At 67.0% G+C, this 56139-nt stretch carries 55 protein-coding genes (2 of these 55 running past the window's edge); 19 read left to right on the top strand and 36 right to left on the bottom strand.

All coding sequences use genetic code 11. The annotated features are described in order from the left end of the window. Window positions 1-1166: the 3' portion of a methyl-accepting chemotaxis protein gene (locus WS51_RS06600; protein ID WP_059451103.1), read on the top strand. The gene continues 394 nt to the left of window position 1, outside the view; 1166 of the gene's 1560 nt are visible here — the last part of the coding sequence; its start codon lies beyond the left edge, outside the window; it ends in the stop codon at window positions 1164-1166. A gap of 50 nt (window positions 1167-1216) precedes the next feature. Here the strand turns inward: WS51_RS06600 and WS51_RS06595 are convergent, their stop codons facing one another. Both WS51_RS06595 and WS51_RS06590 read right to left on the bottom strand, forming a co-directional pair. After that, window positions 1217-2884 (bottom strand): ATP-binding domain-containing protein, encoded by a 1668-nt coding sequence (locus WS51_RS06595; protein ID WP_059805802.1) that lies wholly within the window; start codon window positions 2882-2884, stop codon window positions 1217-1219. Between the two features lie 120 nt (window positions 2885-3004). Next, window positions 3005-3859, bottom strand: a complete 855-nt coding sequence (locus WS51_RS06590; RefSeq protein WP_059451105.1) for a helix-turn-helix domain-containing protein — start codon at window positions 3857-3859, stop codon at window positions 3005-3007. A 533-nt stretch (window positions 3860-4392) separates the two neighbouring features. Between WS51_RS06590 and WS51_RS06585 the strand changes: the two genes are divergently transcribed. Next, the gene (locus WS51_RS06585) at window positions 4393-4602 is read left to right on the top strand and encodes a hypothetical protein (RefSeq protein WP_006759801.1); all 210 of its coding nucleotides are present in this window, start codon (window positions 4393-4395) and stop codon (window positions 4600-4602) included. Between the two features lie 170 nt (window positions 4603-4772). On the opposite strand, the gene WS51_RS32810 is transcribed toward WS51_RS06585, so the two are convergent. Beyond that, a complete protein-coding gene (locus tag WS51_RS32810; protein WP_069228826.1) occupies window positions 4773-5090 on the bottom strand; it encodes a hypothetical protein in 318 nt (105 codons plus the stop codon). Between the two features lie 202 nt (window positions 5091-5292). On the opposite strand from WS51_RS32810, the gene WS51_RS06575 reads away from it, so the two are divergent. The 4 genes from WS51_RS06575 to WS51_RS06560 all read left to right on the top strand — a co-directional run bounded on the left by WS51_RS06575 (window position 5293) and on the right by WS51_RS06560 (window position 8498). Continuing rightward, window positions 5293-5925, top strand: coding sequence for a diguanylate cyclase (locus tag WS51_RS06575; protein ID WP_069228825.1), 633 nt, complete (start codon window positions 5293-5295; stop codon window positions 5923-5925). Window positions 5926-6086: 161 nt separating this feature from the next. Continuing rightward, window positions 6087-6404, top strand: coding sequence for a co-chaperone GroES (locus tag WS51_RS06570; RefSeq protein WP_059451108.1), 318 nt, complete (start codon window positions 6087-6089; stop codon window positions 6402-6404). A gap of 80 nt (window positions 6405-6484) precedes the next feature. Further along, on the top strand, window positions 6485-8107 hold the full coding sequence (gene groL / locus WS51_RS06565; protein ID WP_059507626.1) for a chaperonin GroEL: 1623 nt from the start codon (window positions 6485-6487) through the stop codon (window positions 8105-8107). A gap of 112 nt (window positions 8108-8219) precedes the next feature. Continuing rightward, window positions 8220-8498 (top strand): hypothetical protein, encoded by a 279-nt coding sequence (locus tag WS51_RS06560; protein WP_069228824.1) that lies wholly within the window; start codon window positions 8220-8222, stop codon window positions 8496-8498. Between the two features lie 27 nt (window positions 8499-8525). On the opposite strand, the gene WS51_RS06555 is transcribed toward WS51_RS06560, so the two are convergent. Further along, a complete protein-coding gene (locus WS51_RS06555; protein ID WP_059451111.1) occupies window positions 8526-9044 on the bottom strand; it encodes a ferritin-like domain-containing protein in 519 nt (172 codons plus the stop codon). A gap of 63 nt (window positions 9045-9107) precedes the next feature. After that, window positions 9108-10013: a manganese catalase family protein gene (locus WS51_RS06550; protein ID WP_059507624.1), complete on the bottom strand. Its 906-nt coding sequence runs from the start codon at window positions 10011-10013 to the stop codon at window positions 9108-9110. 219 nt (window positions 10014-10232) lie between these two features. Between WS51_RS06550 and WS51_RS06545 the strand changes: the two genes are divergently transcribed. Both WS51_RS06545 and WS51_RS06540 read left to right on the top strand, forming a co-directional pair. After that, window positions 10233-10739, top strand: coding sequence for a low affinity iron permease family protein (locus WS51_RS06545; RefSeq protein WP_059507623.1), 507 nt, complete (start codon window positions 10233-10235; stop codon window positions 10737-10739). A 92-nt stretch (window positions 10740-10831) separates the two neighbouring features. Beyond that, window positions 10832-12115, top strand: a complete 1284-nt coding sequence (locus tag WS51_RS06540; protein ID WP_059774160.1) for an Nramp family divalent metal transporter — start codon at window positions 10832-10834, stop codon at window positions 12113-12115. Window positions 12116-12268: 153 nt separating this feature from the next. On the opposite strand, the gene WS51_RS06535 is transcribed toward WS51_RS06540, so the two are convergent. Continuing rightward, window positions 12269-12547: a hypothetical protein gene (locus WS51_RS06535; protein WP_069228823.1), complete on the bottom strand. Its 279-nt coding sequence runs from the start codon at window positions 12545-12547 to the stop codon at window positions 12269-12271. A 399-nt stretch (window positions 12548-12946) separates the two neighbouring features. Then, entirely contained in the window at window positions 12947-13594 is a 648-nt protein-coding gene (locus tag WS51_RS06530; protein WP_059507620.1) for a hypothetical protein, read from the bottom strand. A 249-nt stretch (window positions 13595-13843) separates the two neighbouring features. On the opposite strand from WS51_RS06530, the gene WS51_RS06525 reads away from it, so the two are divergent. From WS51_RS06525 to WS51_RS06510, 4 genes are all read left to right on the top strand, one after another. Continuing rightward, window positions 13844-15178, top strand: coding sequence for an NAD(P)/FAD-dependent oxidoreductase (locus WS51_RS06525; RefSeq protein WP_059792778.1), 1335 nt, complete (start codon window positions 13844-13846; stop codon window positions 15176-15178). Window positions 15179-15237: 59 nt separating this feature from the next. Beyond that, complete coding sequence (locus WS51_RS06520; protein ID WP_059451118.1) at window positions 15238-16332, top strand: potassium channel family protein; 1095 nt, start codon at window positions 15238-15240, stop codon at window positions 16330-16332. 141 nt (window positions 16333-16473) lie between these two features. Further along, the gene (locus WS51_RS06515; RefSeq protein ID WP_059545621.1) at window positions 16474-17952 is read left to right on the top strand and encodes a sensor domain-containing diguanylate cyclase; all 1479 of its coding nucleotides are present in this window, start codon (window positions 16474-16476) and stop codon (window positions 17950-17952) included. Between the two features lie 124 nt (window positions 17953-18076). Next, window positions 18077-18409 carry a cupin domain-containing protein gene (locus WS51_RS06510; protein ID WP_059507617.1) on the top strand — a complete coding sequence of 111 codons (333 nt, stop codon included), beginning with the start codon at window positions 18077-18079 and terminating at the stop codon, window positions 18407-18409. A 21-nt stretch (window positions 18410-18430) separates the two neighbouring features. Here WS51_RS06510 and WS51_RS06505 read toward each other — a convergent pair whose 3' ends face one another. The 3 genes from WS51_RS06505 to WS51_RS06495 form a co-directional block, all read right to left on the bottom strand. Next, the gene (locus tag WS51_RS06505) at window positions 18431-19189 is read right to left on the bottom strand and encodes an SDR family oxidoreductase (protein WP_069228822.1); all 759 of its coding nucleotides are present in this window, start codon (window positions 19187-19189) and stop codon (window positions 18431-18433) included. 88 nt (window positions 19190-19277) lie between these two features. After that, window positions 19278-20222, bottom strand: coding sequence for an alpha/beta hydrolase (locus WS51_RS06500; RefSeq protein ID WP_059774152.1), 945 nt, complete (start codon window positions 20220-20222; stop codon window positions 19278-19280). Between the two features lie 61 nt (window positions 20223-20283). After that, window positions 20284-21387 carry an OpgC domain-containing protein gene (locus WS51_RS06495; protein ID WP_059451297.1) on the bottom strand — a complete coding sequence of 368 codons (1104 nt, stop codon included), beginning with the start codon at window positions 21385-21387 and terminating at the stop codon, window positions 20284-20286. A gap of 381 nt (window positions 21388-21768) precedes the next feature. On the opposite strand from WS51_RS06495, the gene WS51_RS06490 reads away from it, so the two are divergent. Further along, a complete protein-coding gene (locus WS51_RS06490) occupies window positions 21769-22923 on the top strand; it encodes a porin (RefSeq protein WP_059451126.1) in 1155 nt (384 codons plus the stop codon). A gap of 48 nt (window positions 22924-22971) precedes the next feature. On the opposite strand, the gene WS51_RS06485 is transcribed toward WS51_RS06490, so the two are convergent. Further along, a complete protein-coding gene (locus WS51_RS06485) occupies window positions 22972-23883 on the bottom strand; it encodes a LysR family transcriptional regulator (protein WP_059798599.1) in 912 nt (303 codons plus the stop codon). Window positions 23884-24024: 141 nt separating this feature from the next. On the opposite strand from WS51_RS06485, the gene WS51_RS06480 reads away from it, so the two are divergent. Both WS51_RS06480 and WS51_RS06475 read left to right on the top strand, forming a co-directional pair. Further along, entirely contained in the window at window positions 24025-25041 is a 1017-nt protein-coding gene (locus WS51_RS06480) for an aldo/keto reductase (RefSeq protein ID WP_069228821.1), read from the top strand. 135 nt (window positions 25042-25176) lie between these two features. After that, window positions 25177-25929: a sulfite exporter TauE/SafE family protein gene (locus tag WS51_RS06475; protein WP_069228820.1), complete on the top strand. Its 753-nt coding sequence runs from the start codon at window positions 25177-25179 to the stop codon at window positions 25927-25929. A 102-nt stretch (window positions 25930-26031) separates the two neighbouring features. Here the strand turns inward: WS51_RS06475 and WS51_RS06470 are convergent, their stop codons facing one another. From WS51_RS06470 to WS51_RS06460, 3 genes are all read right to left on the bottom strand, one after another. After that, window positions 26032-28194 (bottom strand): hypothetical protein, encoded by a 2163-nt coding sequence (locus WS51_RS06470; protein WP_069228819.1) that lies wholly within the window; start codon window positions 28192-28194, stop codon window positions 26032-26034. 479 nt (window positions 28195-28673) lie between these two features. Further along, a complete protein-coding gene (locus tag WS51_RS06465; protein ID WP_069228818.1) occupies window positions 28674-29060 on the bottom strand; it encodes an ester cyclase in 387 nt (128 codons plus the stop codon). Window positions 29061-29112: 52 nt separating this feature from the next. Beyond that, a complete protein-coding gene (locus WS51_RS06460) occupies window positions 29113-30009 on the bottom strand; it encodes a LysR substrate-binding domain-containing protein (RefSeq protein ID WP_059774137.1) in 897 nt (298 codons plus the stop codon). A gap of 533 nt (window positions 30010-30542) precedes the next feature. Here WS51_RS06460 and WS51_RS06455 point away from each other — a divergent pair. The 3 genes from WS51_RS06455 (at window position 30543) to WS51_RS06445 (ending at window position 33469) form a co-directional block, all read left to right on the top strand. Further along, window positions 30543-31391, top strand: coding sequence for a peptidoglycan DD-metalloendopeptidase family protein (locus WS51_RS06455; RefSeq protein WP_059805830.1), 849 nt, complete (start codon window positions 30543-30545; stop codon window positions 31389-31391). 182 nt (window positions 31392-31573) lie between these two features. Beyond that, window positions 31574-32473 carry a class A beta-lactamase gene (gene bla, locus WS51_RS06450; protein ID WP_069228817.1) on the top strand — a complete coding sequence of 300 codons (900 nt, stop codon included), beginning with the start codon at window positions 31574-31576 and terminating at the stop codon, window positions 32471-32473. A gap of 123 nt (window positions 32474-32596) precedes the next feature. Next, entirely contained in the window at window positions 32597-33469 is an 873-nt protein-coding gene (locus WS51_RS06445) for a LysR substrate-binding domain-containing protein (RefSeq protein WP_069228816.1), read from the top strand. 25 nt (window positions 33470-33494) lie between these two features. Here the strand turns inward: WS51_RS06445 and WS51_RS06440 are convergent, their stop codons facing one another. The 16 genes from WS51_RS06440 to WS51_RS06365 all read right to left on the bottom strand — a co-directional run bounded on the left by WS51_RS06440 (window position 33495) and on the right by WS51_RS06365 (window position 49686). Next, window positions 33495-33830, bottom strand: a complete 336-nt coding sequence (locus WS51_RS06440) for a hypothetical protein (RefSeq protein WP_059507604.1) — start codon at window positions 33828-33830, stop codon at window positions 33495-33497. Window positions 33831-34192: 362 nt separating this feature from the next. Next, window positions 34193-34447, bottom strand: a complete 255-nt coding sequence (locus WS51_RS06435) for a GlsB/YeaQ/YmgE family stress response membrane protein (RefSeq protein WP_059507603.1) — start codon at window positions 34445-34447, stop codon at window positions 34193-34195. A gap of 144 nt (window positions 34448-34591) precedes the next feature. Then, window positions 34592-35353, bottom strand: a complete 762-nt coding sequence (locus WS51_RS06430; RefSeq protein WP_059774125.1) for an ABC transporter ATP-binding protein — start codon at window positions 35351-35353, stop codon at window positions 34592-34594. Continuing rightward, window positions 35350-36264 carry an ABC transporter ATP-binding protein gene (locus WS51_RS06425; RefSeq protein ID WP_069228815.1) on the bottom strand — a complete coding sequence of 305 codons (915 nt, stop codon included), beginning with the start codon at window positions 36262-36264 and terminating at the stop codon, window positions 35350-35352. Before WS51_RS06425 ends, WS51_RS06430 begins: the two co-directional genes overlap by 4 nt. Before the next feature lies 1 nt (window position 36265). Further along, window positions 36266-37180: a nickel transporter permease gene (nikC, locus tag WS51_RS06420; protein WP_059464663.1), complete on the bottom strand. Its 915-nt coding sequence runs from the start codon at window positions 37178-37180 to the stop codon at window positions 36266-36268. 66 nt (window positions 37181-37246) lie between these two features. Then, entirely contained in the window at window positions 37247-38317 is a 1071-nt protein-coding gene (locus WS51_RS06415) for an ABC transporter permease (protein WP_069228814.1), read from the bottom strand. 10 nt (window positions 38318-38327) lie between these two features. After that, a complete protein-coding gene (locus WS51_RS06410) occupies window positions 38328-39929 on the bottom strand; it encodes an ABC transporter substrate-binding protein (RefSeq protein WP_069228813.1) in 1602 nt (533 codons plus the stop codon). A 68-nt stretch (window positions 39930-39997) separates the two neighbouring features. After that, window positions 39998-40561: a D-alanyl-D-alanine dipeptidase gene (gene ddpX / locus WS51_RS06405; RefSeq protein ID WP_059545595.1), complete on the bottom strand. Its 564-nt coding sequence runs from the start codon at window positions 40559-40561 to the stop codon at window positions 39998-40000. Between the two features lie 16 nt (window positions 40562-40577). Continuing rightward, entirely contained in the window at window positions 40578-41462 is an 885-nt protein-coding gene (sapR, locus tag WS51_RS06400; protein WP_059507598.1) for a sap1 transcriptional regulator SapR, read from the bottom strand. Window positions 41463-41727: 265 nt separating this feature from the next. Then, window positions 41728-42981, bottom strand: a complete 1254-nt coding sequence (locus tag WS51_RS06395) for a hypothetical protein (RefSeq protein ID WP_069228812.1) — start codon at window positions 42979-42981, stop codon at window positions 41728-41730. A 26-nt stretch (window positions 42982-43007) separates the two neighbouring features. Beyond that, window positions 43008-43550, bottom strand: coding sequence for a class I SAM-dependent methyltransferase (locus tag WS51_RS06390; RefSeq protein ID WP_069228811.1), 543 nt, complete (start codon window positions 43548-43550; stop codon window positions 43008-43010). An 82-nt stretch (window positions 43551-43632) separates the two neighbouring features. Continuing rightward, complete coding sequence (locus tag WS51_RS06385; protein ID WP_069228810.1) at window positions 43633-45222, bottom strand: ABC transporter substrate-binding protein; 1590 nt, start codon at window positions 45220-45222, stop codon at window positions 43633-43635. A gap of 138 nt (window positions 45223-45360) precedes the next feature. Then, window positions 45361-45693: a hypothetical protein gene (locus WS51_RS06380; RefSeq protein WP_059507749.1), complete on the bottom strand. Its 333-nt coding sequence runs from the start codon at window positions 45691-45693 to the stop codon at window positions 45361-45363. Window positions 45694-45938: 245 nt separating this feature from the next. Further along, on the bottom strand, window positions 45939-46268 hold the full coding sequence (locus tag WS51_RS06375) for a hypothetical protein (protein WP_059545588.1): 330 nt from the start codon (window positions 46266-46268) through the stop codon (window positions 45939-45941). A gap of 160 nt (window positions 46269-46428) precedes the next feature. After that, the gene (locus WS51_RS06370) at window positions 46429-47349 is read right to left on the bottom strand and encodes a bestrophin family protein (RefSeq protein WP_069228809.1); all 921 of its coding nucleotides are present in this window, start codon (window positions 47347-47349) and stop codon (window positions 46429-46431) included. A gap of 12 nt (window positions 47350-47361) precedes the next feature. Continuing rightward, a complete protein-coding gene (locus WS51_RS06365) occupies window positions 47362-49686 on the bottom strand; it encodes an FdhF/YdeP family oxidoreductase (RefSeq protein WP_069228808.1) in 2325 nt (774 codons plus the stop codon). 152 nt (window positions 49687-49838) lie between these two features. Between WS51_RS06365 and WS51_RS06360 the strand changes: the two genes are divergently transcribed. Beyond that, window positions 49839-51260 carry an aminotransferase-like domain-containing protein gene (locus WS51_RS06360; protein ID WP_059507592.1) on the top strand — a complete coding sequence of 474 codons (1422 nt, stop codon included), beginning with the start codon at window positions 49839-49841 and terminating at the stop codon, window positions 51258-51260. Window positions 51261-51327: 67 nt separating this feature from the next. Here the strand turns inward: WS51_RS06360 and WS51_RS06355 are convergent, their stop codons facing one another. The 6 genes from WS51_RS06355 to WS51_RS06325 all read right to left on the bottom strand — a co-directional run. After that, window positions 51328-52569: a mechanosensitive ion channel family protein gene (locus tag WS51_RS06355; RefSeq protein WP_060329617.1), complete on the bottom strand. Its 1242-nt coding sequence runs from the start codon at window positions 52567-52569 to the stop codon at window positions 51328-51330. A 418-nt stretch (window positions 52570-52987) separates the two neighbouring features. Further along, window positions 52988-54445: a DHA2 family efflux MFS transporter permease subunit gene (locus WS51_RS06345; RefSeq protein WP_069228806.1), complete on the bottom strand. Its 1458-nt coding sequence runs from the start codon at window positions 54443-54445 to the stop codon at window positions 52988-52990. After that, window positions 54442-55005 carry an isochorismatase family protein gene (locus WS51_RS06340; RefSeq protein WP_059507589.1) on the bottom strand — a complete coding sequence of 188 codons (564 nt, stop codon included), beginning with the start codon at window positions 55003-55005 and terminating at the stop codon, window positions 54442-54444. Before WS51_RS06340 ends, WS51_RS06345 begins: the two co-directional genes overlap by 4 nt. Window positions 55006-55074: 69 nt before the next feature. Further along, entirely contained in the window at window positions 55075-55530 is a 456-nt protein-coding gene (locus tag WS51_RS06335) for a MarR family winged helix-turn-helix transcriptional regulator (protein ID WP_059451156.1), read from the bottom strand. A 196-nt stretch (window positions 55531-55726) separates the two neighbouring features. Further along, window positions 55727-55963: a DUF7661 family protein gene (locus tag WS51_RS06330; protein ID WP_059805053.1), complete on the bottom strand. Its 237-nt coding sequence runs from the start codon at window positions 55961-55963 to the stop codon at window positions 55727-55729. A 48-nt stretch (window positions 55964-56011) separates the two neighbouring features. Beyond that, window positions 56012-56139, bottom strand: the 3' end of a protein-coding gene (locus WS51_RS06325; protein WP_059545579.1) for a serine hydrolase. The gene runs 940 nt beyond the window's last position; the window shows 128 of its 1068 coding nt (coding positions 941-1068); the start codon falls outside the window, past its right edge — the gene reads right to left on this strand; the stop codon is at window positions 56012-56014.

Here is a 56139-nt window from a genome sequence, read left to right as displayed (position 1 = left end):
AGGCGTTGAAGCCGCTGATCGACGCGATCCGTGCCGGACATCGCGACGATGCCGACCGGCTGCTGATGACGGTCGCGCCGCCGCTGTCGGTCGCGCTCACGCAGGCGACCGATGCACTCGACGCGTACCAGGCCGCGCGCGGCAAGGAGGTCTACGACACCGCGCAGACGTATTACGGCTGGATGCGCGCGGGCGCGATCGCCGGCATTGCGTTCGGTCTCGCCGCGTGCCTCGGCTGCGCGATCGGCCTGCATTTCGCGATCACGCAGCCGGTGAACCGTCTGCTGTCGCATTTCCGCCGCCTGTCGGACGGCGACCTGACGTCGGAAGTGCGCTGGTCGTCGCGCGACGAGATGGCCGAGCTGGTCAAGGGCGTGACGGGCATGCAGCGCAGCCTCGCCGATACGGTGCGCCAGGTCACGCAGGGCTCCGAAGCGATCTCCACGGCCACGCACCAGATCGCGGCCGGCAACACCGACCTGTCGCAGCGCACCGAGGAGCAGGCGTCCGCATTGCAGCAGACGGCCGCGAGCATGGAACAGCTGACGGCGACCGTGAAGCAGAACGCCGATCACGCGGTGGAGGCGCAGGCGTGCGCGGACGACGCGAGCCAGATCGCGACGCGCGGCGCGGCGGTCGTCGGCGAAGTGATCGGCACGATGAACGAGATCGACCAGAGCTCGCAGAAGGTGGCCGACATCATCGGCACGATCGAGGGCATCGCGTTCCAGACGAACATCCTGGCGCTGAATGCGGCGGTCGAAGCCGCGCGCGCGGGCGAGCAGGGTCGCGGTTTCGCCGTGGTCGCGGGTGAAGTGCGCACGCTCGCGCAGCGCTCGGCGTCGGCCGCGAAGGAGATCCGCACGCTGATCGGCGAATCGGTCGAGCGCGTCGCGACGGGTTCGCGGCTGGTCGGCGTGGCCGGCGCGACGATGCAGGACATCCAGCAGGCGATCGGCCGCGTGACGGGCATCATGACCGAGATCGCGGCCGCGTCGAACGAGCAGCGCGACGGGATCGAGCAGGTGAACCGCGCGGTGTCGCAGATGGACCAGGTGTCGCAGCAGAACGCGGCGCTGGTCGAGCAGGCGGCGGCCGCCGCCGCTTCGCTCGAGGAGCAGGCCGACGGGCTGCGCCGGGCGGTGGGCGCGTTTCGCGTCGCGTGACGTGCGGCGGGCGGGGCGCTCGGGTGCGCGCCCGCCGGCCGAGCGTCGCGTCAGCCGTTCGTGAGCTGCGCGGCCGAGCGCGCCGACGCGACGAGCAGCAGCTTCATCGTCGCGCGCGTCGCGCCGACGAACAGCTTGCGGGCCGCGCGCGCATCGAGCGTGTCGAAATCGATCTCGGTGAGGATCACGCACGGTGCGGACTGCCCCTTGAAGCGATAGATCGAATCGAGCAGCACGTCGCCTTCGCGATATTCAGGGTTGCCGAACAGATCGTATTTGCCCGTGAAGCGCTTGACCCGATGCGGGCCGAGCTGGTCGAGCCGCGCGAGCGCCGAGCTTTCGCGTCCGCGATACGAAAGCACCGCGATGTCCTGCTTGCGGAAGCCGAGCGACAGCGCGTGTGTGATCGCGCGCTTGGTCGCATCGATGCACGCGTCGGCGAGCGCGTCGCCCGATGCGCCGTCTTCCCCGTATGACGACACCGACGGATCGGAACCGTCGAACGGGCTGCCGGAACGCAGCTCGGCCGCGAGCGGCTCGACGCGGCCGACGACGTCGCGCACGAAATCGAGCAGGTCGCGCGGGCTGCGGTAATTCGTCAGCGCCTTCAGCGTGACCCAGCCGGGCAGCGCGACGGGCTCGCGCAGATAAAGGTTCTGCAGTGGATCTTCCAGCCACCACCATGCACCGTCCGGCGCCAGCAGGCGCTCCAGCGCGGCCGCCCACGGCGCGTGGAAATCCTGTCCTTCGTCGACGATCAGCACATCGAAGCGCCAGCGTTCCGGAACCGGCGTTTCCGCGAAACGCGCCTCGAGCCGCTCGAACGCGCCGGGCACGTCGAAGTCGGGCGTATAGCCGCCGTCGCGGGCCACCCAGTCGCACAGCTGATGGTAGTTCGCGATCTTCGCGCCGGGCGGCGCGATGCGCGCGATGTAGTCGGCGAGCGGCCGGTTGAAGCACACGTAAAGCACGCGCTTGCCGGCCGCGACCGCGTCGCGCATCGCCTGCACGGCAAGCTGGGTCTTGCCCGAACCCGCGGTGCCCGTCACGCGCAAGCGGAACGGCGTGAACTCGAGCTGGCGCGCCCACGCGGCGAGCCCGCCCGACAGCCGCGTGACGAGCGTGCCGGCCTGCCCGACGAGCGCGCTCGTGTCGGGCGTGAGCGCGAGTTCGTCCGCGAGGAAATGATGCAGCTTCGCTGCGTTCGGCAACGGCTCGTCATGCTCGGGCAGGATCTGCAGGATCACCTGCGCGAGTTGCGCCTTGCGCGATGCGTCGACGATGCGGTCGGCCGCGACGCCGGCGATCGCCGTCTCGCGGATCGAGTAGTCGGGGCAGTACAGCAGCGCCTCGACGCCGTAGACGCCCGCGCCGAGCGCGGCGGTCAGGCGCCGGTGCAGCGTCTCCTGCGTGCGCGCGAGCTGGATCGGGACGTTGCGCTCCTTCTGCAGGTACACCTTCACGAGCCCCTTCGGCGTTTCGCGCAGGAAGCCGGCCTTCTGCTCGATCAGCAGCACGCGACCGGCCGGGCTCACGACGACGAACGCCGCTTCGCCGAACACCGAGAAGCCCTGGTCCGCACGCGTCCAGTGCACGCCGTGATAGACGGTGTAGCCGTCCGGCAACGCGTGTTCGAGGGCCGCGAGCGTCTCGCGCTCGCGTTCGGCCGCACCGGTGGCGGCGAGGCTTTTCCAGTCGTCGGGAATGAGGCGGGCCATGAAGTCGGGCGGCGCAGGCCGTCGTGAACGAGGTTCGGCCATTGTACCGAGGAACCTGTTCACGGCCGCCGTGCGGCCGGCGCGCCGGCCATGCGAAGGCGCGGCGCGTGCGTGCGGAAATTACCCGCGTGCGAGCCGCTTCGCGAGATCGGCGCTGAGGATCGCCATGCGTGCGGGTTTTTCGTAGCAGACGACGTCGAACGCGCGGATCACTTCGCTGATGTCCGCTTCGCTCGCGCGGCCCGTGAGCAGGTCGCCCGTCAGCACGAAGATCGGCGCGCCCGGATTGTCGGACGTGCGCACCGCCTTGATCGCGGTGGCGGCCGTGCTGTCGTCGAACAGCCATTCGGTGACCACCGCGTCGAACGCCTGGCCCTGCAGCGCGTCGACGAACGGCGTGAGGCCGTCGAATGCGGCGGTCGCGAAACCCTGCCGCTCGAGATAGCGGCACAGCTCGGTCGCACTGACGCGATCCGGATCGATTACCGCGACGACGAGCTTGTCGCTTTCCGCGCGGCGCGGATAGATCTCGATCTTGTGCACGTCGTACGCGTTCTGGTACAGCACGCCCGTATGGCGCAGCACGCGCCAGCGGCCGTTCTGCTCGTACGCGACGAATTCGGGGCGCGCACCGGCTTCGAGCGGCGCGCCGATCCAGGCGGTGCATGGAATCTCGGCGACACCGGCGTACAGGACGGCCTCCTGCGAATAGGCGCCGACCATGCCGGGGTCGAGCGTCTGCGCGCCGAACAATTGAGCGGCCGGCTCGCCGTACGCTTCGGCGACCTTCTTGATTTGCGCGAGCGTCCAGGGGCTGCTGCCGCGCAGTTTGCGGTGACCCTGCGAAAAGCTCAGGTCGAGGATGCGGCACAGCTCGGTGGTTTGCTGGCGCTTGCCGATGCCGTTGCGAGTCATCAACTCGCGCACGCGCTCGGCAACCGCGAGGGAATCCGTGGTGATTGCTTCAGTGGTCATGCTACGGGAACGGATCGTGACGTTCAGAACGACGCCTTGCGGCAGTCTCGGCGGACAGTCTCGACGACGTCCAGGGGGCGAGCCGACCGGCCACGCGCGGAAAAGATAACTTTACCGCAAAACGACGGCCATTCCATGTCGCGAAAGGTGCGTTTCTGTGAAAGGTGTGTCACGACGTTACGCCCGCTGCGGCGGCGTGTGCGGCGCGCCGCCGGCCCGTTCGCAACCTTCAGGCGCGGATCGTGCCGGGCGGGGGCGCGATTGCTCGTCGGGCGGCACGTAATTGCGCCGCGATGCCGACGAAATGCACCACGGCAGGGCGCATTCGGCGTTGGGGGCGCGGCATCGTGTCGCCGTGGCGGCGACAAATTTTTACAGGACGTCGTGCGCCGGGCCCGCAAAGCCGCATCCTGTAGTGGATCGTCTGGACGGTTTACTCTAATAAAACCGATGCTGCCCCGTTTCGGCAGCGGGTGTGAATGCGCCGGACGCCCATGCTACGATTTCCCCCGTCTCAAAATAGTGTTGAAGCAATGCAGAAGAAATTTGTGATGCGCGGGTACGAGATGAACTGCGAGCCGCGCGTGACGGAAGACGGCAAATATGCCGCGCAGGTCGAGGTCACGAAGCTGGGTTTCAGCCGCGAGGCGGCATTCCGCAAGCTGGGCGAATTCGATACCGAAGCCGAAGCCGTCGCCTATGCGAAAAAATTCTCCGAGGAGTGGCTGAGCCGCTACGCATAGCGCGTAGTCTGCCCGTGCAATGCAGGCAGCGGCCGGCACGTGCACGCACGCCGACGCGTGCCGGGATGCCGCGCCGACGGCGTCGTTCCGGTCCGCAACGTTTTCCTCCATACGTGCCGCATGCGGGCTCACCGCACGCGGCACGCGATGTTGTTTGAGTTGCCGCGGCGTCAGGTTTGCGGCTGCGCGCCCTGCATTGCGTCCGCCGCCACTGCCACCAACGACGGTGGCGCGGCCTGCGCTTCGTCGGAGTCACGGCTGCGCTGGCGCGGATCCGCACGCGTGCGCCCGCGGCTGCCTGAACCGAACGCATCGAGCAGCGTGCGCCCTCGCGGCGTCAGATGCACGCGGCGATGTCCGTCCGCGCGATGTTCCAGCATGATCAATTGCCGCTCGAGCAGCGCGTCGATTTCGGCACGGGTCGTGTCAAGCTGATCCGGCGCATGACGGATCAGCATCAAGGTCGCGAATTCGTGTGGACTCAGCATGGTCGTCTCTCATGGTCAATGCATCGGGCACACGGCAACACCACGCGCGACGAACCGGTGCGCGATCGTGCCGCGGCCGGCGTGGGCGATAACGCATCGAAACACGCAGCGCGCGAATCGCGGCTGCGTTGAGCGACACCTAAAATAGGTCAGGCGATGCAAATTTCAAGGGGCCATTCGACACGCGACGAATGGAGGTTTCATGGATCTTTTCGACTTCGTGAACGAGCAGATGGAAGCCGTTCGGCTGCCGCTCTATGCGGTGACGGTGACGGCCGCCGCACGCGCCAATACGCCGTTGATCGCGATCCTGCACTGGCACGGCTTTCTGCGTGAAACACCGCTGGCGCTGCCCGGCGTCGCGTTGGCGCGGCGGCCGGTTCCCGGCAGCGCAATCCAGTTCGCGCTGCCGTGGCATGCGCTCGAGTCCATCGACGAAACGCTGCTGGATGCCGCATGGCGGCTCGGCGCGTGGGAGCTGGAGCGCGTCGAGCGGCGCGGCTGCAACACGATCGGCGCGTCGGCCGGCGAAGCGCTTGCGTGCCGCCAGGCATTCGGCGACTACGACGGCGGCCCGTCTGCAGGCTGTCATCTGGTCGACGGCGCACCGGATCGTGATGAGCTGATGCGCCTGGCCGCCCGCAACGGGTACGCAAGATGGCTGTTTCGCCCGGTCAAGGGCGGGCTCTTGCGCATGCTCGACGAGCGCGACGACACGCTCGACGCCGATGGCGGCCGGCAGCCGCCGTGTCCCGTTTTGCCGCGGCCGGCCCGGCACCGTACGGCGCGCACGCTTTACCGTCTAGGCGCCATTCGCGGCATCCTGATGCGCTGAAACATTTTGTTACAAACGCGTTTTCTTCTGCCCCTTGAAGCGCGCATCGGCGCCACTATTTCGCTTTTCGCCAAACGATGGCACGGCCGCGCAGCCGCCTCGCAAGTGCCTGCGCCGCCGGATTCCCTTATTCAGGTGATCTTATCGCTCAGGAGATGAAAATGCAGATTCGTCCCCTCTACGACCGGGTTATCGTCAAGCGAATCGAACAGCAGCGGACGACAGCCTCCGGCATCGTGATCCCGGACTCCGCCGCGGAAAAGCCCGAACAGGGCGAAGTCATCGCGGTCGGCAGCGGCCGGCTGCTCCAGGACGGCTCTCAGCGCCCGCTGCAGCTCAAGGTCGGCGACCAGGTTCTCTTCGGCAAGTATGCAGGCCAGACCGTCAAGGTGGACGGCGAGGAACTGCTCGTGATGCGCGAAGAGGACGTCATGGGCGTACTCGAACCCGAATCGCAGCCCGCCAGGAAGGCGGCCTGACATCCGATTCGACCGCGCGGCACCGGCGTGGGCCGGTGGGCGCGGAATTCCGTTCAACGACTTCATCCGGAGCAATCGAAATGGCTGCAAAAGACGTGAAATTCAGCGACGGCGCGCGTAGCCGGATCGTCAAGGGCGTGAACGTCCTGGCCGATGCCGTGAAGGTGACGCTCGGGCCGAAGGGCCGCAACGTGGTGATCGAGCGCAGCTTCGGCGCGCCCGTCATCACCAAGGACGGCGTGTCCGTCGCGAAGGAAATCGAGCTGAAGGAGCGCTTCGAGAACATGGGCGCGCAGATCGTCAAGCAGGTCGCGTCGAAAACCGCCGACGTGGCCGGCGACGGTACGACGACGGCCACCGTGCTCGCGCAGGCGATCGTGCAGGAAGGCATGAAGCATGTCGCGGCCGGCATGAATCCGATGGACCTGAAGCGCGGCATCGACAAGGCCGTCGGCGCGGTGCTCGACGAACTGCGCAAGCTGTCGCGACCGATCTCGACCCACAAGGAAATCGCGCAGGTCGGTGCCATTTCCGCGAACTCGGACGACGCGATCGGCAAGATCATCGCCGACGCGATGGAGAAGGTCGGCAAGGAAGGCGTGATCACGGTCGAGGACGGCAAGTCGCTCGACAACGAACTCGACGTGGTCGAAGGCATGCAGTTCGATCGCGGCTACGTGAGCCCGTACTTCATCAACGATCCTGACAAGCAGGCCGCGTATCTCGACGACGCGCTGATCCTGCTGCACGACAAGAAGATCTCGAGCATTCGCGACCTGCTGCCGATTCTCGAGGCGGCGTCGAAGGCCGGCAAGCCGCTCCTGATCATCGCGGAAGATGTGGAGGGCGAAGCGCTCGCGACGCTCGTCGTGAACGCGATGCGCGGGATCCTGAAGGTCGCCGCCGTCAAGGCTCCGGGCTTCGGCGACCGGCGCAAGGCGATGCTCGAGGACATCGCGATCCTGACGGGCGCGACGGTCATTTCCGAAGAAACCGGCAAGCAGCTCGACAAGGCCACGCTTGACGATCTCGGCCGCGCGAAACGCGTCGAGGTTCGCAAGGACGACACGATCATCATCGACGGCGCGGGCGACGCGGCACGCATCGACGCACGCGTGAAGTCGATTCGCGTGCAGATCGATGAAGCGACGAGCGACTACGATCGCGAGAAGCTGCAGGAACGCGTCGCGAAACTCGCGGGCGGTGTCGCGGTGATCAAGGTCGGCGCGGTTACCGAAGTCGAAATGAAGGAAAAGAAAGACCGTGTCGACGATGCGCTGCATGCGACGCGCGCGGCGGTCGAGGAAGGGATCGTGCCCGGCGGCGGGGTCGCGTTGCTGCGCGCACGCGCGGCGTTGTCTGGCCTCAAGGGGGCGAACGCCGACCAGGACGCCGGCATCCGGATCGTGCTGCGCGCGCTCGAGGCGCCGCTGCGCGTGATCGTGTCGAACGCCGGGGAAGAGCCGTCGGTCGTGATCGCGAAGGTGCTCGAAGGCAAAGGCAACTTCGGCTACAACGCGGCGACCGGCGAGTACGGCGATCTCGTCGAGGCCGGCGTGGTCGACCCGACCAAGGTCACGCGTACCGCGCTGCAGAACGCCGCATCGATCGCGGGCCTCGTGCTGACGACGGATGCGACCATCGCCGAAGCGCCGAAGGAAGAAAGCGCCGCGCCGGCGGCGTCGCCGGAACTCGGCTACTGATCCGCACCGCAGGCGACGCCTGCGACGATCGATCCGCCGCTGGCCGGAGCGGCACTGTGCGGCGCGCGCGACAGTGGGGACGCGCGCGCCGTTTTTTTCGTGGCGATAGATCATGAAACTCGAACTGCTGATCGATTCCAGGCCGCTGGAGATCGAGATCGACGACGTGGTGGCCGGGCTGCTCGCGGCGCGGCTCGGGCTCGGGCCGGACGGCGACCATCGCGACGCGATCGCCCGTTACCTCGGCGAAGCAGCGGCGCCGTGGACGCTCGACGACGACCATATGCGCAGGCGCGTGATGCGCCGGCTGATTCTCGATGTCGCCGATCCGGCGCTCGTGATCCAGTATCTGATGGACGATCAACCCGATTCCTGCGATGCAGGCGCGTGACGCGTGCCCGCGTCGCAGGAGGCGCGGCTATCGCTTCGCCGGCGCGTCGGCCTGGTCGCGCGCGAGATAGGTGCGCACCACGCCCGCCATGTTGTGCTCCAGCCATGCGGCCATCGCCTGTTCCTCGGGCAGGATCCGCTCGCAGATTTCCATCGTCTCGCGGTCGCCGACGAATCGCGCGGCCTCGATCAGGTTGCGATACGCGGCGATCTCGAAGTGCTCGAACGTGTAGCCGGCCATCGCGCCCTTGACGATCTCGTCGGTCGCGAACGCGCCGGCCAGGCCCTGCACCCATGCCATCGTCTTCGCGCCGACGTCCTTCATCGTCGACACCGAGCCGCCGCGCCGCTCGATGCACGTGCGCAGCAACCGGGCCTGTTCGCGCGTTTCCTCTATGTGTTGCTCGATGCGCCGCTTCAGATCCGGGTAGTGATCGATCCGGCCGGCCATCGACGTGAGCATCGTCTCGGCCTGTTCCTCCATCGCGTGCGCGTCGCGCAGCCAGTCCATCAGGTGTTCATCGCCTGCAGTCGTATCAACGGTCATTGCGTTCTCCATTCGGGGGCGAAAAGGCGCCGGGCACCGCGAACGGGCACCCGGCGGTAACGTTCATGCGCGATCCGGCTTGCCGGCGGCGCCGTCCTGCGGGACCGGCGAGCCGCTGCCGAGCTCGGCGCCGGTCACCGGATCGCTGTCCGGATCCGATGCGAGCCGCTGCGCCATCGCGTCGATCGCGTCCGCCTGGCGTTGCTCCAGCATGCCTTCCGGAATGCCCGTCCCGCCGTCGACGGCCGGCTCGGCCGGACGGATCTCGAGGTCGCCGCCGTGGTTCCACGGGCCCACCAGCGGTTGCGCGTCCGGCTGCATCCGGAAATACACGCGGTCATAAGGCTCGACCGGCGCAAGCTTGCCCGGCGGGAAGTTGTCGGTGATCGCGTACAGCGCCTTCTCGAACGACTTCTGGTGCGACACCTCGCGCGTCATCAGGAAACCGAGCGCGTCGCGGATGCCCGGATCGTCGGTCACGTTGATAAGCCGCTCGTAGATGATCTTCGCGCGCGCTTCGGCCGCGATGTTCGAGCGCAGGTCGGCCGTCGGTTCGCCGATCGTATCGATGTACGCGGCCGACCACGGCACGCCGCCCGAATTCATGAGCGGCGAACCGGCGCCGTACAGCAGCTGCGTCACGTGGCTGTCGTTGCCCGCGCCGTGCAGCTTGCGATAGAGCTCGGCCTGTTCGTCGACCGCTTCGGCGAGTTCGCCCTTCGCGCCGCGGTTCAGCATGGCGACCAGCGAGCCGATCACTTCCAGGTGGCTCAGCTCCTCGGTCGCGATGTCGAACAGCATGTCCTTGCGGCCCGGATCTTCCTCGGTAATCGCCTGCGTGAAGTAGCGCATCGCGGCGGCGAGTTCGCCCTGCGGTCCGCCGAACTGTTCGAGCAGCAGGTTGGCGAGCCCGGGGTTCGGTGCGTCGACCCGCACCGTGTATTGAAGCCTCGTGTTGTGAATGAACATGGAATCTCCATAGAAGAGGTCGCGCGACGTTCGCGCTGTCGAACCAGCACGAAGCGATCCCGCACGCCGCAGCCGGCGTCGCGCACGCTTCGATTGCCCGGGCACGCGCGATGCTCGGCGCTCCGGGCGGCACGTTCGGGGGTTGCGCCGTCCGGCGACGCAAGCCGCGTGCGTCGGCCAGCCAAGGGCGCCGCGACGACTTTCGATTTCGGAGACGACATGCAGATGGACAATGATTCACGTGGCGGGGAGCCGGGGCGGCAAGGTGCCGGTTCGGCCGAAGCGAACCCGGACGGGCATCCGGTGACGCGGGCATTCGAACGGTTCGCGTCGGGCGTGACCGCATGGGCCGGCTCGCCCGTCGCGTTCGGCTCGGCGGTGGCGATCACGGTCTTGTGGCTCGCGTGCGGGCCGATCTTTCACTACTCGGATGCGTGGCAGCTCGTGATCAATACCGGCACGACGATCGTCACCTTCCTGATGGTGTTCCTGCTGCAGCGTAATCAGAACCGCGACAGCGTCGCGCTGCATCTGAAACTCGACGAACTCGTCGCGGCGACGCGCTCCGCGAGCGATCAGCTGATCGGCATCGAGGATGCGTCGGAGGAAGAACTGCGCCGTCTTGCAAAGGCGTATCTCGAACTCGCGAAGCGCGCGGCCATCGACGGCCGCGCGGCGGCATGCGACGAACCCGACGCGGCGGACGAGCCGAGCGGCGTCTCGTGACCGGCGGCACACGCTGCCGGCCTTACAAACGGTTGTCATTTGGATTGCATCGGCCGTGCCGCGCGCGACGCCGATCTTTCGACGGAGGGCGGATGGCGACGCTCGACAGGAACGCGCTGACGGAGCGCACCGCGACCGGCATGCGGGACGTGTTCGCCGGTAGAAGACGCGCGCCGCGCGCGGCGCTGCTGTTCGCGGGACCGGCGATCATCGCGTCGGTCGCGTACATGGATCCCGGCAATTTCGCGACCAACATCCGCGCCGGCGCGCAGTTCGGTTACACGCTGCTGTGGGTCGTGTTGTTGGCGAACGTCATTGCGATGCTGTTCCAGGCGCTGTCGGCGAAACTCGGCATCGCGACCGGCCGCAACCTGGCGGAACTCTGCCGCATGCATTTTCCGCCGCCGGTGGTCGTCGGCATGTGGGCCGCGAGCGAGCTGGCCGCGATGGCGACCGAACTCGCGGAATTTCTCGGCGGCGCGATCGCGCTCGCGCTGCTGTTCAAGCTGCCGACGCTCGCCGGGATGGGCGTGATGGCCGTCGTGACCTACGGCATTCTGCTGGCCGACCGCAACGGCTTCCGGCCGATGGAGATCGCGATCGGCGTGCTCGTCGGCGTGATCGGCCTGTGCTACCTCGCAGAGATGTTCATCGCGCCCGTCGCGTGGGCCGAGGTCGGGCTGCACGCGGTCGTGCCAGGGTGGCCGCGCGGCGAGGCGCTGACGATCTCCGTCGGCATCGTCGGCGCGACGATCATGCCGCATGCGCTGTATCTGCATTCCGGGCTCACGCAGCGACGCGTGGCGGGGCTCGATACGGAACAGCGCCGGATGATGGTGCGTTTTTCCAATTGGGAAGTCGTTGTTGCATTGTCCGTTGCCGGCGCCGTCAACATGGCGATGGTCGTGATGGCGAGCGCGGCGTTTCACGCCGGCTATCGCGACGTCGCCGAAATCGCCACTGCGTACCGGACGCTGACGCCGTTGCTCGGCGCGGCCGCGGCCACCTGCTTCCTCGTGTCGTTGATGAGCGCCGGCATATCGAGCTCCGTCGTCGGCACGATGGCCGGGCAGATGATCATGGAGGGCTTCGTCGGCTTCCGGATTCCGGTGTGGCTGCGCCGGCTCGTCACGATGGTGCCGGCGTTCTTCGTCATCGGGCTCGGCGTCGATTCCACGCAGGCGCTCGTGATCAGCCAGGTCGTCTTGTCGTTCGTGTTACCGGTGCCGATGCTTGCGCTGGTTTACTTCACCGGACGCCGGGACATCATGGGCACGTTCGCGAACGGACGCGCGACGCGCTGGGCCGCCATCGGCTCGATGGCCGTCATTTGTATGCTGAATATCATCTTGCTTGCGCGGCAATTGTCGCAGTGATGGCGTAATTTCGCGCTAACCGAATAACGGTTTGGGAAATTCGAATAACGGGGTGGAAAATATTGCGTGCTGAAAATCGGGAGATAAGTCTTTTTTACCGCGGTATGTGAAAAACAATGAAGCAGGCCCGCATTGGTCGGCGGGCCCGTTCATTCACCGCGCTTTCAGCATTTCATCGGCGAGGCGATACGCGCCGAGCGCGCGTTTGGATTCGTAGTCGGCGATCGCCGATACGTTACGGCCGGCGTCTCGCGACAGCAGCCCCTGCAGCGCCGCCGCAGCGAAGAAATCGCGCAGCGCGGGCATCGGCTGCTCCGATTCCGGCGGGGCCGCGACCACGGGGTCCGGCTTCCAGAAGACCGGCGATGGCGGGGCGGCCTTGTGTACCGAGGCGTTTTTTTTGGCGCTCACATCCTGGGACAACGACATCATTTCTTCCCCTTCGATCAGGTGTCAGTTGGCGAAGCTGGATAGGTCCTCGTATACACGGAGAGCAGCTTGGTTTTTTATGTCTTGAGAAGTACTAACGACAGATCGACGCGAATATTCGCCGGTAATGCTCAATCCGTCAAAGAAAAAAATTAATTCCGGCATTTCTGGCGGTGAGCATGATTTGTTCCCGGGCAGGATGAGAGCGCAGTGCTCACGTATAAATCGATATCGATGGTATGTCGGTGCGCGTGACGTTGCAGTGACGCGCGCAAATGTGCGATGGCGCACTGAACGCAGGCCGGTTTTCGAGGTGAGTAAGCATCGGCGATTGAATGGCGCGCCGGCGTATTACGCTCGCATTACCGCGACCATTCGTTCATCGCCGCGCATTCGCCGGCGTTATGCCGGCATGTACGTGAACGGTTCGCCGTCTTCGCGCTCGACGGACAGCAGCCGCTTCAATTGATCGAGCGCGAACAACTGCTTGCCGTCCGCCGCCGCTTCGTCGATCGCGGCATCCACGAGTTTTCTCGCTCGCGCGAGAATCACCGAACGCTGACGCGCGATCTCGAGCACCATGCGCTGCTCGATGTTCTGGCGCGTCGATTGCCTGTCGCTGAGATGACGCCAGCGGTCACGAAGCTCCGCCCACGTAACGCGCTGAAATTCCGGAATCGCGCGGGGGAGCGTGCCGGCTTCAGCGGGCGCCGGCTGCGCACGCAATGCACAGCGCAGTGCTTCGCGGGCGCGCCATTCGTCGGAAAACGGCGCATATACGTCGCGCGTGCGGCCGATCGGATTCGCGCGTTCGACCTCCTTGTCCAGCAGATAGCCGAGCCGCCGCAGCGCGGAGCCATGCGCGAGCATGTCCGGATCGAGCACGCGGATCCGGCGCGACGCATCCGCGACGTGCGCCTTCAGCTCCCAGAGCGTCAGGCGAAGATGCTGGACTTCCAGTATCAGGCGCTGGACGTCCGCGTAAGTGCACTTCGTCCACCATTCGGTGAGGTCGTTCAGCTTCGGGGGATCGAATGGGGGGAGGATCATTTTGACTGCGGCGACACTGTATGGATATACAGTTTAGCGCGCGGTAACATAGCGCCGTCAAGGCGAAAAAATGGGGACGGCCGATCGGCAAAAACGACCGGCGACGCGGCCGCGGCCGGGCCGTTCGTCGATCGTCCGTACGTTCGCGCGCCCCGCAGCCCGACCGCATGATTCCGCGCATGCCATCGCGAACGCCGATGGCGGCGCCCGACGTATCGACGCCCGACGTATCGACGCCAACAGAGAACAATGACGACTACCTATCCGCTGCATGACGCATTGACGCACGCCAACACGGCGTTCCCGGCCGAAGCCGACATCGTGATCGCCGGCGCCGGCATCATGGGTTGTGCGGCCGCCTATTACCTTGGCTTGCGCGGCCTGAAGGCGGTCGTGCTCGACAAGTCGCGCATCGCCGGCCAGCAATCGACGCGCGCCTGGGGCTTCGTGCGGCAGCAGGGCCGCGAGTCCGCCGAAGTGCCGCTGATGATGGCCGGCATGCGAATCTGGGAAGGGCTCGAGCAGGCGCTCGGCTTCAATCTCGAATGGCGGCAGGGCGGTTGCCTGTATATGGCGGACAACGAAGAAGACTGGGCGTCGTTCCAGGCATGGCTCGCCGTTGCACGCGAACACGGGCTCGACACGCGCACGCTGACCCGTGCGGAAATCGACGCGCGCGTGACGGGCCTGTCGGCGCAGGCGCGCACGCTCGGCGGGCTGTTTACGGCGACCGACGGGCAGGCCGAGCCGCGCCGCGTGGCCGCCGCGTTCGCGGCACGTGCGGCCGAAGCCGGCGCGCGTTTCTTCGAAGGCTGCGGCGTGACGGCGATCGAGACGGCCGGCGGCGCGGTCGTCGGCGTCGTGACCGAGCGCGGCACGATCCGCACGCGGCGCGTGATCTGCGCGGCCGGCGCGACCAGCTTCCGGCTGCTCGACGGCATCGGCATCCGGCTGCCGCAGCAGGCCGTGCGCGGCACCTGCATGCGCACCAACGTGCTGCCCGACGTGTCCGCGTCGACGATCTGGGGCCACGGCCTCGGCATTCGGCAACGCAGGAACGGCGCGATCAATCTCGCCGACGACATGCAGGTCGACGTCGACCTGACGCTCGGCCACCTGCGCGGCTTGAGCCTGTTCTGGCCGGAGTTCTGGTCGCAGCGCGAGAAGTTCCGGCTGCATCTGAATGCGGCGGCGTGGCGCGATGTCTGCGCGCGCATCGCCGGTGGAGGCGGCGCGATCGAGCCGCGCGATCCGCAGCCGCAGCCGAATCGCGCGCATGCGCCGCGCGCGCTCGCGAAGCTGAAGGCGATCTTCCCCGCGCTGAAGGACGCGCAGATCGTCGAAGCCTGGGCCGGCCTGATCGACGTGCTGCCCGACGGGATTCCGGTGATCGACGCGCCCGGAACGCCGTCCGGGCTCGCGATCGCGACGGGCTTTTGCGGGCACGGCTTCGCGATGGGTCCGATCGTCGGGCGGTTGCTGTCCGAGTGGGTCGATACGGGCGAGCCGTCGCTCGACCTGTCGGCGTTCCGTGCACGGCGTTTCGTCGACGGGACGATGGTGCGGCCGCGCAGCATGCTGTAGCGGCGTACCCGCGTGTTCCCGTCGTAGAATCGAGCCCGCAATCTTCAGGAGATTCCCCGTTGGCAACGCCCTCCGACAAGCGCCGCTCGTTGCGCTCACGCCTGCGTCGCGCCCGCGATCCGTGGCGGGCGCCGCGTGCGCGCACGCTGTTCACGCGTCCGGCCACGTCGCCGCGTCGCACGTTGCTGTTCCGTCTCGGCGCGGTCGTGGTGCTGTGCATGCTCGCGTTCCTCGTGCTGTATCTCGATCGCGACGGACTGCGCGATTCGACCAAGAGCACGCCGATGAACGTCGCCGACCTCGTGTACTTCACGATGGTCACCGTCGCGACGGTCGGGTACGGCGACATCGTGCCGGTCACCGCGCGTGCGCGTCTGATCGACGCGTTCTTCATCGTGCCGATCCGCATCGGCATCTGGTTCATCTTCCTGGGCACGGCATATCAGTTCGTGATCCAGCGCGTCATCGAGGAATTCCGCATGAAACGCCTGCAGAAGCAACTGTCCGATCACATCGTCGTATGCGGCTACGGCCTGTCGGGGTCGATCGCCGTGCGCGAGCTGCTCGAAAGCGGCGTCGATCCGGCGACGATCATCGTGATCGATGCGCAGCAGCAGGCGCTCGAGGCCGCGACGTCGCTCGGCGTGACCGGGTTGCTCGGCGATCCCGCGCACGAGGATCTGCTGCAACAGGCGCAGGTGCGCGCGGCGAAGGCCGTGATCATCTCGGTGACCGACGACCCGACCGCGATCCTGCTGACGCTGTCGGTGCGCAGCATCGCGCCGGAGACGAAGATCGTCGTGCGGATCCAGGAGAACCTGTATCAGCGGCAATTGCGGCAGGCCGGTGCGGACGTGATCGTGTCGTCGACGAAGATCGGCGCGCTGCTGCTCGCGGACGCGGTGCATAGCCGCTACATCGTGCCGTTCGTGAACGACATGCTGTCGACGCGCGGGCGCGCGACGCTGCTGGAGCGCGAGGCGTTGCCGCACGAGATCGGCTGCATGACGAACGTCGTGCCGGGCGCGATCGTCGTCGGCCTTGATCGCTGCGGGAAGATTCATTCGTTCTACGAGGATCCGCCGTGCCGGATCGAGGCGGGCGACACGCTGGTCGTGATCCAGTCGGCGAGGATTCCGGATCCGGATGCGTGACAGGCGGCCGGCGACGACCGGCCTCGCAACCGGTCGTCGCGCCGCGACCGTGGCATCCCCGCTTGATATGCCAATGCGCGTTATTTAGTATGAAGTAATCGCGTCGTGCGCCGCGCACGAGCGTGATCATCGAGGAGACACATGCGATTCAGGTCGGCGGCTCCCCATACCATCGTCGCGATCGGTATCGTGATTGCTTGCGCGCTCATGGGTCTGTGCGTGCTGCAGTTGTTCCAGAGCCGCAACGACGCGCTCGAGCGGGCGAGCGAAACGTCCCGCAATCTGGGACTGATCGCCGAGCGCGACATCGAACGCAATTTCGAGCTCTACGACCTGTCGCTGCAGGCGGTCATCGATGGCCTGCGGCGTCACGACATGATGACCGCGCCGGCAAGCTTGCGGCGCGCCGTGCTGTTCGACAATGCGATGACGGCGCAATTTCTCGGCTCGGTGCTGGTACTCGATGCCGACGGCAACATCATTCTCGATTCGGCCAACGACGTGCCACGCCGCGGCAATTTCGCCGATCGCAAGTACTTCTCCGTGCACCGCGACAATCCGAATGTCGGCCTTTATGTCAGCGACCCGTTCTCGTCACGCTTGCGCGCAGGCTCCCCGAGCATCGGGCTCTCACGGCGGATCTCGAATCCGGACGGTTCGTTTGCCGGTGTCGTGCTCATCGCGGTCAACCTCGAGTATTTCCACCAGTTGTTCGCCGGCCTGTCGCTCGGGCAGCACGGTTCGATCTCGCTGATCGGCACCGACGGCGTGATGGTGATGCGCCATCCGTACGACGTTCGCACCATCGGTCGGGACATCAGCCACGCCGCGACGTTCAAGCGGTTCCAGGCCGCGCGCGAGGGCGTGTTCTCCGAAACCGCGTCGCTCGACGGCGTGCGCCGCCTGTATTACTTCAGGCATCTGCCGAAGCTGCCGCTGATCATCATGGTCGCGGAAGCGGAACAGGACATCTATGCGGCATGGCGGCACCGCGCCGTGACGATCGGCGCGCTGGTGGTGACGTTCGGCGCCGCGTTCATCGCGGTGTCGTTCATGCTCGGCACGCAGCTGCGGCACCGGATGCGCGCCGAGTCGGAACTCGTGCTGCTTGCCCGCACCGACGGTCTCACCGGCCTGAACAATCGCCGCAGCTTCGCGGAAGTGCTGGATCGCGAATGGCGTCGCGCGCGGCGCTCACGTTCGGTTTTCTCGTTGCTGTTCGTCGATGTCGATCGCTTCAAGGCCTATAACGACACCTACGGCCATCAGGCGGGCGACGACGCGCTGGCGGCGGTTGCGCGCTGCATCGGCGAAAACATCCGCCGGCCGGCCGATACCGCGGCCCGCTACGGCGGCGAGGAATTCGTCGTGTTGCTTCCCGATACATCGGAGACGGGCGCCGCGCAGATTGCCGAGCGGATTCGCGCGGCGATCGACGAGCTGCCGCTCGAGCACGCGGGCAGCGAATACGGGCACGTGACGGCCAGCATCGGCCTCGCGAGCTGGACGCCCGAGCACGATGCCGAGGCCGACGCCGTGATCAAGGCAGCCGACGAGGCGTTGTATTACGCGAAGGCGACCGGGCGAAACAAGGTTGCCGCCTTTCGGCAGCCGGCATGACGCGGCTCGCGCGATGCGGCCGCAAGCATTCGTGACGGACACCGAATAGTTCGCCGCGCGCCCGGCCTTCGCGCTACAGTGGGCGTCATCCGTCTTGCGCCGAAGGCCGATCCGAGGTCGAACCATGCAACTTCAAACCGGCAACCTGTTCAATGTCGAACGAACGCGCGGCGACGACGAGCGGGTCGATGTGCTCGTCGCCGGCGCGCGCCTGAACGTCGAGCGGATCGTGTCGATGGGGCATACGAGCCCCGACGGGTTCTGGTACGACGATTCGCGCGCCGAATGGGTCGTGCTGCTGTCGGGCGCCGCGGTGCTCGAATTCGAAGCGGACGCGACGCTGCACGACATGCGCGCCGGCGACTACGTGCTGATCGAACCGCATTGCCGGCATCGCGTCGCGTGGACGCATCCCGACGAGCCGAGCGTCTGGCTCGCGATCTATCACGAACGCTGAATCGCGCGGCGCGCCGCGCCTTTATCCGCGCCCCACGAACGGCATCGTGGTCGCCATGATGGTCATGTTCAGGATGTTCGTATCCAGCGGAAGGTTCGCCATCTGAACGACCGCATTCGCGACATGCGCGACGTCCATCCGCGCCTCGGGCGCCATGCGTCCATCGGCCTGCGGCACGCCTTCCGACATGCGCTCCGTCAACGACGTCGCCGCATTGCCGATGTCGATCTGGCCGCACGCGATGTTGTACGCGCGGCCGTCGAGCGCGAGCGACTTGGTGATGCCGGCCACCGCGTGCTTGGTGGCCGTGTACGCGATCGTGTTCGGGCGCGGCGTGTAGGCGGAGATCGAGCCGTTGTTGATGATCCGGCCGCCCTGCGGCGTTTGCGCCTTCATCATGCGCCACGCGGCGCGCGCGCACAGAAAGACGCCCGTCAGGTTCGTCGCGACGACGTCGTTCCATACGTCGATCTCGTATTCGTCAAGCGGAACGGCCGGTGCATTGCGGCCGGCATTGTTGAAGAGGACGTCGAGCCGCCCGAACGCCCGCGCGATCCGCGCGAATGCGTGTTCGACCGATGCTTCGTCGGAGACGTCGGCCGGGAACACGTGCGCGTCGCCGCGGGCGGCGACGATCGCCGCCTTCGTGTCACCCAGCGATGCTTCGTTGCGTCCGATCAGCGCGACGGTATATCCGGCGTTCGCGAGTGCGATGGCCGCGGCACGGCCGATGCCGGATCCGGCGCCCGTGACGGCCGCGAACTTCTTCGAGACGGACATGGCTTGATCCCCTGCGGGTTGGATGAGGAAAGCGGCGGCGGCGCGCGATGCATTCGCCGTGTACAGGTCGACGCGTCGTCCGGCCTCGTTACTTCACGCACTCCAGCGCGTACTTCAGCCCTTGTCCGAGCAGCCCGCGCCACACGTCCCACGTGTGTCCGCCGTCGACGATGCGCAATTCCGCCGGATTCTGCGCGCGACGCAGCTGCGTGTACAGCACGCTCGATTCGGCCTGGATCGTCAGGTCGTCGTCGCCCGCCGCGATGAACATCGGCACGCGCCAGTTGCGCGCGAAATAGCCGCGCATCAGCGCCGGGTAGTTCAGCTCGTGCCACACGCGCGGATCGAACTGCCGGTCGCCGAACACGCCGACATAACGCGCGGCGGAATTGAGCGGCGGCTCGTTCGCGTAGATCGCGGGGCTCAGCAGCATCGCGCCGCAGAACAGGCCCGGCTCGAGCAGCGAGAAGCGCAGCGCGCCGAAGCCGCCCATCGACACGCCGCCGATCGCGCGGCCCGCGCGCTGGTTCGACACCGCGAAGTGCGCTTCGACCTCGGGCAGCAGATCGTTGAGGAACGCGCTCTGCATCTTCTCCTTGCGATCGACGTACCAGTCGGTGCCGCCTTGCGGCATCACGATCACGACGGGCGGGATCTCGCGGCGCTCGATCAGCGTGTCGGCGGTGGCCTGCAGCCGGCCCTGGGTGATCCAGTCGTTCGCATTGCCGGCGTTGCCGTGCAGCAGATACAGCACCGGATAGCGCGCGCCTTCCGCGTTGTAGCCGGGCGGCAGGTAGACCGTGTAAGACCAGTCGCGCTTCAGCGACGCCGAACGGAACGCGCGCAGCACGATGCTGCTGCCCGGATTGACGGCGGGCTCCTGGGCGGCCGGCGCGATCGTTGTGGGCGGGACGGTCGCGGCCGCGGGCGCGGACGACGCCGGCGAAACCGCCGGCCCGCCCGGCGTGGCGTGGGCGGTGGCGATGGCGCCGGCAATCAGCGCGGCGGCGAACGGAAGGGCGAGTCGGCGCATGGCGAATCGTTTCAGGAGAGGCGCCCGCTATCGTAGCAGCGGCGCGTGACGGCGCGGCGCATCATCGCCGCGAACGGAACGGGAACGGCAGCCGCGACACCAGCGGCGCATAGAGCTTCGCGACGAGATACAGCAGGCCAATCGCGACGACGTCGGCGGTCAGGCCGAGCGGCACGTCCAGATAGCCTTCGGTCGCCTGGTAAAGCAGCGAGTCGACCGCGAGCGAGATGCCGGTGCCGGCGACGAAACACAGCAGCCCCTGGCGCCCGATCGTGCCGATCCACGGCATCGCGTGCGCGACCTTCTTCATCCATCCGAGGTGCACGAGCTTGGCCGCGAGCCACGCGATCGCGAGGAAGTTCGCGAGCCGCAGCGCGCCGAGATTCTGCTTGATCGACGGATCGGTCGGGAACGGCTCGATGCGAAGGCGGTAGTACGCGCCGGCCGCGACGATCGCGAGCGACACGGCCGTCAGCAGCCAGCCCTGCGGTTTCGGCGCGAGCGTCTGGTAGACGGGCTGGCAGCGCGCGATCACGCCGAGCACGAACAGAAACTGCCACGCGAACGGATTGAAGTCCCACGGCGCGCCTTCGACGGTCGGCAGGAAGCGCGCGATGTGCGGCGCCGCGTACCAGAGCGAGCCGCTGAACGCGAGCATCAGCCACGGCTGCGTGCGCGCGAGCGGCAGCGCGAGCGGCACGAGCAGCGCGAAGAACGCATACATCGGCAGCACCGACGCGAGGTACGGCTGGCGCCGGAACAGCAGGATGTCGCGCAGCGCGGCGAGCGGCTTGTGGAGCAGGCCGTCGAGATCGTTGGTCGGCATGTTCGGGCCGTCGATCGAGAATGCGTTCAGCACGGCGGTGATGAGCAGCATCAGCCCGGCCGTCACGAGGAACGCACGGTAGATCTCGAAGGCGCGGCGGATGAAACGCTGGCGCGCGGCGGCCTCGTCGTGGCGCTCGGCGAGCGAGTTGTACGCGATGGCGGTCGCGAAACCGCCGAGGAACACGAACACTTCGGCCGCATCGCACAGCGCATACGCATGCAGCGTCACGCGCGACAGGATGCTGCCGCCGATATGGTCGACGACGATCACCAGCAGCACGAGACCGCGGAAGAAATCGAGCTCGGCGTAGCGGCCGGCCCGGGCGGGGGCGGTCATCGGGCCGCCTCCCGGCGCGCGCCGCGTGCGCGGCCGGCACCCGCCGCGCATGAATCGGGGTGAAGCATGACTTCGTGAAGAAATGACGAACGGATGCGCATTGTGCCACCGATGTGACGACGTCCGGGTTTACGCGGATGGAACGCCGGCCAGCCGCTGCCGACAAGCCTGATCGGGGCGTGGTGAGAACCGGCAAGTTGGACGAGCGCAACGCTTTGCGCGCCGGGCCCACGCCCCGATGGACGGGCGGTTTCCGACGTGACACCATTTTGTCCTCGCGGCCGCACACCGCGAAGTCCGCCCTGCGGGCCACCTTTATAAAACAGACCAACAATCGCCGGGCGCATGGCCTGCCCGGCACCCCGGCTCCGGAGATTCGTCATGAAGAAGCACGTCATTTTTGCCGCCGCGCTGGCCGCTTTGGCCGCGCCGGCCTTCGCGCAGGACAGCGTGACGCTGTACGGCCTGATCGACGAGGGCTTCAACTACACGAACAACGTCAACGTAAACGGGGTTGGAAAAACGAATTACCAGCTCGCGAGCGGCTATGCACAAGGCAGCCGCTGGGGCCTGAAGGGCAGCGAGGACCTGGGCGGCGGGCTGAAGGCGATCTTCACGCTGGAAAACGGCTTCGACGTGAACAACGGCCGGTTCAACCAGGGCGGCCGGATGTTCGGTCGCCAGGCGTTCGTCGGACTGAGCGCGTCGCGCTTCGGCACGCTGACTTTCGGCCGCCAGTACGATTCCGTCGTCGACTATCTCGCGCCGCTGACCGCGAACGGCAACTGGGGCGGCACGCTGTTCTCGCACCCGTTCGACAACGACAACACGGACAACTCGTTCCGCGTGAACAACACGGTCAAGTACGCGAGCCCGGACTGGAACGGGCTGTCGGTCGGCGGCACCTACAGCTTCAGCAACAGCACGGGCTTCTCGACCAATCGCCAGTACAGCATCGGCGCGCAGTATTCGCTGGCCGGGCTGCAGGTCGCGGCCGCTTATCTGCAGGCGAACAGCCCGGGTGTCGGCAGCGCGGGCGCGATCGCGGCCGACGATGCGAATTTCGTCGCCGATCGCCTGCGCATCTTCGGCGGCGGCATCAACTATTCGTTCGGCCCGGCGACGGTCGGCTTCGTCTATACGAAGACCGACGTGAAGAATCCGGTGTCGACCGTCTACCTGCCGGCGTCGACGTTCTCCGGCCTCGGGCTGACCGCGACCAAGTTCCAGAACTTCGAGATCAACGGCAAGTACCAGCTCACGTCCGACTTCTATCTCGGCGCGCAGTACGTGTACACGGACGGCAAGTTCGACGCGGCGGCCGGTTCGTTCAAGCCGAAATACCACACCGTCGGGCTGATGGCCGACTACAGCCTGTCCAAGCGGACCGACGTCTACCTGCAGGGCGCATGGCAGAAAGTCGCCGGCGACAAGACCGGCACCGCGGCCGATGGCGGCTACGTGGTCGGGACCGATGGCCCGTCGTCGTCGGCGAACCAGTTCGCGGTGCGCGCCGCGATTCGCCACAAGTTCTGAGGTCGACCTGCCGGCGCGCGGGGCGGGTTGCCCCGGCGCCGGCTTTCGTCATGCTGCGCGATGCGCGTCGTCGAGCGTTTGCGCGAGCCAGTCGACGAAGATCCGCACGCGCGGCGCCAGATGCCGGCCACTCGGAAACACGACCGACACCGGCAGCGGCGCCGCATGCCACTCCGGCAGCACCTCGACGAGCGAGCCGTCCTCGAGCAGCGGCGCGAGCCCGTCGCGCGGCGCCTGGATCAGCCCGAGGCCCGCGATGCAGCACGCGAGATACGCCTGCGAGCTGTTTACCGCGACCACGCTACGCATCTTCACGGTCTGCAGCGCGCCCGAATCCATGTCCGCATATTCCCAGTCCAGCTCGCGCCCCGTGCGGCTCGAGAAATAGCCGACCGCGACGTGGTCGGGCAGATCGTCCGGCGAGCGCGGCATGCCGTATCGCGCGAGATACGCGGGCGACGCGCAGTTGATCTGCGCCAGCTCGCCGACGCGGCGCGCGACCAGCGACGTGTCGGACAGCGCGCCGACCCGCACCGCGCAGTCGATGCCGTCGGCGACGAGGTCGACGAAGCGGTCCGTCGTGCTGAGTACGACGCGCAGGTCGGGATAGCGCGCGTGGAAATCCGGCAGCGCCGGAATCACCCTGTTCAACGCGAAGCGCTCGGGCAGGTCGACGCGGATCACGCCGCGCGGCGCGGCGCCGGCGTCGTCGAACAGTGTCTCGGCGTCGTCCAGGTCGGCCAGCAGCCGCGTGCAGCGCTCGTAGTAGGTGGCGCCCTCGGCGGTGAGCGCGACACGCCGGGTGGTTCGCTGCAACAGGCGCACCCTCAGGTGTTTTTCCAGATACTGGACGGCGTTGCTGACCGTCGGGCGCGGCAATTGCAACTGCTCGGCCGCTTTCGTGAAGCTGCCGAGGTGAGCGACGCGCACAAAGATGCGCATTGCATGCAGATGGTCCATGCGGAGCGAAAGCGTGGCGGGTTGGGACAGGCTCCATTGTTAATCAGCGTCGAATGATTTGGTTGGGCGTTTCGCGTTTATCGCGCGCCGCAATGCGTCCAGAATCCGTTGCATTCACTCACCAACCGCGAGGAAACGGACATGGACAAGCGTCAACTGGGCCGCACGGGCCCGCAGGTATCGGCGATCGGGCTCGGCTGCATGGGGATGTCGGATCTCTACGGGCCCGCCGATCGCGACGAAAGCATCGCCACGCTGCACGCGGCGCTCGACAGCGGGATCACGCTGCTCGACACGGGCGACTTCTACGGGATGGGCGACAACGAGATGCTGATCCGCGACGCACTGCGCGGCCGCACGCGCGACCAGGTGCTGATCAGCGTGAAATTCGGCGCGCTGCGCGATCCGGCCGGCGCATTCGTCGGCTACGACGCGCGGCCGCAGGCGATCCGCAATTTCGTCGCGTATTCGCTGAAGCGGCTCGGCACCGACCACATCGACATCTACCGGCCGGCGCGCGTCGATCCGGCGGTGCCGATCGAGGAGACGGTCGGCGCGATCGCCGATCTCGTGAAGGCCGGCCATGTGCGCCATATCGGCCTGTCGGAGGTGGGTGCCGACACGATCCGCCGCGCGGCGGCAGTTGCGCCGATCGCCGACCTGCAGATCGAATACTCGCTGCTGTCGCGCGGGATCGAGGCCGACATCCTGCCCGCGTGCCGCGAACTCGGGATCGGCGTGACGGCCTACGGCGTGCTGTCGCGCGGGCTTCTTAGCGGCGGCTGGAGCGCGGCGCGACAGGGCGAGCGCGATTTCCGGGCGGCCAGCCCGCGCTTCCAGGGCGAGAACCTCGCGCACAATCTCGCGCTCGTCGACGCGCTGCGCGCGATTGCCGACGAGAAGGGCAGCAACCCGGCGCAGATCGCGATCGCATGGGCGCTGTCACGCGGCGCCGACATCGTGCCGCTGATCGGCGCGCGCAAGCGCACGCAACTCCAGGACGCGTTGCAGGCGATCAAGTTGCAACTAACGGTCGATGATCTCGCTCGCATCGAAGCGGCGATTCCCGCCGGGGCGGCTGCCGGCGAGCGTTATCCGGCGTCCCAGATGGCGCACCTCGACAGCGAGCAGGGCCGGGGGGCGGCGCACGAAGCCTGAACGGCGGGCATCGCGGATTGACGAGGCGACGAGGCCCGCCGGGCGGGCCCGAGCCAGCGTCAGGCAAAGCCAGATGGCCGGCGGTGTGACGGTGGTTCATCATCGGCGCCGTGTTCGACCGGACGGAATGCCTCGATGCAAATCCATACGCTGACGATCGTCGTGCTGGTCTTTCTGCTGGCCGGCGCGGTCAAGGGCATGATCGGCCTCGGGCTGCCGACGATCGCGATGGGCCTGTTGACGCTCGCGATGCCGCCGTCGGCCGCCGCGAGCCTGCTGCTCGTGCCGTCGTTCATCACCAATGTGTGGCAGCTGTGGCTCGGCCCGTCGTTCGGTTCGTTGCTGCGGCGGCTGTGGCCGCTGCTCGCCGGGCTGACGATCGGCACGTTGACGGGCACGCTGACGGGCGGGCTGCCCGCGCTCGCGGCCGGCAGCGCGTGGACCCACGCGGCGCTCGGCGTCGTGCTGGTCGCATATGGCTGCTGGGGGCTCGCCGCCGCGCGACTGCCCGCGCCGGGCCGACACGAAAAGTGGCTGTCGGCCGTGGCCGGCTATCTGACGGGCGTCGTGACGGCGGCGACCGGCGTGTTCGTCGTGCCCGCGGTGCCGTACCTGCAAGCGTTGCGTCTGCCGAAGGACGACCTGATCCAGGCGCTCGGGTTGTCGTTTACCGCGTCGACGGTCGCGCTCGCGCTGCAGCTGCGCGTGACGGGTGCGCTGCAGACGGTCGATCTCGGCGTATCGGTGCTGGCGCTCGTGCCGGCACTCGCGGGGATGATGGGCGGGCAATATGCACGACGCGTGATGAGCGAGAACGCGTTCAAGCGCTGCTTCTTCGTCGGGATGATCGCGCTGGGCGCCTACATGGCGGCATCGGCGCGGCTGTGAGCGCGCGTCGCCGACACGCGCGCCGCGCGCCCGGCGTGCATGCGCCGAAGCCGGCTTCGACGGCCGGCTTCGGGAACGCTCACGGAGCGGCGATCACGCCGCTCAGGCCGGGTCGGCGTACTTCAACGTCCATCCGAACGTGCGGGTCGCGCCCGCACCGAGTGCGAACGGACCGGTCTTGCACACGAAGTTCGAATGCAACTGGCCGATCGGCGTCGTCGACAACGGGTTCGTCGCGCCGCTGACCGTGTCGAAGGCGGACAGCGCGCAGGTGTCGAACCCGGTCGTCGCATAGCCGGTCGCGGTGCTGTTCGCGTAGGTCACCGACGTGCCGTCGCCGTTTGCCTGCGTGGATGCGAGGTCCGCGAACGACGCGAAGTCGGTCTCGACCGCCAGGTTGCCGGCGAGCGTACCCGAGGCAATCGTGTCGCTGCGCGAGATCGTGCCGTGCGCGAACGTCAGCACGGTATGCACCTGCAGGTCGAGATCCGTCGTGTACGCCGCGTTCTTCGACGCGAGACGGAACTTCGTCGTGTCGAACGACACGACCACCTGCCCGTTGGCCTGCTGCACGTCGAGGTTCTTGTAGTACGTGACCGGGACGTAGGTTTTCCCGTTGTACGACACCTGCGGCACCAGCAGTGCATAGCCCAGATCGGTCGTGCCGTAGATCAGCTTGTCGGAGAACGGCACCGGGTAGTACGGCGTGAACGAGTTGTAGTCGGGCGCCTGGCTGAGATTCAGGTTGATCACGCGGCGGCCGTCGCGCACGGTGAGCAGCGCCGCGTTGTACGGATGCGCGGTATCGCCGGGCTGGTTGTACCAGGTGAGCGTGTAGCGCGGCAACGCGTCGAGCCACTGGTTGTAGCTCGCGTCGTCCATCGGCGCCTTGCCGCCGAAGCCGAGCTTGTTCCACCATGCGTTCACGTACAGATACTGGTGCAGCAGGCTGAAGTTCTCGCCCATCACGCGCGGCTTGCCGCGATACGCATCCGTGCCGCGACCCTTGACCCACATGTTCACCGACGGCGTCGGCAGCGACGGATCGTACCAGTACGTGTCGAAGCGACGCGCGGCCCGGTAGATGAACGCGTACGCGACCTGCTTTTCCTGATCGGTCAGCACGCCCGCATTGGCCGCCGCCGTCAGGATTTCCATGAATGCGGAATCGCCGTACGGGCCGATCGAGCGGCCGTAGTTGAAGCCCTGGCCGTCGGCGTTCAGCTGCGGCAGGATCAGATCGACCGACTTGCGCAGATAACCCTTCAGTTCGGGCGTGAGGTTGGCCTCGTTGCCCATCTCGAACGTGCGCTCGATCACTTCGCCGATCAGCAGCGTGCTGTAGCGGTCGTAGCGCGCCTGGTCGTAATAGGTCGTGTGCGTGTTCGACGCTTCGTCGGAGAACCCGCCCGACGAATCCTTGCGGATGTGGTTAGTCAACGTATAGAGCAGCGCATCGCGCGCGCCCATCGTCGCGACGGCCGGATCGGTCGCCGACGAGAACGATGGATTGCTCCAGCCGAGTTTCTGCCGCAGGCCGGCGATTCCATAGGACACCGCATAATAATTCTGCGCGGTGTTGAGCGACGCAATGTCGATCGGCGTGCCGGCGGCCGGGCAGGTGCTGGTCTTGCCGCTTGCATCGGGGCCGAACATGTCGCAGAAGGTGAGCCGTTGCTGCAGCGTCGCGAGCATCGCGTCGCTGAAGACCTCGTTGAGCATGCCGTGCGCCTTCAGGTTGTTCAGCGCGACGAGATAGTAGTACTCGCCCCAGGACGTGTTTGCATACGCATAGTTGCTGCCCGACTGCGCCATCATCGCGGTCGTGATCGTCTGATACGTCGCGAGGTAGCTCGCGTATTGCGGGTCGCCCTTCGACTTCATGTCGATCAGGATGTACGACAGGCCGAGCGCGAGCTTGCCGGGCAGGAATTTGTCGCCGGTGTTCGTGTCGAGCACGTGAACCGGCGAACCGTCGCCGAGATCCATGACGACCTGCGTGAAGTCGGGCGACTTCCGGATCAGGTCGAACAATGCACGCATCTGGCCCATCATCGTGACCGGAATGTTCGCGCCCGCCGGCACGCTGGTGTCGGGTGCGCCGTAGACGAGTGCCTGCAGCGAATTCGGCGCGAGCGCCGGAGTCGACGGCGGCGGCGACGAGGGCGGCGGGGCGGTCACGTCGTTGCCGCCGCATGCGCTGACGAACAGCACGGAAAGGGCGCTGAGCGCGGCGCCGAGCGCGAATCTGCTGCGCGTATGCATTGTGTCTCCAGTTTCGAATAGTGATGAAGGACGGGCGGGTGCAACCGTCGGTGCGCTCGACTCGGGCCTCCGCGTCGAACCCTGATCCCTGTGGGCGGACGGCTTGAGTCACATCTCGAGCAGGCACACGTTCTCCTTGGCGCAGCCGATGGTGGTCGTTGCGTCGATGTGAAGGAAAACGTTTTCCAAATTTAAGCATCGATTGCTTCGGTGTCAATGTGCTTTCACGCCGGATGGGCCGGTGAAAACCCGGATGTTCGAAGCGATGGAGGAGAGGGAGATAGAACGATGACGCGGAAAATCCCGGAATTTATTGCTGTTTTCGTTGCGATGCAGCGATGCCGAATCGGCGACGGCTACGCCGAGTGAAAGGCGATCATGCCGCGGCTGACCGATGGGTTTAGCAAGAAAACGTTACACTTAAGGAGTGAATTCACGCGCAGCGCATATCGGCATCTTGATGCCGTCCCGCCGCGATGCTAAAGCTGCGCCTCGATCGCGGCCTTGTCGATCACCGACCAGACCTGCCGGATCTTGCCGTCGTGAAATTCGTAGAACACGTTTTCGGCGAACGTGATGCGCTTGCCGTCGACGGCGAGCCCCAAGAATCTTCCGCGCGGCGCACACGCGAAGCGAAGCCGGCACGCAATGCGCGGCGGTTCGCACACCAGCAGCCGGATCTCGAAATGGAGATCCGGAAGGTCGCGGAAATCCTGCTCCAGCATCGCGCGGTAGCCGGCCAGCCCGAGCGGCCGGTCGTTGTGGATCACGTTGTCGGCGACGTATTGGCCGAGTGCCGGCCAGTCCTGGCGGTTCAGGCAGTCGATGTAGGCGCGGTAGTGCATGGCGAGATCGGGTTTCGTCATGGCGGCGGTGCCTCCTCGTATGTCGCCGGCTGGGGCGGATGACGCGCGGCGTTCAGCGCGCTCGCGTGTCGCCCGACAGATACGACACGAACGCCTGCGTATATTTGGGTAGCGCATCGAACGATCGCGCGCAGAGCGTCAGCTTGCGGTGGCTCCATGCGTCGGACAGCTCGACGAGCCGCACGTCCATCGTCTGCATCGCGCGCTCGGCTGCATGGCGCGACACGATGCCGATCCCCACGCCGCTTTCGATCACGCGGCAGATCGCATCGAAACTCTTCAGCTGCACACGGTAGCGGATCCGCTTGCCGAGCGCACGCGCCTGGTCGCCGAGATGGACCTGGAGTGCGCTGCCGTCGGTCAGCCCGATGAAGTCGGCGTCGGCGATCTCGTCGAACGCGACCTTGCCGCGCGCGGCGAGCGGATGCCCGGCCGGCACGACCGCGATCAGCCAGTCCTCGCGGAACGGCTTCTGTTCGAGCCCGGCGAGCCCGACCGAATCGGCGACGATGCCGACCTCGGCGGTCTTGTTGCGGATCGCGTGCACGATTTCCTGGCTCGAACGCTCCTCGACGCTGATCGACAGTTTCGGATGATGCGGCAAATACGCGGCCAGTGCGTCGGGCAGGTATTCGCTTAGCGACGCCGTATTGCACAGCAGCCGGATATGCCCGCGCAATCCCTGGCCGTATTGCTGCAGCTCTCCGCGCATCTGGTCGATCTGCTGCAGCACCGTGCGCGCGTGGTGTTCGAGCGCGCGGCCGGCGTCGGTCACCTGCGCGCCCGACTTGGTCCGGTGCAGCAGCGGCACGCCGAGCTCGTCCTCCATCCCGCGAATGCGCTCGCTTGCGGCCTGCAGCGTGATGTGCGTGCGTTCGGCGCCGCCCGTGATCGTGCCGGCCTCGCAGATGTTCAGGAAGAGCCGCAGGTCGGTCAGGTCGAAGCGCATGGCGGGGTGGACGCGTGAGGATTGGGATGGCCGTTAAGTTAGCAGGAACCGCCGCGTCGGTCTCAGGCTGCGCCTGAGACGCCGTTCGCCGGTTCCGCATTTTCGGGGCGGGATCGATGCCGGATCATGGCCGCATATCAACCGGGGGAGACTGTCATGCGGATGGATTCGTCGTGGGGCGTGTCGTTCAAGATTGCATTGCACGTGCTGTTCCTGTGCATTGGCATCGCGTGGGCCTGCGCGGAGCTGGTCGACTGGCTGCGTTGAGCGGGCGGCCGTCGCAGGCCGGATCGACGATCCGACGCGGCCAGGTGCCATTGAAAGCCATTCGAAATATCGTCGTATCGCGAAATTTCTTCCGCATCGCACGCCGAAAACCGTCAAGTTTTTCCGAAATCGACCGTACTACCGGTAACGCATGTCCGCCGGCGGACGGCTCGTGATCGTTTGTCATCATTGTTTGCATCCGGTTACACGTCGGCCGTTCCGTTTTTGAGATGCTTGAAAGATTGTCAAACCGGAGTCGATCGTCCATGAAACAGCGCGAGATTTGCCGCAACTCGGCGTGGTTGTCCAGCCTGACCGCGGTGCTCGTCATGGCCGGTTGTGCCAGCACGCAGTCCGTCCCGCCGAGCGACACGCTCGCGGGTTCGCCGTCGGGCCAGCCCGCCGCCGCCCAGCCGGCCACGCCGGCGCCGCCGCCCGCGCCCATTCTCGTCGCGCAGAAGTACGTGGTGAAGCGCGGCGACACGTTGTCAGGCATTGCGTCCGCGAACGACTGCAGCGTCGCCGACCTGCGCACCTGGAACAAACTCGACGGGCGCGGCAGGCTGCGCATGGGGCAGGTGCTGCGCATCGTCCGTCCGCAGCCGTTGCAGGCATCCGGCGCGAACGGCAGCGCACCGGCCGCGGCGCCGGCCGCCGCGAGCAATGCGGCGGACGCCGCGCAGGCGAGCGTGTCGACGGCGAGCGACCGGCAGGTCGTGAAGGAAATCAGGCGGCATGCGGGCGCGGTGGCGCTCACGTGGCCGGCGCGCGGCAAGATCGTCGACACGTTCCGGCCCGGGCAGAACCGCGGCATCCAGATCGCCGGCCGGCCGGGCGACCCGGTGCGGGCGGCGGCCGACGGCCGTGTGATGTACGCGGGTAGCGGCCTGAACGATTACGGCACGCTGATCATCGTCCAGCACAACGCGGATTTCCTCACGGCCTACGCGCACAATCGCAAGGTGCTCGTGAAGACCGGCGACATCGTGCGCCGCGGCGACGAGATCGCCGAGATGGGCGACCTCGACAACTCGCGCGTCGCGCTGCTGTTCGAAGTGCGGCGCGACGGCAAGCCCGTCAATCCGATGCCCTATCTGCCTTCGTCGCAAGGCTGACGCCGGCCGCGCTCGCTGCTACGCTAGGTCACTGCGTCCCGCCGCATGCGGGGCCGACGGACGTCTTCGGGGATGCGCGGCGCAAGCCGTCGCGAGCCGGCCGTCGGCATGAGTGCGCGTGCATCGCCGATGCGCACGCGCGTTGCTCCGTGCCACCGTTTCCGATCGAATAACCTTCATCCATGGAACACTCTCCCGCCCGCCGCTCGCTGTTGCTCGCCGCCGTCGCCGCGCCGTTCGTCGCCGCGTGCTCGTCGGCACCCGTCGCCGACCAGGGGCGCGCCCATGCCGCCCAGGCCGAACTCGCCGCGCTCGAAAAAGCGTCGAGCGGCCGGCTCGGTGTCGCCGCACTCGATACGTCGAACGGCACGCGCGTCGCGCATCACGCGCGCGAGCGCTTCCCGCTGTGCGGCACGTATGCGGTCGTCGCCGCCGCCGCGATACTTGCGCGCGGCTCGCTCGACGCGTCGCTGCTGCCGCGCCGCATCCTGTATCGACGCTATGAAGTCGTGGCCGGCTCGCCGGTGACGGAAAGCCACGTCGACACGGGGATGACGATCGCACAGCTCTGCACGGCGATGCTGCAGTCGGGCGACAAGGGCGCCGGTAACCTGCTGATGGGCGTTCTCGGCGGCCCGCAGGCCGTCACGGCGTTCGCGCACGAAAGCGGCGACACCGTGTTCCGGCTCGACCGCTGGGAACCCGAGCTGAACGAGGCAGCGCCCCGCGACGAGCGCGATACGTCCACGCCGGTCGCGATGGCCGACATGCTGCAGCGGTTGCTGCTCGGCGATACGCTGCGCGAGCCGCAGCGTGCGCAGCTCACGGAATGGATGACCGGCGGCGCGCGGAATGCGAGCGGGATCGCGGCCGGCGTGCCGCCCGGCTGGCGCATCGCCGACAAGACCGGCACCGGCGGTTACGGCACGACGACCGACGTCGCGGTGCTGTGGCCGCCGTCGCGCGCGCCGATCGTGCTGGCCGTGTCGTTCACGCAGCCGCGTGCCGACGCGGCGGCACGCGCGGACGTCGTCGCATCGGCGGCGCGCATCGCGACGGGCGCGTTCGCCGCCACGGCCTGATTGCTCGACGTACCTCGCGTAAAGCCGGCGTTTGGCTTATCGTGTCGATCAGCGCGCGCCGGTGTCGGCGCGCGGCCTTGCCGCGCCGGCGACCGGCGCGGTCGATTCGTCTACCCGTTCGTCATGCGCCGACTTCCGCCCCTGCACGCGCTGCAGATCTTCTCGACGGTGGCCCGCCACCGCAGCTTCACGCGCGCGGCCGAGCAGCTGTGCCTTACGCAGGGCGCGATCAGCCGGCAGATCCAGACGCTCGAGGCGCATTACGGTTTTCCATTGTTCAAGCGGCACGCGAAGGGCCTCACGCTGACGGCGGAGGGCGAGCAATTGCTGCCGGTGGTCAACGAGAGCTTCGCACGGATCGAGGACATCTCGATGAAGCTCACGCGGCAGCGCACCGATCTCGCGCTGAAGGTGCCGACTTGCGTGATGCGCTGGATGCTGCCGCGCATCATGCGCTTCCAGGGCGAGCATCCCGATCTCCACGTGCAGATCACGACGGCGTGGCAGCACGTCGTCGATTTCTCGACCGAGCCGTTCGACGCGGCGATCGTCTACGGGACGTCGCCCGGCGCCGGCGTGTTCGCGCTGCCGCTGTTCGACGAGCGGTTGACGCCCGTGTGCGCGCCCGAGCTGCGGCAGGCCGCGCCGCTCGATGCGGTCGGCGATCTCGCGCGCCACACGCTGCTGCATCCGACGCGCGACCATCGCGACTGGCGCGCGTGGCTCGATCACGCGGGCGAGCGCGCCGTCGACGCGGAGCGCGGGCCGACCTTCGACACGCTGGATCTCGCGACGAACGCGGCAATGCAGGGCTTCGGCGTCGCGATCGGCGACGTGACGCTCGTCGACGACGACGTCAGCGCGCGCCGGCTCGAACGGCCGTTCGACATCGTGCTGGAGACTGGCGCTCGCTACTTCTTCGTCTATCCGGAAAGCATCGGCAGCCAGCAGAAGATCCGCGCGTTCAGCGACTGGATCGCCGCTCATCGCGACTGACGCGCGACGTCTGCTGCAGCGGGCGCTACTGATACGTGACGATGGCGATCATCGGCGCGTGCGCGTTGCCCGCACGGTCAGGTAAAACGATTGCGCGCGAGGCCTGCGTAAAGGTCGTGGTCTTGATCGTGCGCAGGCTGGCCGCATCGACGAACGCAACTTGCCCGTTCGCCGGGCGCGGACAGTCGGGACGCACGCGCGCGTGCGCGGCGTCGGTCGTGTCGAGCGCGAACGAGCAAGGCGGCTCGACGATCATGCCGGTGAAGTGGATGACGCCGGACACGCCGGCGGCAAAAGACGAGGACGAGGCCAGAAGCGAGGCAGCCAGGGCGAACGAGGCGGCAAACAGGCGATGCTTCATGACAGGCTCCAGAGAGGAAGCGCGTCGCAGCGCGGCCGCTCGAATGGCAGTCCGTCAACGCTGCGATGCTGTATGCGTAAACGGCAATTCCATCGGACCTCTTGAATGAAAAACGAGAAATAACGGCAATAAGCAAATGACGCCGTATTCCTCCAATCAATCTATCTCAAATTTGTGCGCCCGCAAGTCAGGGTATTGCCGATGGCGTAGGCTCGCGGCTATCCCGCCAATGCACGCGGGCTTTGCAGGTGAATCGTTGAGGACTCAACGATTCGACGGGCATGCGCATGGCGGCGCGCAGAAAGAAAAACGGCCGCTCGTGTGACGAGCGGCCGTTCCGTATCGACGCGCAGATGCGGCGGTCAGCTCGCGCGCTTGCGTACCGCGCCGACGATCACGAGCAGCACGATCGCACCGATGATCGACGCGATCCAGCCGGCGCCCTGGCCCGGCGCATACCAGCCGGCAGCACGGCCGACGTAGCCGGCGATGAGCGAGCCGACGACGCCGAGCACGACGGTCATCAGGATGCCCATCTTGTCGTCGCCGGGCTTGAGCGCGCGGGCGAGGAGGCCGACGATGAGCCCGACCACCAGGGTTTCGATGAATTGCAGCATGAACGCCTCCCTATAGCTGTTGGCTGTTGACGAAAGGAAATGGACCCGCGCGGCGCGCGAGGGTTCCGTTCGACCGCGCGCCGGTGCTATGGCATACCGACGCACGGGGTGCCGAGTATCGCACGCCCGCGCGTCGCGCACATGTCAGGCGACCGGATCGAGGCGGCGGTAACCTTCGGTCGCGCGCAGCAGCGTGCGCGTGTAGTCGCGTGCAACCTGCCCGGCACGCACGTCCTCGATCCGCAGCTGTTCGACGATCTCGCCATGCTGCATCACCGCGACGCGCTGGCACAGGAAGCCGATCACCGCGAGGTTGTGGCTCACGAGGATCATTGTCAGGTTGCGTTCGCGATGCAGGCGACGCAGCAGGTTCAGGATCTCGGCCTGCACCGACACGTCGAGCGCGGAGGTCGGCTCGTCGAGCAGCAGCACGCGCGGCTCGACGATCAGCGCGCGCGCGATCGCGACACGCTGGCGCTGGCCGCCCGACAACTGGTGCGGATAGCGGAAGCGGAACGCCGGGCCGAGCCCGACTTCGGACAGCGCACGGGCGATGCGCGCGTCGGCGTCGTCGATCCGATGGATCGACAGCGGCTCGCGCAGTGTCTGGTCGACCGTGAAGCGCGGATGCAGCGACGCGTACGGATCCTGGAACACCATCTGCACGTGGCGCCGGAATGCGCGGTCGTGCGTGTCGCCCACGGGCCGGCCATCGATCGACAGGCTGCCGCCCGCGAGCGGCACGAGGCCGGTCAGCGCACGCAGCAGCGTCGACTTGCCGGAGCCCGATTCGCCGACGAGCCCGAAGATTTCACCGTCGCGCACCGCGAAGCTCGCATCGCGCACGGCGTCGACATGACCCGTTCGGGTCGGAAAACGGATCGAGACGTGATCGATGTCGATCATCGTGCGGTCTCCTGAGGTGCGATCGACGACGGCGCGGGCGACGCGGCGTCGAGCCACGCCGGATCGCGCCGCAGCACGGGAAGTTCGTCGGGCGGGTTCGCGAGCGGCGGATTCGCCGCGAGCAGCCCGCGCGTGTACGGATGCGTCGCGTTGCGCAGGTCGCGCGCGGCGCAGGTTTCGACCACGCGCCCCGCATACATCACCGCGACGCGATCGCAGAACGACATCACGAGCGGCAGGTCGTGGCTGATGAACACCAGGCCCGTGTCGTGCTTCGCGATCATCGTGTCGAGCACGGCGAGCACCTGCATCGATACCGCGACGTCGAGCGCGGACGTCGGTTCATCCGCGATCAGCAGGCGCGGGCCGGTCGACACCATCATCGCGATCATCACGCGCTGACCCATGCCGCCCGACAGTTCGTGCGGATACGCATCGGCGACGCGCGCCGGATCGCGGATCTGCACGGCCGCGAGGGCATCGACGATCCGCTCGCGCAACGCGCGGCCGCGCAAGCCCGGCTCGTGTCGCCGGAATGCCTCGCCCATCTGCTTCGCGACGGTCATCACCGGGTTCAGCGAATATTTCGGATCCTGAAGGATCATGCCCATCTGGCTGCCGCACAGCCGGCGGCGCTCGCTCGCGGACATCGCGAGCAGGTCGCGGCCTGCGAAGCGCATCGTGCGGGCCGAGCAGCGTGCCGCTTCGGGCAGCAGGCCGAGCAGCGCGCGGCCCGTCAGCGATTTGCCGGAACCGGATTCGCCGACGATGCCGAGCCGTTCGCCGGGCGCGAGTGTCAACGACAGGTCGCGCACGGCGTCGGACACGACGCCGTCGTGCCCGCGAAACCCGATCTTCAGGCCGTCGATTTCGCAGAGCGGCGCGGGCGTATTGACGGAATTCAAAGGCATGTCACGCTCCATGACGCGGATCGAAGACGTCGCGCAGCCCGTCGCCGAGCAGGTTGAACGCGAGGCTGACGAGCAGGATCGCCGCGCCGGGCAGCGTCGCGACCCACCACGCGTCGAGCAGCACGTTGCGGCCGGACGCGACCATGAAGCCCCATTCCGGGCTCGGCGGCTGCGCGCCGAGGCCGAGGAAGCCGAGGCCGGCGACGGTCAGGATGATGCCGGCCATGTCGAGCGTCGCGCGCACGATCACCGACGACATGCACAGCGGCACGATGTAGCGCAGCAGGATCCGCGGGCCCGACGCGCCTTGCAGGCGCGCCGCGTGGATGTAATCGGCCTGCGCGATGCGGATCGTCTCCGCGCGTGCAAGCCGCGCATACGCGGGCCACGCTGTGATCGAGATCGCGACGACCGCGTTGATCACGCCCGGCCCGAGCGCGGCCGCGAATGCGAGCGCGAGCACGATCTTCGGGAACGCGAGCGCGATGTCGGTGATGCGCATCAGCACGCTGTCGACGAAGCCGCCGCAATAGCCGGCCGTCGTGCCGATCAGCAGCCCGATCGGCACGACGATCACGACGACGAGCAGCGCGATGCCGAGCGTGAGGCGCGAGCCATCGATCAGCCGCGAGAGGATGTCGCGGCCGAGCTGGTCGGTGCCGAGCCAGTGCGACGGCGAGCCGGGCGGCAGCAGTCGGTCGGACAGCACCTGGCGCAGCGGATCGTGCGGCATGATCAGCGGGCCGACGATGGCGACGACGATCAGCGCGACCAGGATCGCGAGCCCGAACAGGTTGAGCGGATTGGTGGCGAAGCGGCGCCACCGGCGATATGCGAGGCCGAACGCGGCCTGCGAGCGCGACGCGGGTGCATCGGAAAGCAGCCACGCGCGCAGCGTGAGACGCTCGGCATTCATGATCGGATGACCTTCGGCATGGACGGACAAAGAAGCAGGGTGGAGGCGGTCATGTCGGAGCGGCCCTCAGCGCGCACGCGGATCGAACACGCGGTACAGCGCATCGGTCAGCAGGTTGACGGTGATGAACATCACGCCGATCACGAGCGTCGCACCGAGCACCGCGTTCATGTCGGCGTTCAGCAGTGCGCCCGTCAGGTACGAGCCGAGCCCCGGCCACGCGAACACGATCTCGGTCAGCACCGAGCCCTCGAGCAGGTTGCTGTACGTGAGCGCGATCACGGTCAGGAGCGGCACCGCGATGTTGCCGAACGCATGCCGCCAGATCACGCGCCGCTCGGACAATCCCTTCGCGCGCGCGGTGACGATGTATTCCTGGCTCAGCTGGTCGAGCATGAACGAGCGCGTCATCCGGCTCAGGTACGCGACCGAGTAGTAGCCGAGGATCGCAGCCGGCAGCGCGATGTGCGACACCGCGTTGCGGAACACGTCCCACTCGCCCGCGAGCGCCGAGTCGATCAGCAGGCTGCCCGTGCGCGGGTCGACCATGCCGTCGTACACCGGATCGAGCCGGCCAGGGCCGGCGACCCAGTGCAGCCGCGCGTAGAACAGCAGCAGGCCCATCAGCCCGAGCCAGAACACCGGCACCGAATTGCCGACCAGGCCGACGAAGCGCGCGATGTGGTCGATCGGCCGGTTGTGCTTCACCGCGGCCGCGACACCGAGCGGCACGCCGATCGCGATGCCGATCAGCGTCGCGATCGTCGCGAGTTCGAGCGTCGCGGGGAACACGCGCCTGATGTCGTCGAGCACCGGGTTCGACGTCAGCAGCGACATGCCGAAATTGCCGTGCAGCACGTCGCGCGCGTAGATCATGAATTGCGTGACCAGCGGCTTGTCGAGACCGAGCGCGATGCGTTCGGCCGCGTACGCCTCGGCTGACGCGCGATCGCCGAGGATCGCGAGCACGGGATCGATCGGCACCTTGCGGCCGATCACGAACGTCAGCGCGAGCAGCCCGGCGAACGTGACGGCGAGCGTGAGCGCCCAGCGCAGCACGCGAAGCGCCCAGCGTATGGCCGGGCGCCGCGCGGGCAGCGTGCGCAGCGCTTCGAGGGAGGAGGCGGGAGTCGACATGCGGCGGATCTTATTGCTTCTTCAGGTTACGGTACGACACGAGATCGTTGATCGGCCCGACTTCGAGTCCGCTCACGCCGGGACGCGTCGCGACCTGCGCCACTTTCTCGAACATGATGACGAACGGCGAACGGGTGAGCATGTCCTTCTGCATCGCCTGATACCGTTTCGCGCGTTGCGCGGCGGTCGGCTCGGCGAGCGCGGCGTCGGTCTCCTTCGTCAGTTGCGGAATGTCCCAGCTGTTGCGCCAGGCGAGCATTTTATAGCTCGACTTGTCGGAGTTGTCCGGGTTCCATGCAAAGCCCTGCGCGTTGCTGTGCGGGTCGATGTAGTCGGCCGACCATTCGCCGATGTAGATGTCGTGCTGGCGTGCGCGGTATTTCGCGAGCGTCTGCTTGTTGTCGCCGGGGATCAACTGCACCTTGACGCCGGCTTGCGCGAAGTTCGCCTGCACGGCTTGCGCGATTTCCGTGTACGGATAGTCGTTGCGCACGTCCATCGTCACCGTGAAGCCGTTCGGCACGCCGGCTTTCGCGAGCAGCGCCTTCGCCTTCGCGACGTCGAGCTTGTACGGATTCGAATTCAGCGTGCCGAGGAAGCCTTCGGGCAGGAAGGTATGGTGCACCTTGTAGGTTGTCTTCACGACATTGGTCTGGATTCCGGAATAGTCGACCAGCCACTTCAGCGCTTCCTGCACGTCGGGTTTCGCGAGCGTCGGGTTCTTCGTGTTCAGGCCGAGATACAGCAGCGTCGCCTGCGGCGATGCGGCGACCTTCGCCTTGCCCGATTTCACGACCGACGCGAGATCGTCGGGGCTCAGGTCGCGCGCCGCGTCGACGTCGCCGTTTTCCAGCAGCAGGCGCTGACTCGCCGCTTCGGGCACGTGGCGCAGCACGATGCGCTTCATCGCGAGCGGCAGCCGGTAGCCGTCGAAGCGCTGCAGCACGATGCTGTCGCTGGGCGACCACTTGACGAGCTTGTACGCGCCGGAGCCGGCTTCGTTGGTCTTCAGCCATGCGTTGCCGAAGTCGTTGCCCTGCTGGTGCGACAGCAGCAATTTCTTGTCGACCACCGACGCGGGCCACGAGCCGAGCACGTTCAGCACGAAGGTCGGTGCGTATTTGTGGTCGGTCGTGATCGACACAGTCTGGTCGTCCAGCTTCTTCACGTTCGCGACGACGTTCGCCTTCGTGAGGCCGATGCCGGTCAGCACGGCGGCCGGGCCCTTGTCGAGCAGCACCGCGCGCTGGATCGACCACGCGACGTCGTCGGCCGTCAGCGGGTTGCCCGAGTGGAACTTGAGGCCCGGGCGCAGCTTGAACGTATAGGTCAGCCCGTCGGCGCTCACCGTCCACGACTGCGCAACGTCGCCGTTGAATTTCGACGGATCGCGCAGGTCGACGCGCACGAGGCGGTCGTACGTGTTCGCGACGTATTCTTCCGGCACCAGCTCATAGATCTCGCCCGGGTCGAGCGTCGTGAATTCGTCGAGCAGCGTGGCCATCACGAACATGTCCTTCGGCGTTTCCGCGCGGGCGGCGGAAAGCGGAACGGCGGTGAGCACGGATGCGGCGGCCAGCGCCGCGATGAGCCGGGAGGTCGGGAATTTCATGGGCGCTTCTCCATCTGTCGTTTGAGTCGTTGAACGTGAACGTGCATGAAAAAGGTTGGGCGACGTCGTTACATCAGGCGCCACGGGCCGCTCGCCGCGTTGTCGATCGGCGGCAGCGCGCGCGAACCGGGAAGTTCGTAGTGCCACCACTCGCTGTCGATATGCGCGAAGCCGGCCGCATGCATCACGCCGAGCAGCAGCAGCCGGTTGCGTTGCACCTGCTCGGGCAAGCCCGCGTGAAAGTGGCCCGACGCCGCGATCATCTCGTCGAAGCCGGTGCCCATGTCGAGCGGCTCGCCGTTCGCGCCGACGAGCGTCAGGTCGAGCGCGGTGCCGCGGCTGTGGTTCGAGCCCCGGCCGAGATCGGCGACGAAGTTCGGATCGGGCAGGAAATCCCACAGCACCTGCTGCGCCTGCGGCGGCCGGTACGCGTCGTAGATGCGCAGCGTGAAGCCGGCCTGCGCGGCGACGTCGACCGCGCGGCGTAACGCGGCTTCGGCCGGCTCCAGCAGCAGACAGTGCGCGTTGCGGTAGATCGGCTTGCCGGTCAGGTTGCGCTCGGTCGCGTAGACGAGATCGATCTCGACGCGATGCGTGGCGGGCGTGATTTCGACGAGGCGGTGACGGGTCATCGGCGGTCCGGTTTGCTCAGGATTCGAATTGGTCGAACGTGCGTTGCAGTTCGCGGTTGCGTGCGACGCGCCGGTCGATCGCGGGACCGAGGCGGTCGACCACGGCGGTGATCAGCAGGTTGAACAGGCAGGTGAGCGGCGCGAGCGAATCCCAGAACTGGCCGACGTCGGTCTTCACCTGCAGCAGGTCGGCCGGCCATTCGCGCGCCCACGGGCAATACAGATCGGTGACGAGCGCGAACGGTTGGCCGCGTTCGGCAGCGGCCTGGCAATAGCGGCGTGCGCTGCGCGAGTAGGCGCGCGTGTCGGTGACGATGCAGTACGGCCGCTCGAACTCGGAATTCAGCGAATCGACGTACGAGCCCGACTGGCCGTCGGAATAGAACACGCGCGGGCGCAGGTATTCGAGATAGCTGCTGAATGCGTTGCTGATGCCGCGGGTCGACTGGATGCCGAGAATGAATACGGCGTCGGCATGCGCGATCCGGTCCGCGACTTGCGCGAACACGGGTTCTTCGGCGAGCCGGTATACGTGGCGGATCGCGTCGAGCTCGCGGTCGAGCGACGATGCGAGCGCGCTGTTGCCGCGATCGCTGTCGCGCTCGCCGGCGGTCGTTTGCGTGGCGGCGCGGCGGTATTCGTCGAGGCGGTCGGTGATCATCCACGGGCGATCGCCGCCGCCGCGCAGCTCGCGTTTCAGGTCGTCGAGATTGCGGTAACCGACGCTGCGCAGGAACCGCCCGACCGAAATGCCGCTGGTGCCGGTCTGCTGCGCGATCTGATCGGCGGTTTCGAGGCCGAGCCGATCGAGGTTCGCGAGCATGTAGCTTGCGATGCGCTTCGCGGTCGGCGTCAACTCGGCAAAGCGGGATTCGACGGTGTGGGCGAATGCGCAGGTCATTGGGGTGTTAGATCGTTGTCATTTGGTGGTTCGTTGTCATCCATCTAACAAAGCCAAAATCATGGGCGCCAGCGAATAAAAACTATCGCGTATCGAAGGGTGATAGATGTGGGTGGGGCGTTTCGACGACAGTTCGGGCGACCGCGCTCATTGCCTCACTGGATTCCCGCTGCGAACGTCATTGTCAATACCCCTGAGTAACTCGGTGAGATCCTGCCGTCCGCCTGACGCCGGGCGCGCAAGCGTTCGACGCGCTGCCCACCGACTACTGCTGCATGTCCGACGTCTCGCGCAGCCGCCAGATCGCATTGCACTGCTGGCCGCCGAGGCTCGTCGAGCGCAGCGTGACGACGGTGCCGGCCGCGATCCGATACCAGAAGTGCGCCATCAGTTCGGTGCCCTTGCGCTGCGCCTGTCCGTCGATCATCACCTCGCATCGCAGCGGCGACGGCGAGCCGGACGGATGCGTGATGTACACGTTCAGTCGCGCGATGTCGCGGGTCGCGGTCAACACGATCTCGTGGTTTCCGCTGCCGACGACCATCGTGCCGCCCGGTTCGTCGATCGCCTGCAGATATGCGCCCGCGCTGCGCTCGACCGCGGCGGAAGTCACGGTCAGCCCGGATGAACGCATGAACGCGGTCGCGGCGATGCGCGCGGCGGTCGTGTCGCACGGCGACGGCGTGCCGTCCGACAGCGCGAACGGCACGCCGTCGCGCAACGCGGCGTCGACGTGGTTCGCGTAGTAGCGCCAGCGATCGAGGAAGCGGATGTCACCGGTCATGTGCAGCGCGCGGATCGGTTCACCCTGGTAACGCAGTGTCGTGGTGCCGTTGCTCGAGTCGAACGATTCGTGAATGCCGTACTTGCTGACGAAGTTCTGAACCGGGTCGAGCAATGCGGTTTCGCCGCGTGCGCTCCACAGATGCAGGAACGTCGTGTCGATGCCGAAGCATTCCTGGAAGTCGGTGCCGATGCGGGCGACGCAGTCGCGCAGATGCGTCGCGAAGCGCGCCCATGCGCTGGCCGTGCCGGCGACGAGGCCCGCCTGCAGCGCACCGCCGTGACGTGCCTGCACCTCGTCGACGACGAGGCGCCAATGCTCGTCGCGCCGCTCGCCGATCAGCGGCGTGACCACGAACGTGCAGAACAGCGGGTCGGGGCAGGCATACAGGCGATCGTCGGCGATCCGGGAGAACAGGTCGAACGACGGCGCGCAGAACCAGATGTCCGCGTCGTACAGCGCGAGTTTCGTGATGTGCGGATTGCGCGCGCAATAGTCGGCGGCCTCGATGAAGCGGCCGACCGGCAGCGCATGCGTGCTCGATGCTTCGATGACCTCGACCGACTGGCTTTCCAGGATGCGCCGCTTGTGCCCGGACAGCCCGTAGCCGATGACGGCCACCTGCCCGTCGTAACCCGTGTGCCGCAGCGACAGCAGGAACGGCACGAGCATCTCGTACCACGCGCGATTGTTGTCGTTGATCGCCACGCAGACCGCGTGCCCGTTCGAATGCATGGTGCCTCCCGTAGCGCGTGCGCGGCTCAATAACCGACGTGACGCTCGCAGACCACCGCGCCGCAGCCGCGACTGTCGTGATACGTGATGTGAAACTGCTTGTTGTCCCACAGCCATTGGAATACGGCCTGGTAGACGCCCGACGTGTTCATGTCGTGCAGCACGATCTTCTTGCGCGCGAGCGGGCCGAACCGGTTCAGCTCGGCGAGCGTTTGCTCGTACGTGTGCGTGGTGTCGATGAACAGCAGGTCGGACGCAAGCGGCTCCATCGCGAGATCGTCGGCGATCATGAATTCGAAGTCGATCGCCAGTGCCTTCGCCGCGTGCTTCAGCTCGTCCTGGATGTGGAAATACTGATCGGTGATGTCGACCGATACGAGTCGCTTCGGCTGCGCGAGCATGAAGGCCGTGGTAGTCAGGCCGGTGAATACGCCCAGCTCGACGATGCTGTCGCAACCTTGCGCGGTGCGGGTGTAGAAGTCGAAGCGCGACGGGCTGTCGCCGAGCCAGCCGATCGGTTCGATCTTGTACTGGAGAAATTCCAGGCGCAGTTCCTGTAATGAGCGCATTGCGTAGTCCCCGAGCGAAGCATGTTGGATGATGACCGCGCCCGCGCGCCGGCATCGCCGGCCGCGCGGGCAGCGTCGCGACTTACTTTTTCAGCGTACGGTACGACACGAGATCGTTGATCGGCCCGATTTCCGGCCCGGTCGTGCCGGGGCGCGTCGCGACCTGCACGACCTTCTCGAACATGATGACGAACGGCGAGTTCGCGAGCACGGCCTTCTGCAGTGCCTCGTAGCGCTGCGCGCGCTTCGCGGGCGACGGCTCGACGAGCGCGGCCTCGGTGTCCTTCGTCAGTTGCGGGATGTCCCAGCTGTTGCGCCACGCGAGCATCTTCGTCTTCGACTGGTCGGAATTGTCGGGATTCCACGCGAAGCCGCGCGCGTTGCTGTTCGGATCCATGTAGTCGGGCGACCATTCGCCGATGAAGATGTCGTGCTGGCGCGCGCGGTATTTGCCGATCGCCTGCTTCGCATCGCCGGGAATCAGCTTCACGCGAATGCCGCCCTGCGCGAAGTTCGCCTGCAGTGCCTGCGCGATCTCGAGGTACGGGTAATCGTTCGGCATGTCCATCGTCACGTCGAAGCCGTTCGGCAAGCCGGCCTTCGCGAGCAGCGCCTTCGCCTTCGCGACGTCGAGCTTGTACGGGTTCGCGTTCAGCGTGCCGAGGAAGCCTTCGGGCAGGAAGGTCTCGTGCACTTTATACGTCGTGCTGACGATGTTGCGCTGGATGCCGTCGTAGTCGACCAGCCACTTCATCGCCTGTTGTACCTCGGGCTTCGCGAGATTCGGGTTCTTCGTGTTCAGGCTCAGGTACAGCAGCGCGGACACCGGCCACGACGCGACCTTGATCTTGCCCGCCTTGGTCAGCGCGGCCAGGCTGTCGGGGCTCAGGTTGCGCGCCGCGTCGACGTCGCCGTTTTCCAGCAGCAAGCGCTGCGCGGAGGCCTCGGGCACGTGGCGCAGCACGACGCGCTTCATCGGGTACGGCGCGCGGTACTTGTCGAAACGCTGCAGCACGATGCTTTCGTTCGGCGTCCACTTGACGAGCTGATACGGGCCCGAGCCCGCATCGTTGGTCCTCAGCCACGCGCTGCCGAAATCGTTGCCTTGCTGGTGCGACATCAGCAGCTTCTTGTCGAGCACCGACGCCGGACACGCGCTCAGCACGTTGAGCACGAAGCTCGGCGCGTACTTGCGGTCGGTTTCGAGCACGAAGGTCTGCGCGTCGATCGCGCGCACCTTCTGCATCACGTTCGCCTTCGTGAGGCCGAGATCGGCGAGCACGCCGGCCGGGCCCTTGTCGAGCAGGATGGTGCGCTGCAGCGACCACGCGACATCGTCGGCGGTGACCGGGTTGCCCGAGTGGAACGTGACGCCGGGGCGCAGCTTGAACGTGTAGGTGACGCCGTCGGCGCCGACCGTCCATGAGTGCGCAATCTGCCCGTCGAAGCGCGTCGGATCCTTCAGGTCGACCCGCACGAGCCGTTCGTAGGTGTTCGCGACGTACTCGGACGGCACGAGTTCGTAGATTTCGCTCGGATCGAGGGTCGTGAATTCGCCGAGCTGGGTGGCGACGACGAAGATGCCGGGCGGCGTCGCGGCCTGCGCCGGCAGCGCCGGAACGAGTGCGACGAGCGCGGCGCTGACGAACAGCCGGGACAGCAGATGCTTCATGCGGGCTCCGTGGAAAGGGAATCGTGGTGCGATTCTCTCATCGACGGCAGCCCGGATGAAATAATTCGACGGGCGCGCAGGTCGGCGCCCGGATGATGCGGGGTGCGGGCCGGGCGGGGCGCCCGGCACCGGCGGCGGTCAGATCACGCAGCGCGCGATCGCGAAGCGCATCGCTTCCTCGGCCGGCTCGTTGCCCGAGCCGCGCACGACCTTGACGACCGAACCGTTGCCCGACGGCGTCAGCGTGACGAAATACGAGCGCGATCCGACGGTGATGTCGGTCACGCCGTTGTGCTGCGACTGCTCGGTGCCGGACAGGCGGCTGTCGAGGCAGTTTGCGATCGCATAGGCCGGGCGCGCGGACGACACGTAGATCATCGGTGCCGAACCGGACGCGGCCGAATCGGACGAGGGCGTCGAGCCGCAGGCGGCGAGCAGGGCGGCGGGAAGGAGCAGCAGGAATCGTTTCATCATCGGGATCGTCGTGTGTCTCGTGTCGAGGCTGGGGGCGCGGGGTACGCGAAACGCGGAGCTTCGCGACGAAACCGCCGCAATCGTGCCGTTCATGACGGTCGATTCGGGTGGCGGCTGACGTCGGAGTATACCCGCGGCATTCGACGCGATCTGCCTGCTGAAACGATTCGATACAACAAGCACCCGCTGCCGCATCGCGGCAGCGGGCGTTTCAAGCGATGGCGAATCGACGCTTGCCGGCGTTACTGGCCGATCTTGTGGCTGACCGCATTTTCCTGCTGGTTCAGCACGTGCTTTTCGCTCTGCGTAATGTGGCCGTGATCCTGCGCGGCCATGTCCCGCTCTTCCTGGCGGATCCTGCGGTCGTCACGATGCAGGCGCGCGGCCCGGGCGTGCGACATCTCGCCTTCCTTCACTTCGTGACGGATCCGGCGATTCTGGTTGGCGAGGCGCTGGTTGACCTCTTCACGGCGCGGATGCGCTTGCTGCCACGGCGTTTCGGCGAACGCGGTGCCGGTCAGCACCGACATCAGGGTGGCGGCGATCGCGAGATGGCGGGTAAGGGCTCGCATGACGTTTTCTCCTGTCGTTGCGCGTCACGAAACGTGCGCGCTTGTCGAAAAAACGCTGCGAGGGCCGCGGCTGTTGACGTTTCCGGCTGTATCGATTGCAAGTCTTCATTACAGCGGCCTGGCGGGCGGAGCGTGCGTGGCGCGTCGGCCGTCGAGCCCGTCAGGTGAGCCGATACGCGGGGCCCGGTGTCAGTTCCGCCGGCAACGGTTCGCGGTTCAGTTCGAGCAGCGTGCGCTCGATCGTCCGCGTCATCGCGTCGAGGGCGAGGTGGTTCGGTCCGTCCCCGAACGGCTCGGCGATCGCATGCGCGATCGCATCGAGCGCGATCAGCGTATAGGCCACGAACACGGTCACGAACGGCGTCGCGGCGCCGATCGAGTCGACGAGGCCGAACGGCAGCAGCACGCAGTACGCGTAGATGGTCCGGTGCAGCAGCACGTCGTACGAGAACGGGATCGGCGTCGACGCGATGCGCTCGCAGCCGCTCACCATCGACACGAGATCGTCGAGGCGCGCGTCGAGCATCCACAGTCGGGTATCGGCGAGATGGCCGGCGTCGGCGCGCGCGGCGAACGCTTCGCGCAGCTCGTGGACGATCGCGACCGGTGCGAACCGGGCGGCCGCGATGCGTGCACAGGTCGCGTCGTCGAGCAGCGTGCGCAGGTCCGCCGCGGGATCGGTGCCGCGCAGCTGATGCTTCAACGCATGCACGAACGCGACGACCTTGCGGACGAACGCCTGACGTGCGTGGGCGTCGCCGTCGATCGCGCCGTAGCAGAGCGCCTGCGACACCAGCGTGCGCGTGGCAGTCAGCACGCCGCCCCACAGCTGCCGTCCTTCGCGATAGCGTTCGTAGCTCGCGTTGTTGCGAAACCCCGCGAAGATCGCGAGCGTGAGGCCGATCAGCGTGAACGGCGTCGGGTTCAACGGCACCTTCTCGCCGAGCACGCGGCCGCCGCCCCAGACCGCGACCAGGCTGATCGCGAGCGTCAGCACGAGTTGCGGCAGGATGGTCGGCAGCACCGATCCGTTCCAGACGAGCAGCATGCGAACCCAGTGCTCGCGCGGCCGAACGATCATCGCGGCGCTCCGTCAGGCGGCGGCCGATGCCGGCGCGGCCGCGCGATGCAACAGCACGGGCACCGACTTCGACGTCGGCGTGTTGCATACGTCGCCGACGCTGTCGAGCGGCACCAGCGGGTTCGTTTCCGGGTAGTACGCGCCGATGCAGCCGCGCGGAATGTCGTATTCGACGAGCAGGAAACCGTCCGCGCGCCGCTCGATGCTGTCGTGCCACACCGTTTCCATGTCCACCCATTCGCCGGCCTTCAGGCCGAGCATCGCGAGGTCGTCGCGATTGATGAAGACCACGCGGCGTTGGCCGTACACGCCGCGATAGCGATCGTCGAGCCCGTAGACGGTCGTGTTGTACTGGTCGTGCGAACGAGTCGTCATCAGCGTCATCAAGCGCGCGCCGTGCAGCGCGCGGGCGCGCTGGATCGGCGTATCGGTCGGCAGTGCGTGCGCGATGAAGTTCGCCTTGCCCGTCGGCGTCAGCCATTCACGATCGCGCGACGCGACGCGCAGGTGGAAGCCGCCCGGCCGCGCAATACGCGTGTTGTAGTCGTGGAAGCCGTCGACGGTCGCCTCGATCGCGTCACGGATTTTCGCGTAGTCGTCCTTGTACGCGAGCCAGTCGATCTTGCCGCTGCCGAACAGCGCGTGGCCGATGTGCGCGACGATCGCGGGCTCCGACATCAGGTTCGGCGACGCCGGCTTGTTCATTCCGTACGACACGTGGACCATGCTCATCGAATCCTCGACCGTCACGCCCTGCGCGACGTTGTCCTGCAGGTCGATCTCGGTGCGGCCGAGCGTCGGCAGGATCAGCGCATCGCGGCCGTGGATCAGGTGACTGCGGTTCAGCTTCGTCGTGATGTGCACGGACAGATCGCAGCGGCGCATGCCTTCCCATGTGCGCGGCGTGTCGGGCGTCGCCATCGCGAAGTTGCCGCCGAGACCGATCAGCACCTTCACGCGGCCTTCGAGCATGCTTTCGATGGTTTCGACGACGTCGTAGCCGTGGTGGCGCGGCGGCGTGAAGTCGAACACGTGGCCGAGCCGGTCGAGGAACGCCTGCGACGGTTTTTCCTCGATGCCGACCGTGCGGTTGCCCTGCACGTTAGAGTGGCCGCGTACCGGGCACAGGCCCGCGCCGGGGCGACCGATGTTGCCGCGCATCAGCATCAGGTTCGTCAGCATCTGCACGGTTGCAACCGAATGCTTGTGCTGCGTGATGCCCATCCCCCAGGTCGCGATCACGCGCTGGCTGCGCGCATAGAGCTGTGCGAGGCCGTCGATCTGCTCGTACGGCACGCCGCTTTCGGCCGTCAGCGCCGACCAGCTTTCGTTGCGCAGATCGTCGGCAAACGCATCGAAGCCGGCCGTGTGCTCGTCGATGAACGCGGTGTCGACGACACGCGGCGCACCGGCGGCGCGCGCGGCGTCGTCGAGTTCGAGCACGCGCTTCGCCATGCCCTTGATCAGCGCGAAATCGCCGCCGATCGTCGGCTGGATGAAGGTCGACGCGATGTTGGTGCCCGACATCGTCAGCATTTCGAGCGGGCTTTGCGGATCGGCGAAGCGCTCGAGCCCGCGTTCCTTCAATGGATTGATCGACACGATCGTCGCGCCGCGCTTCGCGCATTCGCGCAGCTCGCCCATCATCCGCGGATGGTTGGTTGCCGGGTTCTGGCCGAAGATCAGCAGCGTGTCCGCGTGCTCGAAATCGTCGAGCGTGACGGTGCCCTTGCCGACGCCGACCGACGCCGGCAGCCCGCGGCTCGTCGCCTCGTGGCACATGTTCGAGCAGTCGGGGAAGTTGTTCGTGCCGTACATCCGCACGAGCAGCTGGTACAGGAACGCCGCCTCGTTGCTCGCGCGGCCGGACGTGTAGAACGCCGCCTGGTTCGGGTCGGGCAGCGCGCGCAGGTGGCGCGCGATCAGCTTGAATGCGTCGTCCCACGCGATCGGCACGTAGCGGTCGGTCCGCGCGTCGTACACCATCGGGTCGGTCAGGCGGCCGTGCTGTTCGAGTTCGAAATCCGTCTGTTCGAGCAGTTCGGTGACGGTGTGCGCGGCGAAGAATTCAGGCGTCACGCGCTTGCTCGTCGCCTCGGCGGCCACGGCCTTCACGCCGTTTTCGCAGAATTCGAACGTCGATGCATGCTGGCGGTCGGGCCACGCGCAGCCCGGGCAGTCGAAGCCGTCCGGCTGGTTCTGGCGCAGCAGCGTGCGGTAGTTGCCGCCCGCGACCTTCTCCTTGATCAGGTTGATCGTGACGGCTTTCAGCGCGCCCCAGCCGGCGGCCGGGTGGGTGTAGGGTTCGATGCGCGCGGCGGCGGATTTCTTTTTCATGATGCGTGTGTCGGGATCGATGCACGGAGAGTACGCGCGGTGCGCGCGCCGCTGTGTGTACACCTTTCGTCTTCAAAAAAGAGTACAGTTGCGGCCAGTCAGGCAATGCGGGCCGCAACTGTGTTGTTGAAGGGAAGTTGAAAGGGAGGCGCGTGAAGCGTTACGAACAACTGGCCGACGATCTGCAGGCGCAGATCGAGCGCGGCGTGTACCGGCCCGGCGAGCGGATTCCGTCGGTGCGTCAGGCGAGCCGGCAGCAGCAGCTCAGCGTGACGACCGTGCTGCGCGCGTATCTCGTGCTCGAGAGCCGCGGGCTGATCGAGAGCCGGCCGCAGTCGGGTTACTTCGTGCGGGCGCGGGCCACGGTGCCCGCGGCGGCCGAGCTGCACGTGTCGGCACCGGCCGCCGAGCCGTCGGCGGTGGACGTGAGCCGGCTCGTGCTGTCGACGCTGCGCTCGATCGCGCGCGACGATGCGGTGCCGCTCGGTTCGCCGTATCCCGATGCGTCGCAGTTCCCGGTGCAGCGCCTTGCGCGCTACGCGCAGGCGATCGGCAGGCGCCGCACGCGCTGGGGCGTGATCGACGATCTGCCGCCCGGCAACCAGGAACTGATCCGCCAGATCGCGCGGCGCTACGCGGAGCGAGGCATCCAGGTCGAACCGGGCGAGATCGTGATGACGATCGGGGCGACGGAAGCGATCAACCTGTGCCTGCAGGCCGTCGCCAAGCCCGGCGACACGATCGCGGTGGAGTCGCCGACGTTCTACGCGATGCTGCACGCGATCGAACGGATGGGCATGCGTGCGCTCGAAGTGGCGACGCATCCGGGCGACGGCATCGATCTCGACGCGCTCGAACGGATCCTCGCGCGCGAGCGCATCGCCGCCTGCATGGTGATGCCGAATTTCCACAACCCGCTCGGCTTCCAGATGCCCGATGCGCGCAAGCGTGCGCTCGTGGAGCTGCTCGCGAAGCACGACGTACCGGCGATCGAGAGCGACGTCTATCACGAGCTGCATTACGGCGACACGACGCCGAGTGCGCTGAAGTCGTACGACCGCCACGGCCTCGTGCTGCACTGCGCGTCGTTCACGAAGAGCCTGTCGCCGCGCTACCGGATCGGCTGGGCGATGCCCGGCCGCTACCGCGATCAGGTCGAGAAGCTGAAATTCCTGAACACGCTCGCGACGCCAGCGATCGAGCAGCTCGCGATCGCCGAATACCTGAAGTACGACGGCTACGATTTCCACCTGCGGCGCATGCGCAAGCAGTATGCGCAGCAGGCGAGCCTGATGAGCGCGCTGGTGCGGCGCTTCTTCCCGGAAGGCACGCGATTGTCGCAGCCGCAAGGCGGGTATGTGCTGTGGGTCGAGTTGCCGCCGCCGGTCGATGCGATGAAGCTGTATGCGCTCGCGCTCGCACAGGGCATCACGATCGGGCCGGGCCACATGTTCTCGGCGAGCGCCGATTACCGGCACTTCATCCGTCTCAACTACAGCTATCCGTGGTCGCGGCAGATCGAGGATGCGCTGAAGGTGGTGGGACGGCTCGCGTCCGAATGCGCCGCGCGGTGAGCGGCGCCATGCGCGCCGCGATGCCGCGCTGCCGGCGGCGACCCGTTGCGGGCCGCCGCAGCGAGCATTACAGTGCGTACGGCGCGGGCAGGTCGGCTTGCACCGCGCCGGCCATCCGGCGCATGTCGAAGCCGGATGGATGCTGGTACACGCGCAGCCCGAACTCCGGCAGCACCGCGATCAGATGATCGAACAGGTCGGACTGGATCGCCTCGTAGTCGACCCAGGTCGTCGTGTCGGTGAAGCAGTACAGTTCGAGCGGAATGCCCTCGGCCGTCAGCGGCAACTGGCGTGCCATGCATGTCATGTCGCGGCGGATTCGCGGATGGCCCTTCAGGTAGTTCGCGACGTACGCGCGGAACGTGCCGAGGTTCGTCAGCTGACGGCGGTTCGCCGGGCATTCGCCGGCCGAGCCGAGCGTGCCGTTCCATTGCGAGATCGCATCGATCTTGTCTTCCAGGTAGTCCTTCAGAAGCGTCAGGCGTTCGAGCCGTTCGATCTCGTCGTTGCCGAGAAAGCGCACGCTGGTCGCGTCGATGAACAGCGCGCGCTTGATGCGGCGCCCGCCGGCCTCCGTCATCCCGCGCCAGTTCTGGTAGCTCTCGGTGATCAGCTTCCATGTAGGCACCGTGATGATCGTGTGATCGAAGTTCGCGACCTTGACCGTGTTCAGCGTGATGTCGATCACCGTGCCGTCCGCGCCGGCCGACGGCATCGTGATCCAGTCGCCGATCCGCAGCATGTCGTTCGACGACAGTTGCACGCCGGCAACGAGACCGAGCAGCGTGTCCTTGAAGATCAGCATCAGCACCGCCGACATCGCGCCGATGCCCGACAGCAGCAGGCCGATCTGCTTGCCGGTCGCGTCGCCGATCACGACGAGCGCGGCCGTGATGAACATCACGAGCTTGACGAGCTGCATCGCGCCTTTCAGCGACAGGCGCGGCTGGTCGCGCCGGCTCGTGCGATGCGTGTGCTCGAGCGCGGACAGCGTCGTGCTGATCGTCATCGACACCAGGAAGACGATCAGCGCGAACAGCACCTTGTCGGCGGCCTGCGCGGCCACGGCAGGGATGCCGGGCACCGCGCCGAGCCCGAGCTTGATCACGACGAACGGCACGATGCGGTTCAGCCATTTGAACGCGCCGAACTCGAACAGCGCGTCGTCGATGCGGGTGGCCGACAGCCGCGCAAGACGCGCGACGACGCGGAACAGCAGGAAATGGACGGCGGCCGCGATCGCGCCGGCGGCCGCGAGCAGGATGAGGACGCCGACGAGCGGCGCAAACCAGGATTCGTTCAGGGTCATGGGGGCAGGAAGGGTCTTGCTCGTGCGTTGAATCTGCGCCGCGATGCGGCGCGCACCCGGTGAAGGGTGTATGAAAGGGACCGTGATTGTGCCATCGGGTTCCGGCCGCATGTCGCGAATGCATGACGCAGGGCGCCGGAACAATGCCGCGGTTGCGTGGCACCGCCCGATTTTCATGCTTCGCAACACACTGCGCGCTTGCCGCAATGCCCGCTCGGAGCCCGTGTCGCATAGCGGCAAGCGGGGAAGAGGGTGCCCGGCTCGCTGTATCTGTCGTGGCTCTCCACGCGCATTGCGCGCGGCGGCAAGCGCGGCATCGACAAGGCCTGGCATTGGCCGCAAGCGTTCGTCAGCAGCGTCTGGATGCTGCGGCACAATCCGAACGGTTTGGCGATGACGTTCGACGCGACGCCGGCATTCAGCGCGAACCGGAACGCGCGTCCGTCGCTGGCCGCCCCCCCGCGCCGCTCGACCATCGCGGCAGCCGCAGCGTCGTCGCGAAACTCGCCGCATGCAGCGCGCAAAGCAGCCCGAACGCCCACGCATACGCGGCCCCGTGCGTGCCGCCCGTCGTCGATTCGGCTTCGGCATGCAGCCGCCATGCGAGAAACAGCGTGCACATCGTCGTGAACGTCGGGCCGCCGAGGCGCTGGACGATATTGAGCGACGTCGTCGCCATCGGCAGGTTGCGCCGTTCGACCGACGCATACGCGGCGGAAATCGACGGTGCGCCGATCGCGCTCTGGCCCATGCCGCGCAGAAACAGCGCTGGCACCAGCACGTACGGATCGTAGCCGGCGAGCGCGAGATACACGAACGGCAGCGTCGCGGCCAGCGCGAGCAGCGCACCGGCGGCGGCGAGCCGGCGCACGCCGAAGCGGCTGGTCAACGCGCCCATCGACGGATAGGTGACGAGCATGCCGAGCCCGAGCGGCGCCAGCAGCCAGCCCATCTCGCCGGGCGAGCGGCCGCACGCCTGGATCAGGAATACCGGAATCAGCATCTGGCCCGCGTAGATCGCCCCGTTCGACAGGAATTGCGTGGCAGCGGCCGCGCCGAACACACGCGAGCGAAACAGCGCGAGGTCGATCAGCGCATGCGCGCCCTTGCGCCGCTCGATGCGCAGGAACGCGGCGAGCAGCAGCACCGACGCCGTGACCGCGGTGAGGCCGGACACCGCGTCGATGCGCTCGGCGCCATACAGGAACAGCACGAGCGCCGGCGACAGCAGCGCGAGGCCGATCCAGTCGAGCTCGCGCCGCCGCGCTTCCTCGCGGTCGCCCGGCAGGAACCATACGGCCAGCGCAAGTGCCAGTGCACCGACCGGCAGATTCACGAGAAACAGCCAGCGCCACGATGCGTGCTGCAGGATCGCGCCGGCAACGACCGGCCCGAGGATCGGCGCGATCAGCACGGGCACCGCGGCATAACCGATCACGCGCGCCATCTGCTGGCCGGCCACGCGCGCGATCATCATCTGCGCCATCGGCGCGAGCAGCCCGCCGCTCACGCCCTGCAACACGCGGAATGCGATCAGCGACGGCGCGGACCACGCGAGCCCGCACAGCGCCGACGTCAGCGTGAACGCGGAGAAACACCACAGGTACAGCGCCTTCGCGCCGATGCGGTCGACCAGCCAGCCGTTCAGCGGCAACACCAGCGTGAGCGCAAGCAGGTAGCCGCTCGTCACCCACTGGATCGTCGACAGGCTCGCGTGCAGGTCGGTCGCGAGGCTCGCCAGCGAGACGTTGACGATCGTCGCGTCGAGTTGCGACAGCAGCGAGCCGAGCGTCGCCACCGCGCTGACTTTCCAGATCGACGGATCGAGCCGGCCGGCCGCATGGTCCGGCGCCGGCCGGGCGCGTTGGTCGTTCACGCGCCGCGCCGGTCGAGCAGCGCGATGATTTCCTGCGTCGAACCCGTCTCGCCCAGGCGCGGAAACAGCCGCTCGACGCTGTTCGCATGTGCGTCGGCGTTGAGGTCGGTCATCGCGTCGACCGCGAGCGTCACGTTGTAGCCGAGCTCGTGCGCCTGCCGGGCCGTCGATTCGACGCCGATGCTCGTCGCGATGCCGGCCAGCACGATCTGCGTGACGCCGGCCGCTTTCAGGTGCGCGTCGAGACCGGTGCCGGTAAATGCGCCCCAGGTCTTCTTCGTCACGACATGGTCGCTTGGCTGGCGGTTCAGTTCGGGCAGGAGATCCGTCCAGTCGGCGGGAAGGGCGTCCAGACGCACCTGCTGCTGCGTGCGGCCCGGCGCACCGCCGGCGACGTTCACGAGCACGACCGGCAGGCCGCGGCTACGGAAGGCGTCGAGCAGCTCGCGCGTATGCTCGATCACCGGTGCGACCGGATGGGCGGCGGGCAGCGCGACGATGCCCTTCTGCAGGTCGATGACGACGAGTGCCGTTTGCGTGTCGAGACGGGTTGTGCTCATGGCGTGAAGGCTCCGTGAATGGGCGAGGGAAAGCGTGCGCGCGCGATGCCGCGCGGCGCGCATGCGGGGTTATTGCTCGCCGATGCGCCGGATCAGCGGAATAGCGGCGGCGAGCGCGCGGATGTCCTCGGGGTCGAGCTTGTCGATCGCGGCGCCGAGCCACTTGTGCTTCGCGGTATCGCGCTTGCGTCGTGCCGCGAGGCCGGCCGCGGTCAGCAGGAACAGGATCTGGCGGCCGTCGGTCGGATGAGGCTCGCGTTCGACGAGCCCGTCTTCCTCGAGGCTCGCGAGAATGGCCTTCATCGACTGCGGTTTCATCGCCTCGGCGCGGGCGAGCTCGGCGGTCGTCATCGGGCCCTGTCGTTCGAGCCGCGCGAGCGCGCTCGTCTGCGACATGCCGAGCCCTTCGGACTCGATCTCGGAGCGCAGCCGGCGGATCAACTGGCCGACCGCGAGGATCAGCTCGGCGGCGACGGTATCGGCGGAAACGCCGGGTGTACGTGGCGGTGTCATGCGACGGATCATAGAACACGACAGTTTGACTTGCAAGTTTAACTGTCGAATTGGGGGGCGTTCGCGGTGTGTGGTGCGGTCGGAGTGGCCGGAGTGGAGGGAGTGGCCGAAGTGTTCGAAGTGCCGAGAGTGCTGAGAGCGCCGAGAGTGCCGAATGGCGGCGCGGCAACCACCGATGGGCGGAATGCCGGCGACGCGCGGCGGCGCTTTATGTTTGGCGCGACGACGGAACCGGCACGACGTCGTTGTACTTCGGCGACGCATGCTCGTGCAGCAGGTCGCCGAGATATTGCGCGAGTTCGTCAGCCGCGAGTGCGGACGGAATCTGCAGGTTGGCCGGCCGTCGCTTGCCTTCGGCGCCGAGATCGAACACGTGCCAGCGGCCGTTCGAACGCACGACGGCGACCAGGCGGCCAAACGCGTTGAAACGGTATTCGTCCTGCATCGCATCGCTCCTTCGTGGGCGAACTTGCCGGCCGCGCGCGCGTCTTGCTTACTGGATCGAGCAGGCCAGCCAGCGATGGATCTTCATCGCATCGCTCGACACGCCCGCGCGCGTCGGCGCGCCCAGCAGCACGACCGTTTCGCGGCGACCCTTCACGTGCATGCGCATCACGACAC

This window comes from Burkholderia territorii (assembly GCF_001718335.1).
Taxonomy (GTDB): Bacteria; Pseudomonadota; Gammaproteobacteria; order Burkholderiales; family Burkholderiaceae; genus Burkholderia; species Burkholderia territorii.
The sequence above is the reverse complement of the archived record's forward strand: the minus strand, read 5'-3'. Positions and strand labels throughout refer to the sequence as shown.

Coding starts and splice junctions, on each gene's coding strand:
- WS51_RS06585 (WP_006759801.1), top strand. CDS start 4,393: ATGCAGAAGAAATTTGTGATGCGCGGGTACGAGATGAACTGCGAGCCG.
- WS51_RS06530 (WP_059507620.1), bottom strand. CDS start 13,594: ATGATCCTCCCCCCATTCGATCCCCCGAAGCTGAACGACCTCACCGAA.
- WS51_RS06470 (WP_069228819.1), bottom strand. CDS start 28,194: ATGCATACGCGCAGCAGATTCGCGCTCGGCGCCGCGCTCAGCGCCCTT.
- bla (WP_069228817.1), top strand. CDS start 31,574: ATGGAACACTCTCCCGCCCGCCGCTCGCTGTTGCTCGCCGCCGTCGCC.
- WS51_RS06415 (WP_069228814.1), bottom strand. CDS start 38,317: ATGTCGACTCCCGCCTCCTCCCTCGAAGCGCTGCGCACGCTGCCCGCG.
- groL (WP_059507626.1), top strand. CDS start 6,485: ATGGCTGCAAAAGACGTGAAATTCAGCGACGGCGCGCGTAGCCGGATC.
- WS51_RS06540 (WP_059774160.1), top strand. CDS start 10,832: ATGGCGACGCTCGACAGGAACGCGCTGACGGAGCGCACCGCGACCGGC.
- sapR (WP_059507598.1), bottom strand. CDS start 41,462: ATGACCTGCGCATTCGCCCACACCGTCGAATCCCGCTTTGCCGAGTTG.
- WS51_RS06355 (WP_060329617.1), bottom strand. CDS start 52,569: ATGACCCTGAACGAATCCTGGTTTGCGCCGCTCGTCGGCGTCCTCATC.
- WS51_RS06480 (WP_069228821.1), top strand. CDS start 24,025: ATGGACAAGCGTCAACTGGGCCGCACGGGCCCGCAGGTATCGGCGATC.
- WS51_RS06380 (WP_059507749.1), bottom strand. CDS start 45,693: ATGAAACGATTCCTGCTGCTCCTTCCCGCCGCCCTGCTCGCCGCCTGC.
- WS51_RS06555 (WP_059451111.1), bottom strand. CDS start 9,044: ATGACCGTTGATACGACTGCAGGCGATGAACACCTGATGGACTGGCTG.
- WS51_RS32810 (WP_069228826.1), bottom strand. CDS start 5,090: ATGCTGAGTCCACACGAATTCGCGACCTTGATGCTGATCCGTCATGCG.
- WS51_RS06460 (WP_059774137.1), bottom strand. CDS start 30,009: ATGCGCTTCGACCTGACCGACCTGCGGCTCTTCCTGAACATCTGCGAG.
- WS51_RS06395 (WP_069228812.1), bottom strand. CDS start 42,981: ATGCATTCGAACGGGCACGCGGTCTGCGTGGCGATCAACGACAACAAT.
- WS51_RS06535 (WP_069228823.1), bottom strand. CDS start 12,547: ATGATGTCGTTGTCCCAGGATGTGAGCGCCAAAAAAAACGCCTCGGTA.
- WS51_RS06475 (WP_069228820.1), top strand. CDS start 25,177: ATGCAAATCCATACGCTGACGATCGTCGTGCTGGTCTTTCTGCTGGCC.
- WS51_RS06410 (WP_069228813.1), bottom strand. CDS start 39,929: ATGAAATTCCCGACCTCCCGGCTCATCGCGGCGCTGGCCGCCGCATCC.
- WS51_RS06430 (WP_059774125.1), bottom strand. CDS start 35,353: ATGATCGACATCGATCACGTCTCGATCCGTTTTCCGACCCGAACGGGT.
- WS51_RS06510 (WP_059507617.1), top strand. CDS start 18,077: ATGCAACTTCAAACCGGCAACCTGTTCAATGTCGAACGAACGCGCGGC.
- WS51_RS06340 (WP_059507589.1), bottom strand. CDS start 55,005: ATGAGCACAACCCGTCTCGACACGCAAACGGCACTCGTCGTCATCGAC.
- WS51_RS06465 (WP_069228818.1), bottom strand. CDS start 29,060: ATGACGAAACCCGATCTCGCCATGCACTACCGCGCCTACATCGACTGC.
- WS51_RS06560 (WP_069228824.1), top strand. CDS start 8,220: ATGAAACTCGAACTGCTGATCGATTCCAGGCCGCTGGAGATCGAGATC.
- WS51_RS06490 (WP_059451126.1), top strand. CDS start 21,769: ATGAAGAAGCACGTCATTTTTGCCGCCGCGCTGGCCGCTTTGGCCGCG.
- WS51_RS06500 (WP_059774152.1), bottom strand. CDS start 20,222: ATGCGCCGACTCGCCCTTCCGTTCGCCGCCGCGCTGATTGCCGGCGCC.
- ddpX (WP_059545595.1), bottom strand. CDS start 40,561: ATGACCCGTCACCGCCTCGTCGAAATCACGCCCGCCACGCATCGCGTC.
- WS51_RS06385 (WP_069228810.1), bottom strand. CDS start 45,222: ATGAAGCATCTGCTGTCCCGGCTGTTCGTCAGCGCCGCGCTCGTCGCA.
- WS51_RS06440 (WP_059507604.1), bottom strand. CDS start 33,830: ATGAAGCATCGCCTGTTTGCCGCCTCGTTCGCCCTGGCTGCCTCGCTT.
- WS51_RS06390 (WP_069228811.1), bottom strand. CDS start 43,550: ATGCGCTCATTACAGGAACTGCGCCTGGAATTTCTCCAGTACAAGATC.
- WS51_RS06445 (WP_069228816.1), top strand. CDS start 32,597: ATGCGCCGACTTCCGCCCCTGCACGCGCTGCAGATCTTCTCGACGGTG.
- WS51_RS06435 (WP_059507603.1), bottom strand. CDS start 34,447: ATGCTGCAATTCATCGAAACCCTGGTGGTCGGGCTCATCGTCGGCCTC.
- WS51_RS06365 (WP_069228808.1), bottom strand. CDS start 49,686: ATGAAAAAGAAATCCGCCGCCGCGCGCATCGAACCCTACACCCACCCG.
- WS51_RS06335 (WP_059451156.1), bottom strand. CDS start 55,530: ATGATCCGTCGCATGACACCGCCACGTACACCCGGCGTTTCCGCCGAT.
- WS51_RS06485 (WP_059798599.1), bottom strand. CDS start 23,883: ATGGACCATCTGCATGCAATGCGCATCTTTGTGCGCGTCGCTCACCTC.
- WS51_RS06595 (WP_059805802.1), bottom strand. CDS start 2,884: ATGGCCCGCCTCATTCCCGACGACTGGAAAAGCCTCGCCGCCACCGGT.
- WS51_RS06570 (WP_059451108.1), top strand. CDS start 6,087: ATGCAGATTCGTCCCCTCTACGACCGGGTTATCGTCAAGCGAATCGAA.
- WS51_RS06495 (WP_059451297.1), bottom strand. CDS start 21,387: ATGACCGCCCCCGCCCGGGCCGGCCGCTACGCCGAGCTCGATTTCTTC.
- WS51_RS06525 (WP_059792778.1), top strand. CDS start 13,844: ATGACGACTACCTATCCGCTGCATGACGCATTGACGCACGCCAACACG.
- WS51_RS06545 (WP_059507623.1), top strand. CDS start 10,233: ATGCAGATGGACAATGATTCACGTGGCGGGGAGCCGGGGCGGCAAGGT.
- WS51_RS06370 (WP_069228809.1), bottom strand. CDS start 47,349: ATGATCGTTCGGCCGCGCGAGCACTGGGTTCGCATGCTGCTCGTCTGG.
- WS51_RS06575 (WP_069228825.1), top strand. CDS start 5,293: ATGGATCTTTTCGACTTCGTGAACGAGCAGATGGAAGCCGTTCGGCTG.
- WS51_RS06515 (WP_059545621.1), top strand. CDS start 16,474: ATGCGATTCAGGTCGGCGGCTCCCCATACCATCGTCGCGATCGGTATC.
- WS51_RS06505 (WP_069228822.1), bottom strand. CDS start 19,189: ATGTCCGTCTCGAAGAAGTTCGCGGCCGTCACGGGCGCCGGATCCGGC.
- WS51_RS06330 (WP_059805053.1), bottom strand. CDS start 55,963: ATGCAGGACGAATACCGTTTCAACGCGTTTGGCCGCCTGGTCGCCGTC.
- WS51_RS06455 (WP_059805830.1), top strand. CDS start 30,543: ATGAAACAGCGCGAGATTTGCCGCAACTCGGCGTGGTTGTCCAGCCTG.
- nikC (WP_059464663.1), bottom strand. CDS start 37,180: ATGAATGCCGAGCGTCTCACGCTGCGCGCGTGGCTGCTTTCCGATGCA.
- WS51_RS06375 (WP_059545588.1), bottom strand. CDS start 46,268: ATGCGAGCCCTTACCCGCCATCTCGCGATCGCCGCCACCCTGATGTCG.
- WS51_RS06550 (WP_059507624.1), bottom strand. CDS start 10,013: ATGTTCATTCACAACACGAGGCTTCAATACACGGTGCGGGTCGACGCA.
- WS51_RS06590 (WP_059451105.1), bottom strand. CDS start 3,859: ATGACCACTGAAGCAATCACCACGGATTCCCTCGCGGTTGCCGAGCGC.
- WS51_RS06425 (WP_069228815.1), bottom strand. CDS start 36,264: ATGCCTTTGAATTCCGTCAATACGCCCGCGCCGCTCTGCGAAATCGAC.